At 38.2% G+C, this 56,225-nt stretch carries 51 protein-coding genes; 26 read left to right on the forward strand and 25 right to left on the reverse strand.

Annotated features, from left to right (window positions below; translation table 11 throughout):
* Positions 1-153 precede the first annotated feature (153 nt).
* The 3 genes from VGE44_RS14065 to VGE44_RS14075 form a co-directional block, all read right to left on the reverse strand.
* The gene (locus VGE44_RS14065) at positions 154-402 is read right to left on the reverse strand and encodes a cytochrome b5 domain-containing protein (protein ID WP_331080200.1); all 249 of its coding nucleotides are present in this window, start codon (positions 400-402) and stop codon (positions 154-156) included.
* A gap of 284 nt (positions 403-686) precedes the next feature.
* The gene (locus VGE44_RS14070; RefSeq protein WP_331080202.1) at positions 687-1,394 is read right to left on the reverse strand and encodes a lycopene cyclase domain-containing protein; all 708 of its coding nucleotides are present in this window, start codon (positions 1,392-1,394) and stop codon (positions 687-689) included.
* Positions 1,395-1,403: 9 nt separating this feature from the next.
* Positions 1,404-1,955: a hypothetical protein gene (locus VGE44_RS14075; RefSeq protein WP_331080204.1), complete on the reverse strand. Its 552-nt coding sequence runs from the start codon at positions 1,953-1,955 to the stop codon at positions 1,404-1,406.
* Positions 1,956-2,090: 135 nt separating this feature from the next.
* On the opposite strand from VGE44_RS14075, the gene VGE44_RS14080 reads away from it, so the two are divergent.
* Complete coding sequence (locus VGE44_RS14080; RefSeq protein ID WP_331080206.1) at positions 2,091-2,618, forward strand: SRPBCC family protein; 528 nt, start codon at positions 2,091-2,093, stop codon at positions 2,616-2,618.
* 731 nt (positions 2,619-3,349) lie between these two features.
* On the opposite strand, the gene murB is transcribed toward VGE44_RS14080, so the two are convergent.
* The 3 genes from murB to lpdA form a co-directional block, all read right to left on the reverse strand.
* Entirely contained in the window at positions 3,350-4,363 is a 1,014-nt protein-coding gene (gene murB / locus VGE44_RS14085) for a UDP-N-acetylmuramate dehydrogenase (RefSeq protein ID WP_331080208.1), read from the reverse strand.
* A 28-nt stretch (positions 4,364-4,391) separates the two neighbouring features.
* Positions 4,392-4,835: a sterol desaturase family protein gene (locus tag VGE44_RS14090; protein WP_331080211.1), complete on the reverse strand. Its 444-nt coding sequence runs from the start codon at positions 4,833-4,835 to the stop codon at positions 4,392-4,394.
* Between the two features lie 166 nt (positions 4,836-5,001).
* A complete protein-coding gene (lpdA, locus tag VGE44_RS14095) occupies positions 5,002-6,405 on the reverse strand; it encodes a dihydrolipoyl dehydrogenase (protein WP_331080214.1) in 1,404 nt (467 codons plus the stop codon).
* A gap of 313 nt (positions 6,406-6,718) precedes the next feature.
* Between lpdA and VGE44_RS14100 the strand changes: the two genes are divergently transcribed.
* Together VGE44_RS14100 and VGE44_RS14105 are read left to right on the forward strand one after the other, a co-directional pair.
* Positions 6,719-8,380 (forward strand): M1 family metallopeptidase, encoded by a 1,662-nt coding sequence (locus VGE44_RS14100; RefSeq protein ID WP_331080216.1) that lies wholly within the window; start codon positions 6,719-6,721, stop codon positions 8,378-8,380.
* Between the two features lie 518 nt (positions 8,381-8,898).
* Positions 8,899-9,639: a head GIN domain-containing protein gene (locus VGE44_RS14105; protein ID WP_331080218.1), complete on the forward strand. Its 741-nt coding sequence runs from the start codon at positions 8,899-8,901 to the stop codon at positions 9,637-9,639.
* A 112-nt stretch (positions 9,640-9,751) separates the two neighbouring features.
* Here VGE44_RS14105 and odhB read toward each other — a convergent pair whose 3' ends face one another.
* The 3 genes from odhB to VGE44_RS14120 all read right to left on the reverse strand — a co-directional run bounded on the left by odhB (position 9,752) and on the right by VGE44_RS14120 (position 15,513).
* On the reverse strand, positions 9,752-10,981 hold the full coding sequence (gene odhB / locus VGE44_RS14110; RefSeq protein WP_331080220.1) for a 2-oxoglutarate dehydrogenase complex dihydrolipoyllysine-residue succinyltransferase: 1,230 nt from the start codon (positions 10,979-10,981) through the stop codon (positions 9,752-9,754).
* 20 nt (positions 10,982-11,001) lie between these two features.
* Positions 11,002-13,797, reverse strand: a complete 2,796-nt coding sequence (locus VGE44_RS14115) for a 2-oxoglutarate dehydrogenase E1 component (RefSeq protein ID WP_331080222.1) — start codon at positions 13,795-13,797, stop codon at positions 11,002-11,004.
* 282 nt (positions 13,798-14,079) lie between these two features.
* Positions 14,080-15,513, reverse strand: coding sequence for a DASH family cryptochrome (locus VGE44_RS14120; RefSeq protein ID WP_331080224.1), 1,434 nt, complete (start codon positions 15,511-15,513; stop codon positions 14,080-14,082).
* A 132-nt stretch (positions 15,514-15,645) separates the two neighbouring features.
* On the opposite strand from VGE44_RS14120, the gene VGE44_RS14125 reads away from it, so the two are divergent.
* Complete coding sequence (locus VGE44_RS14125) at positions 15,646-15,837, forward strand: hypothetical protein (protein ID WP_331080226.1); 192 nt, start codon at positions 15,646-15,648, stop codon at positions 15,835-15,837.
* Positions 15,806-16,234, forward strand: a complete 429-nt coding sequence (locus tag VGE44_RS14130; protein ID WP_331080228.1) for a CBS domain-containing protein — start codon at positions 15,806-15,808, stop codon at positions 16,232-16,234. The genes VGE44_RS14125 and VGE44_RS14130 overlap by 32 nt, the downstream gene beginning before the upstream one ends.
* A gap of 474 nt (positions 16,235-16,708) precedes the next feature.
* On the opposite strand, the gene VGE44_RS14135 is transcribed toward VGE44_RS14130, so the two are convergent.
* The 12 genes from VGE44_RS14135 to VGE44_RS14190 form a co-directional block, all read right to left on the reverse strand.
* A complete protein-coding gene (locus tag VGE44_RS14135) occupies positions 16,709-17,020 on the reverse strand; it encodes a (2Fe-2S) ferredoxin domain-containing protein (protein ID WP_331080230.1) in 312 nt (103 codons plus the stop codon).
* 58 nt (positions 17,021-17,078) lie between these two features.
* Entirely contained in the window at positions 17,079-17,951 is an 873-nt protein-coding gene (locus VGE44_RS14140; protein WP_331080232.1) for an FKBP-type peptidyl-prolyl cis-trans isomerase, read from the reverse strand.
* Between the two features lie 9 nt (positions 17,952-17,960).
* Positions 17,961-18,434: an FKBP-type peptidyl-prolyl cis-trans isomerase gene (locus tag VGE44_RS14145; protein ID WP_331080234.1), complete on the reverse strand. Its 474-nt coding sequence runs from the start codon at positions 18,432-18,434 to the stop codon at positions 17,961-17,963.
* Between the two features lie 122 nt (positions 18,435-18,556).
* Entirely contained in the window at positions 18,557-19,867 is a 1,311-nt protein-coding gene (locus VGE44_RS14150) for an AarF/ABC1/UbiB kinase family protein (RefSeq protein WP_331080236.1), read from the reverse strand.
* A 34-nt stretch (positions 19,868-19,901) separates the two neighbouring features.
* Positions 19,902-20,555 (reverse strand): TetR family transcriptional regulator C-terminal domain-containing protein, encoded by a 654-nt coding sequence (locus VGE44_RS14155; protein WP_331080238.1) that lies wholly within the window; start codon positions 20,553-20,555, stop codon positions 19,902-19,904.
* Positions 20,556-20,585: 30 nt separating this feature from the next.
* Positions 20,586-20,774, reverse strand: a complete 189-nt coding sequence (locus VGE44_RS14160) for a hypothetical protein (RefSeq protein ID WP_331080240.1) — start codon at positions 20,772-20,774, stop codon at positions 20,586-20,588.
* A 219-nt stretch (positions 20,775-20,993) separates the two neighbouring features.
* The gene (locus VGE44_RS14165; protein ID WP_331080242.1) at positions 20,994-22,784 is read right to left on the reverse strand and encodes an acyl-CoA dehydrogenase family protein; all 1,791 of its coding nucleotides are present in this window, start codon (positions 22,782-22,784) and stop codon (positions 20,994-20,996) included.
* 105 nt (positions 22,785-22,889) lie between these two features.
* The gene (locus tag VGE44_RS14170) at positions 22,890-23,249 is read right to left on the reverse strand and encodes a four helix bundle protein (RefSeq protein WP_331080244.1); all 360 of its coding nucleotides are present in this window, start codon (positions 23,247-23,249) and stop codon (positions 22,890-22,892) included.
* Positions 23,250-23,416: 167 nt separating this feature from the next.
* A complete protein-coding gene (locus tag VGE44_RS14175; RefSeq protein WP_331080246.1) occupies positions 23,417-24,595 on the reverse strand; it encodes an acetyl-CoA C-acyltransferase in 1,179 nt (392 codons plus the stop codon).
* A 63-nt stretch (positions 24,596-24,658) separates the two neighbouring features.
* Complete coding sequence (locus VGE44_RS14180) at positions 24,659-25,027, reverse strand: four helix bundle protein (protein ID WP_331080248.1); 369 nt, start codon at positions 25,025-25,027, stop codon at positions 24,659-24,661.
* Positions 25,028-25,080: 53 nt separating this feature from the next.
* Complete coding sequence (locus VGE44_RS14185) at positions 25,081-27,486, reverse strand: 3-hydroxyacyl-CoA dehydrogenase/enoyl-CoA hydratase family protein (RefSeq protein WP_331080250.1); 2,406 nt, start codon at positions 27,484-27,486, stop codon at positions 25,081-25,083.
* A gap of 171 nt (positions 27,487-27,657) precedes the next feature.
* Positions 27,658-28,122 carry a MarR family winged helix-turn-helix transcriptional regulator gene (locus tag VGE44_RS14190; RefSeq protein WP_331080252.1) on the reverse strand — a complete coding sequence of 155 codons (465 nt, stop codon included), beginning with the start codon at positions 28,120-28,122 and terminating at the stop codon, positions 27,658-27,660.
* A 125-nt stretch (positions 28,123-28,247) separates the two neighbouring features.
* Here VGE44_RS14190 and VGE44_RS14195 point away from each other — a divergent pair, with 125 nt between their 5' ends.
* Positions 28,248-28,649 (forward strand): hypothetical protein, encoded by a 402-nt coding sequence (locus tag VGE44_RS14195; protein WP_331080254.1) that lies wholly within the window; start codon positions 28,248-28,250, stop codon positions 28,647-28,649.
* Positions 28,650-28,666: 17 nt separating this feature from the next.
* Entirely contained in the window at positions 28,667-29,182 is a 516-nt protein-coding gene (locus VGE44_RS14200) for a hypothetical protein (protein ID WP_331080256.1), read from the forward strand.
* Positions 29,183-29,326: 144 nt separating this feature from the next.
* On the opposite strand, the gene ggt is transcribed toward VGE44_RS14200, so the two are convergent.
* Both ggt and VGE44_RS14210 read right to left on the reverse strand, forming a co-directional pair.
* Entirely contained in the window at positions 29,327-31,036 is a 1,710-nt protein-coding gene (ggt, locus tag VGE44_RS14205; protein ID WP_331080258.1) for a gamma-glutamyltransferase, read from the reverse strand.
* Positions 31,029-32,795, reverse strand: coding sequence for a long-chain fatty acid--CoA ligase (locus tag VGE44_RS14210; protein WP_331080260.1), 1,767 nt, complete (start codon positions 32,793-32,795; stop codon positions 31,029-31,031). The genes ggt and VGE44_RS14210 overlap by 8 nt, the downstream gene beginning before the upstream one ends.
* Positions 32,796-33,087: 292 nt before the next feature.
* On the opposite strand from VGE44_RS14210, the gene VGE44_RS14215 reads away from it, so the two are divergent.
* Positions 33,088-33,561: a hypothetical protein gene (locus tag VGE44_RS14215; protein WP_331080262.1), complete on the forward strand. Its 474-nt coding sequence runs from the start codon at positions 33,088-33,090 to the stop codon at positions 33,559-33,561.
* A 117-nt stretch (positions 33,562-33,678) separates the two neighbouring features.
* On the opposite strand, the gene VGE44_RS14220 is transcribed toward VGE44_RS14215, so the two are convergent.
* On the reverse strand, positions 33,679-35,451 hold the full coding sequence (locus VGE44_RS14220) for a M61 family metallopeptidase (protein ID WP_331080264.1): 1,773 nt from the start codon (positions 35,449-35,451) through the stop codon (positions 33,679-33,681).
* 176 nt (positions 35,452-35,627) lie between these two features.
* Between VGE44_RS14220 and VGE44_RS14225 the strand changes: the two genes are divergently transcribed.
* From VGE44_RS14225 to VGE44_RS14250, 6 genes are all read left to right on the forward strand, one after another.
* Positions 35,628-36,095 carry a MarR family winged helix-turn-helix transcriptional regulator gene (locus tag VGE44_RS14225; RefSeq protein WP_331080266.1) on the forward strand — a complete coding sequence of 156 codons (468 nt, stop codon included), beginning with the start codon at positions 35,628-35,630 and terminating at the stop codon, positions 36,093-36,095.
* A gap of 97 nt (positions 36,096-36,192) precedes the next feature.
* Positions 36,193-37,263: an efflux RND transporter periplasmic adaptor subunit gene (locus VGE44_RS14230; RefSeq protein WP_331080268.1), complete on the forward strand. Its 1,071-nt coding sequence runs from the start codon at positions 36,193-36,195 to the stop codon at positions 37,261-37,263.
* A 50-nt stretch (positions 37,264-37,313) separates the two neighbouring features.
* Entirely contained in the window at positions 37,314-40,421 is a 3,108-nt protein-coding gene (locus VGE44_RS14235; RefSeq protein WP_331080270.1) for an efflux RND transporter permease subunit, read from the forward strand.
* Between the two features lie 56 nt (positions 40,422-40,477).
* Positions 40,478-41,800, forward strand: coding sequence for a TolC family protein (locus VGE44_RS14240; RefSeq protein WP_331080272.1), 1,323 nt, complete (start codon positions 40,478-40,480; stop codon positions 41,798-41,800).
* A 57-nt stretch (positions 41,801-41,857) separates the two neighbouring features.
* Positions 41,858-42,250, forward strand: a complete 393-nt coding sequence (locus tag VGE44_RS14245) for a response regulator (protein ID WP_331080274.1) — start codon at positions 41,858-41,860, stop codon at positions 42,248-42,250.
* 2 nt (positions 42,251-42,252) lie between these two features.
* On the forward strand, positions 42,253-43,101 hold the full coding sequence (locus tag VGE44_RS14250; RefSeq protein WP_331080277.1) for an N-acetylglucosamine kinase: 849 nt from the start codon (positions 42,253-42,255) through the stop codon (positions 43,099-43,101).
* A gap of 40 nt (positions 43,102-43,141) precedes the next feature.
* On the opposite strand, the gene VGE44_RS14255 is transcribed toward VGE44_RS14250, so the two are convergent.
* Positions 43,142-43,432: a hypothetical protein gene (locus VGE44_RS14255; protein WP_331080280.1), complete on the reverse strand. Its 291-nt coding sequence runs from the start codon at positions 43,430-43,432 to the stop codon at positions 43,142-43,144.
* A gap of 328 nt (positions 43,433-43,760) precedes the next feature.
* On the opposite strand from VGE44_RS14255, the gene VGE44_RS14260 reads away from it, so the two are divergent.
* The 12 genes from VGE44_RS14260 to VGE44_RS14315 form a co-directional block, all read left to right on the forward strand.
* Positions 43,761-44,342 carry a TlpA disulfide reductase family protein gene (locus VGE44_RS14260; protein WP_331080281.1) on the forward strand — a complete coding sequence of 194 codons (582 nt, stop codon included), beginning with the start codon at positions 43,761-43,763 and terminating at the stop codon, positions 44,340-44,342.
* Between the two features lie 76 nt (positions 44,343-44,418).
* Positions 44,419-44,883: a rhodanese-like domain-containing protein gene (locus VGE44_RS14265; RefSeq protein WP_331080283.1), complete on the forward strand. Its 465-nt coding sequence runs from the start codon at positions 44,419-44,421 to the stop codon at positions 44,881-44,883.
* A 441-nt stretch (positions 44,884-45,324) separates the two neighbouring features.
* Complete coding sequence (locus VGE44_RS14270; RefSeq protein ID WP_331080285.1) at positions 45,325-45,711, forward strand: response regulator; 387 nt, start codon at positions 45,325-45,327, stop codon at positions 45,709-45,711.
* A complete protein-coding gene (locus VGE44_RS14275; protein WP_331080287.1) occupies positions 45,695-46,804 on the forward strand; it encodes a sugar transferase in 1,110 nt (369 codons plus the stop codon). The genes VGE44_RS14270 and VGE44_RS14275 overlap by 17 nt, the downstream gene beginning before the upstream one ends.
* A gap of 3 nt (positions 46,805-46,807) precedes the next feature.
* Positions 46,808-47,485: a TolC family protein gene (locus VGE44_RS14280; protein WP_331080289.1), complete on the forward strand. Its 678-nt coding sequence runs from the start codon at positions 46,808-46,810 to the stop codon at positions 47,483-47,485.
* Positions 47,486-47,491: 6 nt separating this feature from the next.
* Positions 47,492-49,693 (forward strand): Wzz/FepE/Etk N-terminal domain-containing protein, encoded by a 2,202-nt coding sequence (locus VGE44_RS14285; protein ID WP_331080291.1) that lies wholly within the window; start codon positions 47,492-47,494, stop codon positions 49,691-49,693.
* Positions 49,694-49,695: 2 nt separating this feature from the next.
* Positions 49,696-50,880, forward strand: coding sequence for a glycosyltransferase (locus VGE44_RS14290; protein WP_331080293.1), 1,185 nt, complete (start codon positions 49,696-49,698; stop codon positions 50,878-50,880).
* Positions 50,881-51,042: 162 nt separating this feature from the next.
* The gene (locus VGE44_RS14295) at positions 51,043-52,497 is read left to right on the forward strand and encodes an O-antigen ligase family protein (RefSeq protein WP_331080295.1); all 1,455 of its coding nucleotides are present in this window, start codon (positions 51,043-51,045) and stop codon (positions 52,495-52,497) included.
* A gap of 110 nt (positions 52,498-52,607) precedes the next feature.
* Positions 52,608-53,300: a class I SAM-dependent methyltransferase gene (locus VGE44_RS14300; protein WP_331080298.1), complete on the forward strand. Its 693-nt coding sequence runs from the start codon at positions 52,608-52,610 to the stop codon at positions 53,298-53,300.
* 120 nt (positions 53,301-53,420) lie between these two features.
* The gene (locus tag VGE44_RS14305) at positions 53,421-54,035 is read left to right on the forward strand and encodes an acyltransferase (protein WP_331080300.1); all 615 of its coding nucleotides are present in this window, start codon (positions 53,421-53,423) and stop codon (positions 54,033-54,035) included.
* 303 nt (positions 54,036-54,338) lie between these two features.
* Positions 54,339-55,265, forward strand: coding sequence for a glycosyltransferase (locus tag VGE44_RS14310; protein ID WP_331080302.1), 927 nt, complete (start codon positions 54,339-54,341; stop codon positions 55,263-55,265).
* A gap of 68 nt (positions 55,266-55,333) precedes the next feature.
* On the forward strand, positions 55,334-56,225 hold an 892-nt coding region (locus tag VGE44_RS14315), incomplete at its 3' end, for a glycosyltransferase family 8 protein (protein ID WP_331080304.1).

Genomic DNA, 56,225 nt, shown 5'->3' on the forward strand with positions numbered 1-56,225 from the left:
CAATGACACTACTCTTGTCATTGCGAGGAGGCACGACGAAGCAATCTTATGACGATTATCACTATTGTAAGGGGATTGCCGCGCTGCACCTGCCTACGGCAGGCAGGCTCGCAATGACATTACGATTTCGGGTCAATTGTCAACTGTCAACTATCAACTGTCAATTGTCACCAACCTCCCCACAACCTCAAACTTCGCAAACACCTGATCGCTATGGGGTGCATCCTTTAGTTCGTCTGTCAAATCCTGCCCGGCCCAGTGCTCATAGTGCTTCCCGTTTTTCCATAGCCGGCTTTCGGTAACATCATAAATTATGCCTTTGAATGCGACCCAGATCTGTGGTTTATCCTGCCCATTTCTCAGGGCGAGATAGGACTTACTATATTCTGGAAGCTTATTCATGAATCACTAATATCCGATTAAAATAAAATTTACCAATTATTATACTTCTTTCACTGACTTTAAACCTCCAGTATTTTTACCTATACTGACAGGATCGTTCATATGCTTTGGCCTAAGTACAAAATCTCCGTTAACGTTTTTTTCCGCCTCAGCTGGTGCGGTAGGCACAGACCAAGCCAATGCATTAACTTTAATAGCATCAGGTGCAGCGGCGGCATTTTGTTTCTTTTCTGCTGCAGGAAAAGAAAAGAGAAAAATTATTAGTTAAGAATAAGATCATTATTTCAATTTTTTCTGGACGCAGCTGATTCAAATACTGCCTTTGCCCGTTTACGGAAATACTCAAAGAACATGACATTCAGCAATAGCATCGCCATCGAATAAAAATGATCCTCAAATGGGATGGTTCCGACTCTGAATGCCATATTCTCTTCATTATTATAAAGGACTACCGGAATTGAAGTCAGCAATCCATTAACAATATAAAATGGGATCAGGGAAACCAGATAGGCGAGATAGAACCTGCTTAAAAACTTCAATTTGAAGACAAACTGGGCTAGCAGCAAAATCACCAGCAGCAGGCCAAAGGTAATCAGCGAATAAACCTTATCGTAATACAGCAGCAATAAAACGGCACATAAAAGGATCAGTGCATAGGTGATATAAACAGAAACAGATGCTAACAGATCCCCCTTTATATAATAATTAAGGCATTCATAGATAAAAATACAGGCAAAGGGAACAGTCACAAAAAAGAGGACTTCCTCTAAGGGTAAATTCAGAAAATAAATGCCTATGATGTAATCAGGATTGAAAGACCATACCCCGTAAATGGTAAAGAGATAATCCCAAAACAGAAAAAGCAAACCGCTGATAAAAAGCCCGGGGAAGATATTTTTCCAGCTTTGATAAAATCTGACCCGCTTATCAAATGAAAGAATGACAGGAAATAATACAGTCAGAAAATTGATCAGCAGATAGGTATTCTCCATATTCAAATATCAGATATACTTTTTGAATACGGGCAGTTCTTCTTTCAGGCATCTGTCAGATTCGATCATAAATGCGGCTATATTCCTGATCAGGGGAGCATCAGCAAGTCCGAACTTCTTGTTTTTGAATTGCCTGACAATCGCTTTGCGGTCCTCATCAAGATCCTTACTGAAACCCAAAAAGGAAGGAGTATAATGCTGTATAGTGAATCGCATAAAGCGGATCTCCAGATTATTGGGATCACGTTCTACTGCTTTCCTCATCGTCTTTTGTGAAAGGGATACATATTTGATCTTATTGTAAGGATTCCAGCTATGCTTTGCTTTCAAAGCTTCCAGTGTACCGATATAGGCAACAATGAGCGGACTTTGGTTGCTCTCAGACTTAAGCGTAAGATAGAGTGAGTCAGTTACAGCTGAACTTTCAATTGCCCGGTGAACCGCTACCTTGATATTTCTGATTTCATCCAGCCCGATAGATTCTGCGTACGAATGGACTGATAAGAATATAAATATGAGTACTAAGAACCTGAATTTCATCTGCTGTAATATCGTTTTCAAAATTAAGAAAAATCATCCCGGATGAGCCATAATTCTGTTTAAGCTAAGACCACATCCTGTTAAGCGAAAAAAAAGAGAAAAAATATTAGAATAAGTCCAAAATTCTTTAACTTAATATTACCTAACGTATTAATTATGAAAGCATTGCGAATTATTGGAATTATTGTGATTGTATTGGCTGCCATTTATTTTATTGGTGGACGTTTGCTGCCAAAATCATATTCTTTCCAGAGATCAATTTTAATCAAGGCAGCAGACAGTGTAGTCTACATGAATGTTGCAGATATGAACAATTTCCATAAATGGAATCCCTGGCTTAAAATGGAACCTACTGCAAAGATAAAAATTAGTGGTACCAGTGCAGAGCCGGGTAATATATGGGAATGGGAAGGTGAAGAACTTGGATCAGGAAGTATGGAATTGGTTAAAGTAAATCCCTACACTTCGCTGGATTATGAGCTTAAATTTCGTCAACCCCATGAAAATTCGGCCACTTCTAATTTTAGCTTTGAAAAGACCTCGGATGGAATAAAGGTTACCTGGTCATTAAGTGGTGAGTCGAAAACTTTACCCGACCGCTGGATGGGTTTAGGTATGGACATGATGATGGATAAGCCATTTACCAGCGGACTGGAGTCTTTGAAGGAGCTTTCTGAACAATAAAGTGCTGGGTTGATAGGGAGTTTACGGTAAAAGGGGTTTGGTTCGTGACAATGGAGGGAGGTTCCTGCCTGCGGTGGTTCTAAATGCCTGGGTTTGTTGCCGGAGATCCTGGCAAAGCGAATTACAAAGTTGTTTGGGTTTGCGGAAATTCAAGTCTAATTGCATACAACAAATTGGATTGGGGAGGTTCCCACTTTCGTGGGATCCGATTTTATCGGATGACAAGGGTTGTTTAGGTTAGGGAGATCCCAGCTTTCGCTGATCCGACTTTGTAAGAGGCGATACGGGTAGTTCAGACCTGAACTAATGGGACTTTATAACATGTTGCAGGAGGTTCCCACTTTCGTGGGAATGACAACGGTTTTTTAGGATTAGGGAGATTCCAGCCTTCGCTGGAATCGAAGTGCTAAACCCTATGCTAAATGATGTTTCGTTTTAATTATTATATTCAATATTTATTTCAGGGGTTGCAATGGAATAGTTCTTTATTATACGATTGACCTGGGCCGATTCCAGCGAAGGCTGGAATCTCCCGATCACTCCCACCCGATTTGTCTTCCGATAATTATCGGAACCAGCGAAAGCTGGAACCTCCCAATAATAACAACCCTTTTTCAAGCGATCAAATCGGTCCGAGCAGAGCTGGATCCTCCCGATCTCTAAATAATGGAATTACACCTTTTGACTGAAGCCAGATTGACTTTTCCCGAATAAGAATTAGCTTTTTAACCTCAAATAATATTAACCTCGCGCTCAAGATGAATACCAAATTTGGCATGAACGCTTTCAATAATTGATTCTGAAAATTGATAGATCTCCTTACCGCTCGCATTGCCATGGTTTACCAGTACCAGGGCCTGATTCTTCCATGTTCCGGTATTGCCAGCAATTTTGCCTTTCCATCCGCAATGCTCAATCAGCCATCCTGCCGAGATCTTAATAAATCCCTCTTGTGCGGGGAAATGGACCAATTCAGGGAATGCTGCCTTCAACTTAAGGAACTGAGCTTCAGGAATTACCGGATTCTTAAAAAAACTTCCGGCATTACCAATGGTCGCCGGATCAGGTAATTTGCTTACGCGGATATGAGAAACGACAGTAGAAAGATCTTTTATACCGGGATTACTGATTCCCCTTTTCCGGAGTTCATCGCTGATGGCACCATAGGCCAGCTCAGGCTTGAATATTTTTGAAAGTTTAAAGCTTACTTCAGTAATGATGTAAAGTCCCTTCAGGGCCGACTTAAATACGCTGTCGCGATAGCTGAATCCGCAATCCTCCTTATCAAACACCCTGATCCTGCCACTTGCTATCTCAAAGGCCCTGCATGAGTGGAAAATATCCTGAAGTTCAACACCATAAGCTCCGATATTCTGTACCGGAGCCGCACCAACTGAACCGGGGATCAGGCTCAGATTTTCAATGCCGGCGAATCCATTATCCACACAATAATTAACCAGATCATTCCACACAACACCTCCGCCGGCGGTCACAAAAACATCATCCCCTTTTACCTCATAGCGGATGCCCTGAATTTTCATATGAATGATAAGGCCGCTGAAATCGGTGGTAAACAACATATTGCTGCCCCCGCCCAAAACCAAACGCGGACAATCTTTCCAGCGATCCTGTGCAAACAGAGCCTGTAAATCATTTTCATCCCTTATATCAACGTACCAGGCTGCATTGGCTGCAACTCCGAAGGTATTGAGCTTCTTAAGAGGGACGTTTTCGATTACCTGCATCTGCAATTATTTAAAGGGAAAATAGCATTTATTTCTGACTGAAATACTTTTTGGAAGCAAGCAGCAGGCCAAATTCTTCGGAAGGATTCTTTTTTGTCGACTTATGATGGATCTTATGTGCCCTTCTGATTCCTAAAAGATATGGGTTGGTAGATTTAAAACTCTTAAAACGATTGTGTATGAACCAGTCGTGAAAAATAAAATAGATTATTCCATAGACCGAAATCCCAAGCCCTATCCAAAACTTATAACTTAAATCAAGTCTTCCTACCCACATCAGATAAAGCGATATGGCGGCAAAAAGCAGACTAAATACATCATTAAATTCAAACCAGCCATGCCTTTCACTATGATGGCTTTTATGAATAAACCATAAAGGACCGTGAAACAGATACTTATGAATAAACCATGAAAATGCCTCCATAGCTGCAATGGTAAGTAGGATTATTGCAATATGATAGACAATTTGCATTGTTGGTTATCTGTTTTTTGTATTAGTTATCAGTTGTCTGTTATCTGTTGCCAGTAATTTTCTCGCAAAGAATACAATGCTGCTTTCTATTGGGACTTCGGAAATATTTCTCTTGGAACAAATTTCCAAAACTTATAACCTATAACTTAAAACTTATAACTCCAAATTAAATATGAATTGCTCTATTTTCAGTAGCCGCCATACTGGCTTCTTTAAATGCCTCGGTATAAGTTGGGTGTGCATGGGATATTCTTGCAATATCTTCAGCTGATGCCCTGAATTCCATTGCTACGACCGCTTCTGCAATCATGTCAGCGGCTCTTGGTCCGATCATGTGTACACCAAGGATTTCGTCGGTGGATGCATCCGCAAGTACTTTAATAAATCCGTCTGAATCATTACTTGCCCTGGCACGTCCGCTGGCTTTGAATGGAAATGAACCGCTCTTGTATTTAGTACCACTTTCTTTCAATTGCTCTTCAGTATAGCCCACACTAGCCACTTCAGGCCAGGTATAAACTACTCCGGGTATCAGATTATAATTGATATGTGGTTTTTGTCCGGCGATAACTTCAGCCACAAAAGTTCCTTCATCTTCGGCTTTATGAGCCAGCATAGCACCTTTTATCACATCACCTATAGCATAAACTCCGGGAACAGAAGTTTCAAGGTGCTCATTCACAGGGATCTTTTTACCACGCTCATCTAAAGTGATTCCAATATTCTCAAGGCCCAGATTTTCAGTGTATGCGACACGGCCTACTGCAACAAGGCAATAATCACCTTCCAGACTGATTTTTTCGCCTTTCGGACTATCAGCAGTTACAGTTACCTTATTACCTTTTACACTTGCTCCTGTAACTTTATGACTTAACAGGAATTCCATTCCCTGTTTAGCCAGAACTTTCTGAAGTTCTTTACCCAAACTCTTGTCCATTGTGCTGATAATAGAATCCATGAATTCTACTACGGTAACCTTTGATCCCAGACGGGCATAAACAGAGCCCAGCTCAAGTCCGATAACACCGCCACCGATCAGGATTAAATGCTTTGGAATTTCGGTTAAATTCAATGCCTCGGTTGAAGTAATGATTCGTTTACCATCAGTTTTCAGGAAAGGAAGCTGAGTTGGCTTTGAACCAGTTGCGATGATCACATTTTTACCTGTAATAGTTTCAGAGGTTCCGTCGGCCTTGTTAACTTTCACTGTATTTTTATCGACCATAGAGCCCATTCCCTGAAAGGTACTCACCTTGTTTTTCTTTAAAAGGAATGCAATTCCCCCCGTGGTGTGGGCAACAACCTCATCCTTACGCTTCACCATTTGTTTCAGGTCGGGCTTAAGGTCCTTAAGATTGATACCATGTTCTTTGAATGTATGAAGGGCATTATGATAATGTTCTGATGAGTCTAATAAAGCCTTTGATGGAATACATCCTACATTTAGGCAGGTACCACCATATGTACTGTATTTTTCAATTAGTGCTGTTTTTAAGCCCAACTGGGCACAACGAATGGCGGCAACATAACCACCCGGACCACTACCTATAACTATTACGTCGAATTGCATTTTGTATATTTTAAATTTGGATCAAAGTTAACAAATATTAGGATTAATAGGATTAGTAGGATTATAGGATTTTAGGATTTGGAAAGCTGCTATAACGAAAACTATTATGAAGTATGAATCACGCTAATCATAAAATAGGATTGATAGGATGATAGGATTAATAGGATTAGGAACGCTGCTCTTACGAAAACTAACACGAATTATAAATCTAACAACCATTCTAATCCTAAAATCCTATAATCCTATTAATCCTAATTAATTACATTTGATATTCTTTGACCAATTATTACAAGCTATAATCAATACAAACCTCATGTTTAAGATAAAGACTCTGACCCTCCTACTCTTTTCACTGACATTCTTAATCACAAACAGCCAGGGACAAGACAATACCTTTACAAGAGCTGATACACTCAGAGGAAACTTAAGTCCGCTGAGGAGTTCATATGACATCAATTACTATCATCTGGATATCAAACTTGATATCGAAAAAAAGATGATCAGCGGATCAAATCTGTTCAGATTCACCGCGGTTCAGGATCTAAAGCGGCTTCAGTTCGATCTTTTCGAAAATCTGAACATCGAAAAAGTAAGCTACAGGGGGCAGGATATTCCATTTAGCAGAGAATTCAACGCAGTTTTAATTGATTTTCCGGAAAGCATAAAAAAGGGAAGTAAGGAAGAATTCAGAGTGTTTTATAATGGGAATCCAACAATTGCGATAAATCCGCCCTGGGATGGAGGATTTACTTTTTCCAGCGATCAGAACGGCAAGCCATGGGTAAGTGTGTCCTGCCAGGGCTTTGGAGCAAGTTCATGGTGGCCTACCAAAGACCATCAGTCGGATGAGGTTGACAACATGCTCATCAGCATTGCAGTCCCGAAAGGATTAATGAATGTAAGCAATGGCCGGCTGCGTTCTGCTAAAGACCTTGGAGATGGTTATACCCAATTTAACTGGTTTGTTTCTTATCCGATCAACAATTACAATGTCAGTCTCAATGTGGCCGACTATGTCCATTTCAATGATAAATATCCCGGCGAAAACGGGAATTTAACGCTTGATTATTATGTTCTGAGGGAGAATCTTGAGAAAGCAAAAAAGCAATTCGGCGCGAATGTAAAGCCAATGTTTAAAGTCTTTGAAAACTGGTTTGGCCCCTATCCCTTTTACCGCGATGGATATAAACTGATAGAAACCCCCTATTTGGGCATGGAACATCAGAGTGCAATTGCTTATGGCAATAAATATCTCAATGGATACAGAGGCCGGGATCTTTCGGGTACCGGACTTGGCTTAAAATGGGATTATATCATCATCCATGAGACCGGACATGAATGGTTCGGAAATAATATTACGGCGAAGGATATTGCCGACATGTGGATACATGAGGCCTTTACGATGTATTCGGAAGCCCTGTTTGTTGAAAGCAGAGACGGAAAAGCTGCCGGTTCGAAGTACATTGCCGGTATCAGGTCGAATATCATGAATAACAAACCTATCATTGGCACCTACAATGTCAATCAGGAAGGATCAGGAGATATGTATTATAAAGGGGCTAACCTGATTCATATGACCCGCATATTGCTGGATGATGATAAAAAATGGCGTGAATTATTGAGGGGAATAAATAAGGAATTCGGCCTTAAAACAACCACTACAGAGGAAATTGTGAATTATATAAACAAGCTCACGGGAAAGGATCTGACTAAAATCTATGATCAGTATCTGCGTTATGCCCGGATTCCAGTCCTGGAGTACAAACAGGCAGGAAATCAGGTTTCATATCGCTGGCAGGCAGATGTAGCTAATTTTGACATGCCGATAAGGATAAAACGGGGTAATAAAATGGAATGGATCAAACCCGAAACTGAATGGAAAAAGATAAAAATGAACGCTGCCTTTAGTCCGGACACCCTGAACTTCTACATCCGGCTTAAGCAGATTGAATCTGGAATCAATAGTGTCCAGTGAAAATAAATTTTCAGATAAAATAGCCATTTATATCCTATTTAGCATGTTTTTAAGTGTTGGATAAAAAGCAAGCTCCCTCAAGGAAGGTATCAGTTTTTATACTTCTTTCACTGACTTGAAACCTGCAATATTTTAACCTATACTGACAGGACTGTTCATAAGCTTTGGCCTAAGCACAAAATCTCCGTTACCGTTTTTTTCCGCCTCAGCTGGTGCGGTAGGCACAGACCAAGCCAAAGCATTAACTTGAATAGCATCAGGTGCAGCGGCGGCATTTTGTTTCTTTTCTGCTGCAGGAAAAGAAAAAAGAAAAATTATGAGATAAGAATTAAGATCATTATTCCTATAATTTCAATTTTTTCCAGACAGTATTGAAACAGAAATCAGCCAATCGGAATAAAATCCGAAAATAAATTTATACCCATGCAACTTTATTCCTAAACCCGCGTCTCATCTTAATAAACAGAAAAACTAAAGCTCGGAACACCGTTCGGGCAAAACCATAAAAAATAATTAAGATGAAACACCTCAGAAAATTTATTACACTGGCATTATTCATTGTTGCCGGATCAGAACTCACAGTAGCGAATACAAAAGGCACTGTTACAGACAGTAAAATAATCAATACAGACGATGAACGTCAGGTGTCGGGATTCTCCGGAATTACTATTTCGGGAAGACACAATGTTTACATCACTATGGGTAATACCGAAAGTTTACGTTTAGAGGGCGATGCCACTGCGATTAATGAAATTGAAACCAAGGTAGAGGATGGAGTTTTAAAGATTCGCAACAAAAAACAAATGAACACCCGCAGCTGGAATAATACCGGCAAGGTTAATATCTATATTCAGGCTAAAAACCTCAACAACCTTGTGCTAAGCGGTTCAGGAAATGTAGAGGTGAATGGTAAAGTAAAATCAGCTAATCTCAGCAATACCATCAGCGGTTCAGGAAGTATAGAAGTCTCTATGGAGGTTGAAAATTACAGTGCAGTAATCAGTGGTTCAGGCGAAATCAGTGCAAAGGGATATGCAAAAAATGCGAAGATCACCATTGCCGGATCAGGCGACTTCGAAGGCAACAATTTAAAAACCTCCAATGCCAATGCAAAAGTAAGCGGTTCAGGCGATATTTCAATTATTGCTGATAAACAACTGGATGCAGTGGTGAGTGGCTCGGGAGATATCAGATACGGTGGTAACGCTGCGGTGAAAAGTACCAAAAGCGGTTCGGGCAACATTTCAAAAAGCTTGTAAATACAGTCGTCAACACGATATTTTCAATATTAAAAAGGGTACTACATTTTACATGAAGTACCCTTTTTACTTATAACTTACAACTTATAACTTACAACTTATAACCTATAACTTAAACTCCCAGTAACAACCTTGCCGGATCCTCCAGCAATTGCTTAACCCTTACCAGAAATCCAACTGACTCGCGTCCGTCAATAATCCGATGATCGTAGGATAAAGCAACGTACATAATCGGTCTGATCACTACCTGACCATTCAGGGCCACCGGTCTTTCAACAATATTGTGCATACCCAGAATTGCAGATTGAGGTGCATTTATGATCGGAGTTGACATCATTGAGCCAAATACACCACCATTGGTGATAGTAAATGTTCCACCGGTCATCTCTTCAATAGTTAATTTACTGTCACGGGCCTTAACAGCTAATTCCACTACTGTTGCTTCAATCTCGGCAAGAGACTTCGACTCGGCATTCCGGATTACCGGAACTACCAATCCTTTTGGTGCAGAAACAGCTATAGAGATATCTGCAAAATCATTGAATACAATTTCTTCTCCTTCAATGCGGGCATTAACAGATGGGAAATCTTTCAATGCTTCACAAACAGCCTTGGTAAAGAAAGACATGAACCCTAAACCAACGCCATGCTTCTCTTTAAATTTATCTTTGTATTTGGCACGCAATTCCATGATTGGCTGCATATCTACTTCATTAAAAGTAGTCAGCATTGCTGTTTCATTCTTAACCGTTACCAATCTCTTAGCAACTGTCTTGCGCAGTGAAGACATTTTTTCACGTCTTTCGTTTCTTGAACCTGCGGCGGCCTTTGCTGCAGGAGCGGCTGCAGCAGGTTTTGCAGGAGCACTTTCAGCTTTAGCAGATGCTGAAGCATTCAGAGCATCTTCTTTAGTTAATCTTCCTCCAACTCCACTTCCACTCACATTAGCAGGGTCAATTCCCTTTTCAGCTAAAATCTTAGCAGCAGATGGTGATGGAGCTCCTGAAGCGTAAGTACTTGCTTTGGCATCTTCAACCTTCATTGCCGGACTTTGAGCCTCGGCTTTAGGTGCTGCTTCTGCAGCAGGTTTACCTGCTGCCGGACTTCCACCTTCTTCAATACTGCATACAGGTGCTCCAATCTCAAGAGTATCGCCCTCTTTTGCAATGGTTTTTAAAGTTCCGGCCTTTTCTGCTGTAAGTTCAAATGTTGCTTTATCAGATTCCAACTCCGCAATGATTTCGTCCATTTCAACATAATCACCGTCTTTTTTGATCCACTGGGACAATGTAACTTCGGAAATAGATTCGCCTACTGGCGGAACTTTGATCACTAAACTCATAATGGTTTTTCTTAATACTATTAGTCAATATCAATAACTTTCTTTGCTGTTTTTTCTACCCGTTTTTTTACCTCAGAACCTGCTGCTTTCGCTTCAAATGCTTTGGCAATAATAAATAACTGTTGAGCAACATGCTGCTTCGCATAACCTGTTGCGGTACTACTGCTTTCGTTACGTGACACTAAGTCAAAATTAATTGATGACTTACGGAATTTTCTCGAAATATATGGCCATGGCCCCATATTCTCAGGTTCTTCCTGTACCCAAACATGCTCATCCGCATTCTTATATTTACTTCTGACAGCTTCAATCTGATCATAAGGTAAAGGATACAATTGCTCCAAACGAACAATCGCAGTATCTTTAATTTTATCAGTCTGCTGCTTCTCAAGAAGATCGTAATAAATCTTTCCGCTACAGAACAATACCCGTTTTACATCAGCAGCCTTTACATAAGTGTCATCAATCAGCTCACGGAAGCCTCCGTCAGTAAATTCTTCAAGCTTACTTACACATTGTGCACTTCTCAGCAGACTCTTCGGCGTAAATACGACCAGGGGTTTACGGAAATCACGCTTTAATTGCCTGCGCAAAACATGGAAGAAGTTCGCAGGTGTTGTACAATTGGCAACCTGTATATTCTCGTCGGCACATGCTTCCAGGAATCGCTCGATTCTTCCCGAAGAATGCTCAGGTCCTTGTCCCTCAAATCCGTGCGGAAGAAGCATGACCAGACCATTTGAGCGCTGCCATTTTGTTTCGGCACTGGTTATAAATTGATCGATTACGATCTGTGCCCCGTTCACAAAATCACCAAACTGTGCTTCCCATATTGTCAGCGCCATAGGGTTTGCCAGTGCATAACCATATTCAAAACCCAAAACTCCATACTCAGATAAGTGTGAATTATAAATCTCGAATTTGGCAGCACCATTATCGAGCATCGCTAAGGGAACATATTCTTCTGTTGAATCTTCAAGAGTGATGACAGCATGTCTGTGGGAGAAAGTACCGCGCTCTACATCCTGTCCGCTCACACGTACCCTGAAACCCTCCTGAAGCAATGTTCCATAGGCGATCAATTCACCCATAGCCCAATCGAACACTTTGGTTTCCGACATCTTTTTCCGCTCTTCGAAAAGCTTTTCAATTTTCTTGAAAAACTTCTTATCTCCGGGCAAAGTGCTTATTTCTTTTGCGATGGAAAGAATATTCTTCGCAGGAACTTTTGTGTTTACCGGCTCGGCCAAGGCGCCCGGTTTTGCCAGACGAAGCCCAGTCCATGATCCGCCAAATATCTGGTGTACAGCCGAATAGCTTTGATCTTCTTTCGCTTCATTTAATCTGTCCTGTAGTAAAGCACGGAAGCTTTTTTCCATTTCCTTGGCCAGGTTAGCATCTACAGTACCCTGATCCAATAATTTTTGATTGTAGATCTCCCTTGGGTTAGGATGCTTTTCAATCGCTTTATATAAAAGCGGCTGAGTGAATTTAGGTTCGTCAGCCTCGTTATGACCGTATCGGCGATAACATAAAATATCTATAAATACATCATTATGGTATTTCTGGCGGTATTCTACTGCCATGTTGATTGCATAAACAATGGCTTCCACATCGTCCCCATTCACGTGAAATACAGGAGATAGTGTAACCTTTGCCAGATCAGTACAATATGTTGAAGATCGTGCATCTTTGAAATTAGTTGTAAAACCTACCTGGTTATTAATAACGAGGTGAATACTTCCACCTGTTTTATAACCATCCAGTTTTGCCATTTGAAGAACTTCATAAGTTATTCCTTGTCCGGCAAGTGATGCATCACCATGGATCAGAATTGGGGCAATACGTTTATAGTCACCACCATATTTAAAATCAATCTTTGAACGAACCATTCCCTGCACAACTGAATCCACAGTTTCGAGGTGTGATGGATTAGGACATAGGCTTAAATGGACTTTTTTACCGGAACCTGTTTGAACATCAGTTGAATAACCCAGGTGATACTTTACATCACCTCCATAGGGTGTGTTGGCATCAAAACCCTTACCTTCAAATTCAGAAAATATATCCTTATAAGTTTTCTGCATGATATTGGCAAGAACGTTCAAACGACCACGGTGAGCCATCCCTATCACGAACTCATCTATGCCTAAATCAGCGCCTTTACCAATAACAAAATCCAAAGCCGGAATTACTGTTTCTGCCCCTTCAAGTGAAAATCGTTTCTGACCTAAGAATTTGGTGCCGAGAAAATTCTCAAAAACGACAGCTTCATTCAGCTTTTTGAGAATTCCTTTCTTGGTTTCAATACTGAAATTTGGCGTATTACGCTCAGATTCCATTCTATGCTCAAACCATTTAAGTTTTTCGGGATTTCTGACATACTTATATTCAACCCCTATTGATTGACAATAGGTTTGCTCAACAAGGGCCAGAATATCCTTTAATTTAGCAGGACCGATACCTACTTCAACGCCTGCATTAAATACTGTTTCAAGATCCCCATTATCTAAACCAAAGGTCGAAAGTTCTTTACCTGGAAAATAAGACCTGCGCTCCTGAACTGGATTGGTTTTAGTAAACAAATGTCCGCGCTGTCTGTAGCCGTTTATGAGATTTAATACTTTTATCTCCTTTAAGAAATGATCAGGAGTTTCAGCACTAACTACCCCTGCTTCGGAACCGCGACCAAAATCGAATCCTTCAAAGAATTTCTGCCAGCCAAACTCAACCGAAGCCGGGTCTTCTTTGTATAACTGATAGAGAGAATCGATGTAAGCAGAATTCGCGTTGTTGAGGTATGATAAATTTTTCATTAGTATATTATAGTTTTTCAAGTCACGCATGTGCGGGATTGCATGAGCTAAAGTTCATTTTATTAGGTGAGGGTTAAGCTTATGCAGGTTTCATTTAAAAACAAAGTGTTTGCGACACAAAAATAAGATTTTAAGCATGGAATCGTGTAAAAGTGTACGCTAATTTGAAATTAAGGGCACACAGGGAATCACATAATTTCCACGCCGGAAAATTAAGAAAAAAAAGTTCATGAATACTGCTTAAATATGCTTTAAAAGCCATTAATTAACATTTCTGTTGAATTACTTTTTTACAAAGACTAATTCAGGTGTATAGGGAGGGGCTGTCAGATAGTTTACCAATTGATATTCAGACTGTTCGGCTTGCGAGAGGTTCCAGGGCTGATGAACCCCGGCCCCGGGCACCTTTGAAAGTTCAGGGATCCATAACCTTACATATTCGCCCTGAGGATCGTACTCAATTGCCTGTTTTAACACATTGAAATAACGATATTCCCTGGGATCATTTCCCACGCCGGCAACATATGCCCAATTCCCCCAATTATTTGCCGGACAATAATCAATCAGTTTTTCTTCAAAATAAGAAGCTCCCCACATCCAGTTAACCTTCAGATCCTTTACCAAAAAGCTGGCTACATTCTGCCGGCCTCTGTTACTCATAAAGCCTGTTGCATTCAATTCCTTCATATTGGCGTCAATAAAAGGAATGCCTGTTTCAGCATTTTTCCAGAGTTCGAAAAGTTCCTGCTGGTTTTCGCTTTCTTCGGGTGCAATACCCTTGAAGCCTATTTTCTGAAAAAATTTATTTCCGTATTTCTTAAACATAAAGCGGAAATAATCCCTCCATAATAACTCCAGAAAAAGGCTATAGGTTGAATCCACGGAACCATGGGCCTGATCATATTTTTTAATCTCCCAGTAAACTTCTCTTGGTGAAAGGCATCCCAATGCAATCCAGGCAGAAAACTTGGATGAATAATCAGAACCTAAGAGGCCATTACGTGTTTGCTTATAATTCTGAACAGCGTTAGTGTCCCAGAAATAATCCTGCATACGCTTCAAAGCCTCTGTCTCTCCACCATAAAATTTCATCACAGATCGTGGGTCTTCGGGTTCAAATTCATCAAATCCAAAATCACAGAGATCAGGTATTTTGCTGCTTTCCAGATTCTCTGGAAAATTCATAATGCCCGGAGTTTCGTGACAAGGCCTTACTGAGCCGTCGCGTTCAACTTTCTTACGAAAACTGGTAAAGACATCAGGAATACTATTGATCGGAAAGGGAAGGTCTTCCTTGTGATACAGTGTATGACCGATGAAATGCTTCAGATTAATTTTAAGCTTCCACAGTGCATTTTCAACGTCTGCTGAAACCCGGGTCTCTTCAGACGCTACTTCACGGTGATGATACACTTCATTGACCTGGTATTTTGCAACAAGTTCAGGAAGAATAATTTCAGGTTTACCAAACTTAATGATCAGATCACCTCCCGCCCTTTTAAAAGAGTCGCGTAAGTCAGCTACACTTTCCAGTAAAAAACGGGTGCGTATCAGACCTGTTTTCCTGGTCTGGAATGAGGTCATTTCAAATTGACGGGGATCAAAACAATATACAGGAATAATTCTGTCACCTTTTCGAACCGCCTCAGCTAAAATCTCGTTATCGTGAATCCGTAAATCTTTTCTAAACCAAACTAAAATGGTTTTACCGCTCATATTTATTTAAGGCTCCCCCCGAATACCTTCACGCATTAATATTAATGAAAATTTGAATGTTGTGGCAAATTACGGTCATAAGATTGACTTTCTTAATCATTTTCATGTAAGATTTTAAATAGGTGCAGAATTTTGGCAGAAAAAGAAGGATTTAGCAAATCGGTATATAAAATTCAGGCAATCAATTTATCCTGGATTAAAAAAATCAGGCTTAAGCCAGATTCAATTATTGAAATTTCTAAATCTTATCCATTTAATATTTTATTATATTTAATAGCTAAACCATCTGATTATGAAAACAGTAAGGAATATTCTACAGTATAAATCCCAGTCAATTTACTCTGTTGACCCGGATACTTCCGTTTTGGATGCTCTTAAAATTATGATGGATAAGAATATCAGTGCCTTACTGGTGATGGAAGGCCCTGAACTGAAAGGAATTTTTACAGAACGGGATTATGCCCGGAAGATCATTCTGCAGGGGAAATCTTCAAAAGAAACTAAAATTAAAGAGGTAATGACTGCAAGTCTGGAAGTTATCAACCTGAACTCAAGTATCGATCATTGTATGCAGATAATGACGGATAAACACATTCGCCATTTACCAATAGTCGATAACGGAAAGGTTTCAGGAATGATTTCTATCGGGGATCTGGTGAAATTTGTCATCAATGACCAGAAACAAACGATTGAGCAATTGCAGAATTATATAAGTAGTTAGGTGCGGGTCAAGCCCGCACTGACAGGGGTCAAGCAAGGTGTCATTAAGTATAGAGTCGGGAGGTTCCAGCTTTCGCTGGAATGACAAAATTTTTTGGTTAATAAGGAGATTCCAGCCTTCGCTGGAATCGCATGAAGGAACCGTATTATAAATGATGTTTGCTTTAACTCATTTTTTGTCTTTATATATCTTGGGAATGAGGAGTGATCTGAACCGATTCCAGCGAAGGCTGGAATCTCCTCACTCCCAAACAACCCTTGTCATCCGATAGCTATCGGATCCCACGAAAGTGGGAACCTCCGGCAATACATTTTAGGTTGAATCAGCGACGGCTAGAATCTCCACAGTTCCCCCTATAGGGCTTGTCATTCCCGCGAAAGCGGGAACCACCCAACATATGGACGCCTGCTTATTCGATATAAATTTATAGGTAAACTATAGGATTGACAAGCGAAGGGAATGATGGAAGAGGTATTACTTTTCGGTGATCAGCAACCTGCTGACGATTCTGTCATTTTCCAGGTGTTCGAAAACGATTTCTTCAACATCGCTTAGCTGTACTTTACCGTAGAACACTCCCTCAGGATAAATTGCAACGGTTGGTCCTTGTTCACAAATATCAAAACAGCCTGTCCGCTGAGCTCTCATCTCAACATCAAGTCCTTTGTTCTTTATCAATTTTTTAAATTCTGCGACAAGCGCTGAACCATGCTCTTCTCCGCAACAAACCCTTGCGCCGGCTGGACGCTGATTTGTGCAAATGAAAATATGCTTCTTATAAATCATCTTAAAAGAAAGATTGATTATTGAATAAAACCAGCTTCTACTTTATAAGCCAGGAACATTACTTGACATCAGTAACATTAACCTCAAAATCCAGGCAAGAGAAAGGCGGAATTGAAGGGGAACTTCCCTCCATACCATAAGCCAGTGCTGAAGGAATTAGCATACGAATACTACCACCCTGATTAATGAGAGGAATTGCCTGTTGCCATCCTTTAATCACCGAAGTGAGCGCAAAGGTTGCCTCGCTTCCGGCTACTGCACGATCGAATATTGTACCATTCAGTAATTTGCCTGTATAGTTTGCAACCACTGTTGAATCAACGCTTATTGGACTTCCTGTACCTGGCTGACCTATTTTATAATATATTCCAGTGTTAGTCTTGCTAAAGCCGGTCATGGCATTCTTTTCCATGTACTTGATTATTGTATAATCATCATACTGCGGAATTTTCTCCTTCTCCATTACCTTAACAACAATATCAAGTGAGGAATTGCCAGGTATTTGTGTTGTACCATTCCTGCCAAATGCCAAACGAGAAGGAACAATAATTCTGATTGTTCCATTTGATTTTTTTAGCACCTCTTTGATTCCAACGCGAACGGCTTCAGGATTGAAATATCCAAGGTAATTGTAATATCGGTTACCATTACTGAAAGTATCAACGGCAACATATTTACCATCCAATGAGCGTATTGTGACTAATGCAGGAGTAAGGTCTGAATATTGCACTTCAGCTCCAAGTCCCGGACTAACAACCTGATAATAAATACCAGTACCATTATACTCCTGAACAGATAAACTATTTTTCTGTATGTATTCCTTAACAGTACGGTCATCAATTACTTCGATTGACTCATATTCCTTAACACAGGAAACAAGGATGCCCGACAAAAAAATAACTGCAAAGGCGTATTTAAAATATTGTTTCATTTTGTGCTTTTAATTTTGAACATCCACTAATTCGATATCAAAATCGAGTACCGAATTTGCGGGAATCGGGCCTGAACCCTGAGGTCCATATCCATAACCAGAAGGAATGAACAATCTGATCTTGCCTCCTTTTTGGATCAGAGGAACACCGATTTGCCAGCCTACAATAACCTGCCCCAGCTTGAAAGCAAGTGGTTGTGTGGTTGATTTATCAAAAACCTGTCCCGACAATAATCTGCCGGTATAATTAGAGGTGACGGTTGTATTAGCTGTATAAGTGATATTACCAGCACCTGATTGAATAATTTGATAATACAAACCACTGGAGTGCTTTATCGCAGATATATTATTATCAGTCAGGAATTTAACAATTGTTGCATCGTCCTTTTGAGCCTGAACAGTTGGGTCAACATAATCATCTTTAAGACATGAGCTTAATCCAAGCATCATGACAATAGAGAACAGTAATAGGTGAATTTTCATATTGCAGCAAATTTATCCTTTTAAACGTTAAAAAGTAAGGATTAACATTTTTTAACAAAATATTTTAATTTATCACGCCCTTAACGAAATCCCCGAAGATCCAAAGCTTTGATTATTCCAATTTAAACAGCGACCTCCAAATGCGGATACCATGTATCTGTTCTTACAGTTGCACCCAGATCATGAAGCATATTATATAAACCAAAGTTTGTCCGGTTAACATAAATAAAATGCTTTACACCCCGGGCCTGTTTGAACTCAGGCATTCGGGAAATCTTCTCTCCATAGGAATAAAGCTTATCAAAGAATTCGGACTTGCTAAAATCAAAGGTATCCGACATGTATGGCTGAGCAAACAATTCGATCATTTCCTTATAAATCCTGTAGTAAAATTCGATTTGCGCCGCATCATCGTTTTCCCGGATCATCTCTAACTGCCGAAATGCTTTAATTGTCCTGGCCTTATCTTTCAGCATATCTGTAGAGGTAAGCGAAAAGAAAGGATAGTAGAAGTCATCCGGCATTTCTTTAATACATCCAAAATCGATAATCCCCAGTTTTCCTTCTGATGTGATCAGGAAATTCCCTGGATGAGGATCAGCATGTACCGCTCTTAACTCATGCTGCTGAAAATTATAAAAATCCCACAAAGCCTGACCAATCTTATCTCTGAGTTCCTGTGAAGGATTCGTCTTCATAAATTCTTTCATGTGCTGTCCTTCAAGCCAATCCATAGTGATAATCCGTTTTGAAGAAAGATCAGGATAATAGGCAGGGAAAACCACATTAGGTATGTTTTTACAAGCTTCAGAAAACTCTATGGATCTTGTTATTTCGAGGTCGTAATCAGTTTCTTCGAGCAGCCGTTCTTCTACTTCAGTCATGTAAACTTCCAGCTCCTTCTGACTCATTCCTAATAAGCGGAATGCAAATGGCTTTACCATTTTAAGATCCGAAGATATACTGTCGCCAACTCCCGGATATTGAATTTTAACTGCTAACTTTTTACCATTTAAGCTCGCCTGATGCACCTGTCCGATAGAAGCCGCATTGGCCGATCTGATGTTAAATTCATCATAGATCTCTGAGGGTGTTTTACCAAAATATTTACTAAAAGTCCTGACTATCAGTGGACCTGATAAGGGGGGAGCATTGTATTGAGAGAGCGAAAACTGATCGACGTATGCTTTAGGTAATATATTTTTATCCATGCTAAGCATCTGGGCTACCTTGAGGGCACTTCCCTTCAACTCACTTAAGGATGCATAGATATCTGTTGCATTATCAAGATTTAACTCATCTTTATTGAGAGAGGGATTAAATAACTTTTTAGAGTAATGCTTAATGTAATTTCCGCCAACCTTGAGACCAGTTTTTACAAATTTAGCTGAACGTTCTGTTTTTGATGTTGGAATACTGTCCTGTTCTTTCATTTAGCAATTGAAGTTCTAATTGTCATTATGGCTATTAAAACTTAACATTTGGTTTCATGCCGCCATTATTCATCATGAACTTCCCATAATCGAACAGACTATCTAATGGTGATTTACCAAAAAGATCGAAAGTGACATTAATTCCCTTTTCAATGGCTTCATCAGTTTTTTCAAAGCCAGGGCTGTTATCCTTAGCCCAGAAATTCAAAATGACACCAAACTGAATCCAGAGAGCGTCTTTATATTTCGATGTCAGGAAACGTCGGTTTGCCAATTCTCCCGACTCTACGCCCTGATCCACCAGACCGGATGCAAATCCTTCAAAAAGCTTTTTAACTCCTTTTAAAATTGCCGGTGTACCAATACTTTGCCCTGAATGCTTCAAACTATACAATACAAAGCTTCTTTTACTCTTCAGCAACTCAATAAAGGCATAAAAAAATGCAAGCGTCTTCTCACGTGAAGAGTATTGCTCCCATATTTCCTGATTTTGTACTTCAGTCAATGTTTTATCACAAAGCTCAGTCCAGATCGATTCTTCAATCCCTTCAAAGGAAGCATATAAATTATAGAACTCCTCTTCCGTCAGATTATTTTCTTTTGCAAATACATAAACCGAGGCTGGTTTGATGCCTTTTGTCAAAACATAATCTATATAAGCATTTTGAATTTCTTCTGCAGTATTCATAGCATTATTCATATTGGAATATAATTGTCTTTAAGACTTTTTCCTGGTCTTGTCCTGATCAGAAACACGCAGCGGTATATAAATCAACTGCTTTTTATTTGATTCCTGAGGATTAAGATCAGGAAGAAAATCCTGAAGTTTCTCTTTCAGGGCCTTTAATTTGTCAATCAGTCCGGACATTTCAAGAATTGCTATGGTGATTAAATTAACTAATTTCATAAACTATTAATATTAATTGCCTGATTCAGCTTTAAGATATACGTTATTTATAGTCAAAGAGTTTGCCAGAAATCTTCCAAATAGTTTACATTTTGTCATATTTTGTAATATTCAGGATGCATTGCAAAAATAGCTCAGAGGATAGCTACTCAGATTATTAAAAGGGCATCAGACCGGCAAGAACCAATCTGATGCCTTAATTCTAAATTAGAATATTACTTAATAACAATATTTATTCGCCTCGATCAATTGTTTTGCGACACGTTGTCTTGTTTCCTTGATATTAAAAGGCTCTGATTTTGTAAAACGTCTCAATCCCACCAGCATCATTCTTAGTTCATCACCTTCAGCGAATGAATAAAGGGCTTCCTTACCAGCTACAGAAACCTTATCAACAGTTTGATAAAGATAGATTCGCATCATATCCAGTTGTCCGGCACATGCTTCTTCTCCTCTTAATTTCACCAGTTTTTCTACCCTTAACATGGTTGATTCGGCAACATATATGTATCCAATAATGTCAGCAATATTCATCAGGATCTCCTGCTCTTTTGACAGGGTCATCATCAATTTCTGAACTGCGGCACCGGCAATCATCAATCCTGCCTTTTTCAGGTTCACCAATTGACGCTTCTCTGCAGCAAATAATGAATTATCTTCTTCTCCAAAATCAGGAATTGACATTAATTCGGCAGCAACAGCCTGGGCAGGAGTCATCAGATCCAGCTCACCTTTCATTGCACGTTTCAAAAGCATATCCAGAATAAGCATCCTGTTAATCTCATTGGTACCCTCAAATATTCTGTTGATGCGGCTATCGCGATAAGCACGTTCCATAGGTGCCTCAGCAGAATAACCCATCCCGCCATAAACCTGCAGACCCTCATCAACGATATAATCCAATACTTCAGACCCCCACACCTTAATAATTGCACATTCCACAGCGAATTGCTCGGTAGATTTCAATTTAGCCTGTGAAGGTTCCATTCCTTCTGCTACCAAAGCATCATATGCATCATCAATATTCTGTCCGGCACGGTAAGATGCGCTTTCAAGAGCAAAATTCCTGGTAGCCATTTCTGCAAGTTTATAGCGAATGGCCCCGAACTTGGATATTGGCAAACCGAACTGAATACGTTCATTCGAATAATTTATCGCCTGATTCAAAACCTTACGGGAAGAGCCGATAGCTGCAACACCAAGTTTTATCCGGCCGATATTCAGAATATTAACAGCTATTTTAAAGCCATTCTCACGTTCTGAAAGCAGATTAGCTACTGGAACAGGACAATCGTTAAAAAATACCTGTCTTGTTGATGATCCTTTAATACCCAGTTTATGTTCCTCAGGGTTCATCGTAATTCCACCAAAATCCTTTTCTACAATAAATGCAGACAGGTTTTTATCCTCTCCAATCTTTGCAAAAACAATAAATATATCCGCAAAACCACCATTGGTTATCCACATTTTCTGACCGGTAATCAGGTAGTGAGTACCTTCTGCATTCAATACAGCCTTTGTCCTCCCTGAATTAGCATCTGAACCTGAATTTGGCTCAGTGAGGCAATATGAAGCTTTCCATTCGCCTGCTGCAAGTTTTGGGATATATTTATCCTTCTGCTCTTTAGTGCCATAATAGAGAATAGGTAATGTACCGATTCCTGTATGTGCAGAAAGTGCTACCGCAAAGGAGCATCCGGCCCCAACTGAATCGGCTACCAGCATAGAAGTATTGAAATTCTTGCCAAAGCCACCATATTCCTCAGGAATCGAAACAGCTAATAAACCCAGCTCTCCAGCCTTATCCATCAGGCTCACCATTAAGCCTTCTTCCTGATTATCGATTCTGTCGAGATTAGGAAATACCTCTGCTTCCAAAAAATCCTCACAGGTTTTTTTGATCATCAACTGCTCTTCGTCAAATTCTTCAGGGATAAAAATATCCTCACATGCGGTTTCGCGAATAATAAATTCTCCGCCTTTTATTGATTTGGTTTTTGCTGCGCTCATAATATTAATTGATTAAGGAATAAGGAGCAAAGAATAAGGACAGATCAGAGTTAATTGTACTATTATTTTGTCTATGCACGTTTAGCCTTATTCTTTGTTAGTAATTCATTTCTGTTCAAGACTTGTTAAAAACTTAGTTAACATCTTTTGAAGTTTTATTATTTTATCTATTAAGTTGTCTAAATCCTGAGAGTCAAGAATTCCAAACTCATTGGATAATATTAGCTGTGTTTCTAATTCGAACAAGGAACCTAAAGCAACCTTAATGAAGTAAGAAAACTCCTTATTTGATGACCTTGAAGATCCCTCTGCAATATTTGATGCCACCGAAACACTGCATCTATTTATTTGGGAAACCAATCCAAATTTTTCTTCTTTAGGATAATTTGAAGTCACCTTGTAAACTTCTTTCGCAAGCACGATAGCATCCAACCAGATATTAAGTTTCCTGAAATTGTGCATCATATAGATTTATATCAATGAAATACTTATTCTATCTGTTAAGATATTTTTATCCTTGCCCTTATTCTATTTATTAATCCTCTAAATAATACGGCTCTAATCTTCAACTACCGCCCATTGTCAATAGAACCTAATTTGTCCTTATTCTTTGTTCTTTGCTCCTTATTCAATTACATCAGCTCAAATATCCCCGCTGCTCCCTGCCCCGTCCCAACACACATGGTAACCATTCCAAATTTCTTTTCTCTTCGTTTCAATTCATTAAAAAGCTGAACTGACAGTTTTGAGCCTGTACAACCCAGAGGATGACCAAGGGCTATGGCACCTCCGTTAACATTTATTTTGTCCTGATCTAAGTCCAGAGTTCTTATTACAGCAAGAGATTGAGATGCAAACGCTTCGTTCAGCTCAATGAGATCCAGATCCTGCTGCTTCATCCCTGCTTTTTTCAAGGCAAGTGGAATAGCCTCTATCGGACCGATACCCATAATTCTTGGCGGCACACCTGCGACACCATAACTTACCAGACGGGCAATTGGCTGTACATTTAATTTCTTCAACATTTTTTCTGAAACCACCAATACAAAGGCTGCCCCATCAGATGTTTGGGATGAATTACCTGCAGTAACTGAACCTCCGGCAGCAAATACCGGTTTGAGGTTAGCGAGCTTATCGATCGCAGTATCAGCCCGCGGACCTTCATCCGTATCAACAATAAATTCCCTTGTTTTCTGCTTTAAATTTTCGTCCAGATAGGTTTCCTTCACCGTAATAGGTATCAGTCCGTCTTTAAGATGACCATTCTTTATTGCTGCAATGGCTTTTTGATGAGACTTAAATGAAAATTCATCCTGATCTTCACGGCTAACCTTGTATTCTTTCGCTACGGCCTCGGCTGTAAGACCCATACCCCAATACCAGTCAGGATTATTCTTAGCGACATCTGCATTCGGAACCAGTTTCCAGCCTCCGAAGGGCATACCCGACATCACCTCGACCCCACCGGCAACAATACAATCGGCCATCCCCGACCTTATTTTTGCAGTTGCAATGGCTATAGTCTCCAATCCGGATGCGCAGTAACGGTTAACCGTAACCCCCGGAACTTTATCCGTATCCAGCCCCATCAGAGAGATCATACGTGCAATATTAAGACCCTGCTCTGCCTCAGGAGTTGCATTTCCGACGATCACATCATCGATCTGATCCTTATCCAGATCAGGTACCGAGGCCACCAGATGTCTGACCACTTCTGCCGCCAGATCATCAGCCCGTGTAAAACGAAATACACCGCGGGGTGCTTTTCCAACTGCGGTTCTGTACGCTGCTATGATATATGCTTCTTCCATTGCATTAGATTTGAGATATGAGATATGAGATATGAGAATATCCTGCCTCTCACATATACATTTTTAATTGGTTGAGGATTTCTTAATTAACATGTTTTGAAATCCATAATTCATTTTTTGTAACTCATCAATTAGTAAAAGCAACTTTTCTAAATCATCAGTATTTATAAGCCCTAGTTTATTAGAAATAAATAATTGAGTTTGAAGCTCAAAAGATGATCCGTTTGCAATTCCTAAAAAATAATTAAACTCTTTTGCAGTGTTCCTGCCTGCACCTTCAGCAATATTTGATGATATTGAAACTGCTGCCCGTCTTGACTGTGAAGTTAATCCGAACTTTTCTTCATTAGGAAATGAGCCAGTGATCCTATAAACTTCAACTGCCAAATCAATAGCCTTATTCCAGATCTTAAGCTCTTTAAGGTTATGCATTTCTATCAGATTTAGTTTCTCATATCTCTTGTCTCATATCTCACATCTAAATACTAATTCCTCAACGGCTTGCCCTTAGTCAGAATGCTCTGTATTCTTTCGAGTGTTTTTTTCTCTCCGCAAAGTGAAAGGAAAACTTCCCTTTCCAGATCAAGTAAATATTGCTCCGAAACCAAGCTTGGCTGTGAGAGATTTCCTCCGCATAAAACATAGCCCAGTTTTTCAGATATCTTCTTATCATGCTCTGATATAAAATTACCGGAGAACATGGAATTTGCCCCTACATAAACAATACCCATCCCCTGTTTGCCCAATACCCTGATATCCTTGCGCTGAACCGGTTTGGTATAGCCTGCATCTGCAAGTTCGATTGCTTTCTCTTTAGCGTCAACGATCAATCGGTTACGATTCATGCTTATGCCGAACTTCTCCTTCTGGATATAACCAAGTTCTACCGCTTCAACTGCCGAGGTGGAAACTTTAGCCTGCCCAATGGTTAAAAAGCGCTCTCTTAGTGCTGCCTGTTCTATCTGACCTTCTTTAAAATCATCTGACAAACGAAGAGCAAACTCTTTTGAACCTCCTCCTCCCGGAATTAATCCTACCCCAAATTCAACTAATCCCATATAGGTTTCGGCATTAGCCTGAACAAAATCTGCATGCAGACATAACTCACAACCACCTCCCAAAGTAAGATTATGCGGTGCTGCCACAACCGGAATACTTGAATAGCGCATCCGCATCATTGTATTCTGGAACATCTTAATGGCAATATTGATCTCATCCCAATCCTGTTCAACGGCAGCCATAAATATCATTCCGATATTAGCACCTGCCGAAAAGTTGGCACCATCATTCCCAACAACCAGGCCTCTGTAATCTTTTTCAGCCAGGTCAATTGCTTTATTTAATCCCTGAATGACTTCACCCCCAATCGTGTTCATTTTGGTGTGGAATTCAACATTCAGTATGCCATCTCCCAGATCGGTGATTGTAGTTCCTGAATTTTTCCAGATTGTATTTGTTTGACGAATATTATCGAGAATGATAAAAGAATCAGTCCCCGGAATGGGTTTATATGATTTTGACGGAATATCATAATACTTCTTAACACCATTTTCCACCTTATAGAACGACTCATTCCCGGACTGAAGCATCTCATGAACCCATGCTGCTGCTTCATTACCATATTTCTTCATTCCTTCAAGGGCCTTTTTCGGCCCGATGGCATCCCAAACCTCAAATGGTCCGAGTTCCCAGCCAAAACCGGCTCTCATCGCATCATCAATGCGGTATAATTCATCAGAAATTTCAGGAATGCGGTCTGAAACGTATTCAAACAGTCCGAAAAAAGAATGGCGGAAAAAATCGCCTGCCTTATCTGTACCGTTTGCGAAAACTTTCATCCGCTCAGGCAAATTTTCAATCAGCTTTGTAGCCTCAAGTGTTGAAGATTTTATTTTTTGCTGAGGTTTATATTCTAATGTTTTAAGATCAAGAGCCAGAATTTCAGATTTTCCGTCAGCGCCTTTTACTTTTTTATAAAAACCCTGTTTTGTTTTATCTCCAAGCCACTTATTCTCCTGCATTTTCTTAACATAACCAGGCAGTTCAAACAGATCATGCGCTTTATCTTCAGGAAGATTGTTAAATAATCCACCGGCTACATTGATCATCGTGTCCAGTCCGACAACATCTGTGGTTCGAAAAGTCGCCGATTTTGGCCTGCCCAATGCAGGACCGGTATATTTATCAACCTCCTCAACCGAAAGATCCATTTTCTCAACCAGATGCAGGAGCGCCATAATGGAATAAACTCCAACCCGGTTTGCGATAAAGGCGGGAGTATCCTTACATAAAACTGTAGTTTTCCCAAGAAATTTATCACCATAATGCATCAGGAAATCAATAATCTCAGGTTTTGTCTCAGCGGTTGGGATGATTTCCAGCAAACGCAGATAGCGTGGTGGATTAAAGAAGTGAGTCCCGCAGAAATTCGAGCGAAAATCTTCTGAACGTCCTTCAGCCATCAAATGAATCGGAATTCCCGAAGTATTAGAACTTATCAGGGTTCCTGGAGCTCGGAATTTTTCTACCTGATCATAAATCAGCTTTTTTATATCAAGCCTCTCGACAACAACCTCTATCACCCAATCGCAGGATGCAATATCTTTCATATTGTCTTCAAAATTGCCTGTAGAAATATTGACAGCAACTTTTTTGGAGAAAACAGCAGATGGGTTGGCCTTCAAAGTACTTTCAAGTGCTGAATTAACAATTCTATTTCTGACTGATTTAGAATTAAGATCAGCACCTTTTGCCTGCTCTTCAGCTGTCAGCTCTTTTGGAACCATGTCAAGCAGTAAAACTTCAACTCCAATATTGGCAAAGTGGCATGCAATACGGGATCCCATAATACCAGAACCCAATACCGCTACTTTTCTGATGACTCGTTTCATCTGTTTATTTTTATTGTTTGTTAATCCCGCAGCTACGGGATGGAACCTCTGATGATTAAATCTCTAAGGACTCATGACCTCAAAAACAAAAACTAAAACCCTGGGATAAACAAAATTTGTCCTGTGGTTTTAATATTTACTTTAATCCTGTCGGATTCATAATTATCTTTTTCAGGTTTTACTACCCGGAATTTCCGGGTAGCAAAACTGAGGTTTATAATCAGTGGTTAGTTGATTTATCTTGTTTAATGTATTAATGAGCTTAAGCCTTTCCTTATCGGAAATATGCGCATTGAGATACTCATTAAATTTTCTTACGACATCTTTGGCAATCTGCCGCTTTTCAATACCGAATGGTGTTAAAAATATCTTAACAGAACGCTTATCATTTGAATCTGTCTCCCTGTAAATCAAACCAAGCTCTTCCATATTCTTAAGCATTCTCGACAGACTTGTAGATTTCACACCTGATAAGGCCGCAATTTGCGAGACTGCAGTTCCCTCTTCATGTATATTAATCAGCATATAACCCAGAGCCTGCGTTATTCCATAATCTGCAGCAATTTGATTGTATTTGTTAGCAACTGTTTGCCAAACAATTTTCAAAAAATAATCTACAGTTTCTTCAGGCCTCATTCAAATATACTATGCAAGCATAGCAAATGTATAAAATAGATAAATATAAAACAAGAGCAATTATGCTTTTATTTTGGGCGGGCAGAACCAATGAATTATATATTTAAGCTTAGCTTTGGGAATAAATGAAGAAATATAAAGTCTACATCCTTGCTGTATCTGTATTAATAATTATTACAATAATTTGGAACACCCTTACTGAACCCGGAATAAAAGACCTTAAAAGCGATTTTAAAGAAGTAGCATTTATTCGGAATGAACAGAACACAGGGCCTGTAATCAGAATCTATGCGGTGAGTCTTACAACTGAAAACTGGGAGGAGATGGAGCAGTATGGTAATTATATGCCTCATACAAAATACGGCACTACGAGAATTTACTTTTTTTTAAGTAACGGCGAGATTCCTGAAGAATTGAATTTCGGAGAAGTTAATATCCCGGAACGATATAAGAAGAATTGTATAGCAATTTATGAAAAAGACGGGATGAGCCAGATTTCAATCCGTAAGTATCCTTTTAATAATTGATTAAAAAATAATACTTTATGAAAAACAAGGGCCTCAGATTCACCTTACTTTTGATAGTCACTTTAGGATGGATCATCCTGATGCGGACTATGACAGTCCCTCTTAACCAGGGCAGTATTCTCACATTTGAATTTATTGGAACAGCTGCAAATGCAGAACTGTTTCTTAACAAGCTGAAAGATTTAGGCCATACAGAATTGATGACGCTCAGCATTTATCTTGACTTCATCTTCCCGCTTCTATATGGTGCTACGTTCTTTTATGGCAGTGCATGGGCTTGTGGAAGGCTGGTCAAAAATCATCCCTTAAACAAATTCAGAATTCTGAGCAATATGGTCGTGACTGCAGTTGCCTGTGATTTTCTGGAGAACCTTTCACTGTTACAACTTATCAATTCCGGCCCTGATGACTTATATGCAGGTGCAGCTTTTATCTTTGCAGGAATTAAATTTTCACTATTGGCATTGGTATTACTCCACTTTCTGATCACAGTTCTTATTTCAGCAAAAAGGAAGCAAAATAGCAAAGTCTGAGATTTAATCTCTAATGCAACCTATGGTCGGTAAAAATACCGACCATATAATGTGCGAGTGATTATGGTACGTTGAGAACACCGACCAGAAGGAAACAAAATAGCGAAGCCTAAGCAATAATTCAGGATTTTCGAAATTAGTATATCACCAGCCCATCTTGGTGTCATCGCCCCGGGGATCAGCACCACCCTCATAATAACCCCATTGAGTTTTAAGGATTGCGTCAACACGGCCAATAGCTCTTCTATCTTTAAAGGTATAGCCCTTTTTCTCCAACTTTTGCCTGACCAGGGTATCCAATCCACCCTTTTCAAAAGTAACCACATCCGGATACCATTGATGATGGAACTTCTTCGCATTTACCGCTGCCTGCATATCCATATCAAACTCAAGCACATTTAAAATGGTTTGAAAAACAGAAGTAATAATAGTAGAACCACCGGGGGTACCCACAACCATAAACAGTTCGCCTCCCTTTTCAAGAATAGTTGGGGTCATTGAACTAAGCATTCGTTTTCCGGGAACTATAGCGTTAGCTTCTCCTCCAAGCAGTCCGTACATATTGGGGGAGCCTGGTTTTACTGAAAAATCATCCATTTCATTATTCAAAAGGAATCCTGCTCCCTTCACAAATACCATTGAGCCATAACCACCATTCAGCGTTGTAGTGAGTGATACTGCATTTCCCTCCCTGTCAACAATAGAGAAATGGGTAGTTTCTTCACTTTCTTTTGGCACTTCCCCAGCCTTAATATCAGAGCTAAGTGTTGCTTTATCCCAGTTAAAATTTTGCATCCGGTACTTTGAATAGATTGGATTTACCAGATATTTTTGGGGTACCTTATAAAAATCAGGGTCGCCCAGATGGCTTGCCCTGTCGGCATAAACTCTACGTTCAGCCTCAACCATAACCTGAACGGTCGAGTCAGAGTTATGCCCCCATCTCCTGAGTGGATATTCTTCAACAGAATTCAAAAGTTGCAGCAAAGCTATTCCACCGCTAGATGTTGGTGGCATAGTGATTACCTTATAATCTTTGTAGTTTCCAACCAATGGTTCGCGCCATTGAGACTGATAATTCTTTAAATCCTCTTTGCTGATCAAACCACCGCCACTTTTCATTTCAGCTTCTATTTGATCTGCAACTATACCTGCATAGAATCCCTCGCGACCCTTATCCCGGATCAGTTCCAGAGTTTTAGCAAGATCCTCCTGAACCCATAGATCACCCTTTTCCCATTTTTCCTTAATAAAGTATGATTTACCCGGATTGTACTTTTTAATTTCTTCCTGTAATTCTGTAAACTCTTCTACCTGACTATCTGTAATAGGGAATCCCTTTCTGGCAAGATCCAATGCAGGCTGTACAACTTCTGCCCAGCTTAATTTACCGAACTTTTCATGAGCCTTAACCATACCATCAACACTTCCGGGTACACCTGCAGCAAGATGACCATATAAACTCTTATCAGTAATAGCATTCCCGGCAGAGTCGAGGTACATATCACGGCTTGCCATTCCCGGGGCTTTTTCACGAAAATCGAGCGTTGCCAGTTCTCCGCTTGCCGAGCGGTAAACCATAAATCCTCCCCCACCTAAATTCCCGGCACCCGGATAAACCACCGCCAGAGCAAATTGGACTGCAACCGCGGCATCAACCGCATTTCCACCCTTTTTGAGAATATCCAAACCTACTTTCGACGAAGATGGATGGGCGGAAACAACCAGGCCGTTTTTATACTCACCGGAATTATTTTTAGAGAGACTTCCGCCAAGACATCCTGAAAGCAGAATACCAAAAGCAAGTAACAAACCTGTTCCCTTCTTAAATCTCATTGCTTTGTTTCTATGCATTTCTATATATTTTTTCTACCTCATTTTTGTACTTGTGTAAAATTACTTTTCTTTTCAGACTAAGTTTTGGAGTAAGTTCTCCTCCGTCGATACTCCAGTCTTGTGTGAGCATCTCAAACTTTTTAACCTGTTCCCAATGCCCGAATTCTTTATTGAAATGATCAATAATTGACTGGATTTTATCGATTATCCTTTGATCTTTAACCATATCAACATTATTGGTGTATGGAATTCCTGATCGGGCACACCATGCAGCCAGTGCCGGAAAATTAGGCAGGATTAAAGCTGCCGGAAAGCGCTCATTTTCACCAATTACTATCACTTGCTCGATATAAGGTGATTCCTTGAATTTATTTTCAAGTATTTGTGGTGCGATATATTTTCCACCTGCAGTTTTAAATATTTCTTTTTTGCGATCAGTTATTCTGAGGTATTGGCCATCCACCAATTCCCCGATATCTCCGGTATGGAAAAATCCATCCTTATCAATTACTTCATCACTTAGATCAGGCCGGTTATAATAACCCTTCATTACATTAGGGCCTTTACACAATATTTCACCATCTTCTGCAATTTTAATCTCAACATCTTTTATGGCTTTTCCGACAGTTGTAAATTTTGCAGCACCTTTATCTAGTCCGTTAACCGCAATTACGGGCGAAGTTTCAGTTAACCCGTAACCCTCAAGTACCGGCATTCCTGCCGCCCAGAAAACCCGTGCCAAACGCGGCTGCAGGGCGGCTCCTCCAGAAACTACAGCCAGGATATTGCCACCAAGTGCATCACGCCATTTATTGAAAATCAGCTTATTAGCTAACTTTAACTGAAATTCATACCAGAGTCCGTTGGCTCCATTCATTTCATACCTGAGTCCGAGGTTTAAGGCCCAGAAGAATAATTGCTTTTTTATTCCGGTTAACTCAGAGCCTTTGGCTACTATTCTGTCGTATACTTTTTCGAGAAGGCGGGGAACTGTTGTAAATCCATGCGGTTTAACCTCAACAAGATCTGCAGCTATGGTTTCCATACTCTGGGCATAATATACCGATACCCCTAAGTAGAAATACATGTAAAGCACCATCCGCTCAAAAACATGCGAGAGTGGCAGGAAACTAAGGGCTCTTTTGAAATCTTTGGGGTACAACACAGAGGAAGAAATAACATTGCTAACCAGATTATTATGAGTCAGCATTACGCCTTTTGGAGTCCCGGTAGTCCCGGAGGTATAAATCAAGGTTAGCAAATCTTCTGGGAGAATACGATCACGATAAACCTGAAGATTGACAGGTTCTGCCCGCTCGCCAATTTCTATCAATTCCTGCCAGTGTGGTACCCCTTCAATGCTATCAAAGCTAAAGATCTTAAAATCAATACTCTCTGTTTTTCTGACATTGTTCAGTTTTTCATACAACGCAAGTTCAGAAACAAATACGATTTTAACATCCGCATCCCTAAGTATAAACTTAATATCACTTTCGGCTAATGTTGGATACATTGGCACTTGAGTAGCGCCAATCTGCATGATTCCGAAATCACAAATGTTCCATTCAGGACGGTTAGCCGACATAATTGCAACCTTATTATCCTTTTTAATCCCCGAAGCAATTAATCCCCGGCTTACTGAATTTACCTGCGCAACAAATTTCTCTGTAGAATATTTATTCCAAATACCATTCTGTTTTGCTACCACCATATCATCTTTTTGGTACTTTTCAAGCGAATGCTCTAAAAGATCAAAAACACGTGTAATCTCTGCCATAACTTCTATCCTTTTAAACGTAAAATAGTTAAAATTAAATAAGGTGCAAAATGATTAAACTCACATCTCAGTAAAAAATGTCAGCTACCTATGAATATTCTCTGGAAAGATACAATAAGCTGACAGTTTTAATTTTTTGTCAGTTGAAACCTACTATGGCACTGTATTTGAAAAGCTCAATTCATAAAATTTATGAATATAAAACTATCATAATTTTGTTAACACCTGCTGGGGCTGGGGGTTAATTATTAAATTATGATTGTTTCACCACTGAAAAACAAAAAATAAAAAGATGAAAAAGCTATTACTATTATGTTTAACTGCAGGATTTATTTTTCTTGCCAATTCCAACTCACAGGCACAGACTTATGAGAACGCCATTGGAGTAAGATTGGGATCTTACAATGGCTTAAACTACAAAACATTTTTAAACTCAAACAAGGCACTTGATCTTAATTTGTCTTTCAGAAACAATGATGATCTCCAAAGATTTCTGTTAACCGGACTTTATGAAGTTCATAATCCAATTGAGGGAGCCCCGGGCTTGCTATGGTACTATGGAGGCGGTGGTAGTATCGGTTCATATAAAAGACGGAATTTTGACGGTGACCTTTGGCTAAGTGCTGACGGTGTGCTGGGTCTGGATTATAAAATCGAAGGAGCTCCACTAAACCTTGCAATTGATTGGAGACCGCGTTTTGAATTAACTCCAAATACAAATTTTCGTACAGGAGATGTTGGTCTTGCGATTAGATTAACCTTCTAATTATAAAGGGGCTGCTTCAGATGAAGCAGCCCCTTTATTGTTATCTGTTATCTGTTATCTGTTATCAGGAGAAACCATTAGACAGGAGGGGCCGCGTTGCCCATTCTCAATTCTCAATTATAAAAGTTTCAACCACCTCTTCCTTACAGCAATCTGCGCTGCAGTTGGATTAGGTAAAGAAGCAATTCTAAATCTATGATTCGGATTTCTGACCAGCGTAACGTCAGTCTGTCTTATCAATCCGTCACGATTTAAGGATATCAATATTTTTTCACCGGGTCTTTTGGTGGATATGAATTTCTCAACTTCTGATAATCTGGGATCCGAAACATTATTTATACGATTTCCATCTATGGAAAGTATCTCGTCATTTACATTCAAACCGGCAATCCATGCCGGGCTCTGGCGACTTACATTCGTCACGATGATTTTACCATCTTTTAGTGCTGTTACCGCTCCCAAATATGCGTCATTACCTTTAGCCGCATCATCAATCAATGCAAATCCGGCATAGGCAAAATATTTGTTGTAATCTATGGTCTTAACACCATTAACATAATCTTTATAAACATCGTCAAATGACTTCCCCGATACCTTTTCAAGCATTGCTTTAAACTCGGCATCTGTATATCCCCGGTCTTTCTTTGTATAATATTCATCGTACATCGCCTTCATCACTTCATCCAGACCAGCTTTTGCCCGAGTAGAATGAATGATTTCAAGGTCCATGATCAAAGCGATCAGGGCTCCCTTACTATAATAAGAAATAGTGGAATTAGCAGAATTTTCATTTGGCCGATATTGCTTGATCCAGGCATCAAAACTAGCATCGCTTACTGTCTCTATCCGATTCCCGGGCTGATTTTCAACCGAGCTAATCGAAGCGGCTAAATTCATCAGGTAACGATCAGGGCTTTGTAAACCCGCCCTTTTGGTATAGATATCCTGATAATAAGCAGTAAAACCTTCAGCGATCCAGAGATTTCTGGTGTAATTCTCCTGTTCATAATTAAATGGGCCCAATGCTATCGGACGCAAACGCTTTACATTCCAAATATGAAAATACTCATGAGAAACAAGTCCCAGGAATCTCAAAAGGCCTGCCTCTGTATTGTATGAATTGCGGCTAGCCCCCAAAACAGTTGAATTCAGGTGCTCAAGTCCGCCACCTCCTGAATTAAAATTATGAACAATAAACACATAACGTTTGTTCGGATTAATATCAAAAGTCCTGGTTTGTTCTGTAACTATCTTTGCCATATCCCGCTTGAGGATCTCTTTGTCATAGTTTCCCCCTCCGTACATTGCAACTTCATGGCGAACTCCCTCGGCAACAAATTCAAAAATATCCTGATTTCCAACTTCGAAGGGCGAATCAAAAAGCACATCAAAATCCTGGGCATAATAGGTATTTGGCTTTGATATCACTTTTTCAAGACCGGTAGATATTTTAGACCAGGATTTATGAGGATTGATTGTGATCTCAGATGCTGTATTCAGCTGACCATCCGGATACATAAAAACTCCTGCCGGAGATAAAAAAGCATGCGATTCATCCACAAAGCTTGTCCTTACTGATATTTCGAATGAATATACCCTGTAACTCACTTTTATCGTCCCCGAGTTTGCTGTACTGATCCTCCAGGTATTTTTGTTAATTTTTTCAAATGGTAGTTCTTTACCGCCTGAACCAAATGCCTTAAAACCCTCCACATTTTTTGAAAATTCCCTGATCAAATAGGACCCTGGAGTCCAAACAGGCATTTTCAGATCAATCTTTGCAGTTTTAACTCCTGAAATATTCATTAGTACCTCTGCATAATGAGCCTGAGGTTCTGTAAAGGAAACCTCATAAGCAATTTTATTTTGGGCAAGAATTGAACTGGACATAAAAGCAATAAAAATTAAAGAGACAAAACATTTCATTTTTCTATAAATAATTGTTCAATCGCAAAAGTAAGTTTTCAGTTCAATTTAAACCGGCCTGGCTGTTAATGTTCAGTAAAATAGTTGCTACATCCAACTAATTTCAAAGTATAAAAATAGATTTGTGTTATTAATATAATATGCTTGAACCATTAGCTAATCCCTTTATTGCTGTCTCTAAAAAATATCTGAGTGCCCTTTCAAAAATGGTTGCCCAGTTATCTATAGACAGGTATCATTATGTACTCATCTTAATAGATTCACATGATGAAAATCTAACCCAAAAAGCACTAGCCGAAATTTTACATATCGACAAATCCTATATGGTCACTATTTTGGATTACCTTGAAGAAAAGGGCTATGTGAAGCGGGAAAAGAACCCTCAAGACCGCAGGGAACAACTGATCAGATTAACCCCAAAAGCACAAAGCTGTATTCCAGTTATACGAAAGGCAATAAAAGAGCTTAATGAAATGGCATTTCATAATATCTGTGAATCTAACAAGCAGATATTTAATGAAGTATTAACAACTATTCAGTTTAATTTAATTGACATCACACCAGATTTAGAGGAAAAAACACATTCAATATTAAAAAACTATAATTAATTACATGAAACCATCATGATTTTGCTTAAACCTTTCATGGATATAATTATCCAATCATGATAACTTCGTCACCATTAAAAAATCAAAAAAGAAACAGATGAAAACTAAATATATCGTTTACACAATTCTTGTAATCCTGCTGGCTGTATTCGTAGCTTACCGAATTAATAAGAATAAAGCTCAAAAAGCAGGTGCAGGTGCAGGTCGTGGAACTGGAGGACCAGCCTCTGTGCTAACCGTAAACGGTATCGTTACTAAAGCAGAGAGTTTTTCAAACTCTCTAGCCATCGCAGGTACAATAGAGGCGAACGAACAGGTTGATATCCGAAGCGAGGTATCAGGCCTTGTAACCGAGATCCTTTTCAACGAAGGTAGTACCGTCTCCAAAGGAAAGGTATTATTAAAGATCAATGATCTTGAGCTGCAAGCTCAGCTTTCTCAGGCTTTAACCAAACAAAAATTAGCTCAGGAAACAGAATATCGTGCAGGTAAGCTGCTTGAAAAAGAAGCAATCAGTAAAGAGGAATACGATGTTGCTCTCTCAGAGTTAAGATCATTGCAATCACAAACACAACTTATCCGTGCTCAACTGGCTAAAACTCTGATCCGCGCACCATTCAGCGGTAAAATCGGATTAAGAACAATATCTGCAGGAGAATATATTACCCCCTCAAGCAATATTGCAAGATTGGTCAGTACTAACCCTGTTAAGATTTTATTTTCTATTCCTGAAAAATATGCAGGAACAATTAAAATAAATACACAAATATCATTTACAGTTGCTGGCTCAAATAACAAATATACAGGTATAATTTACGCTATTGAACCTGGTATAGATATGTCTACCAGAACATTACAATTAAAAGCAAAGGCATCAAATTCAAACGGAGATTTGCTTCCGGGATCTTTCGCTAAGATTGATTTGCCTCTTAGCAATATAAATGACGCTATTTTAATACCAACAGAATCGATTGTGCCTGTTCTTCAAGGCAAAAAAGTATACGTAAGTTCAAAAGGAAAAGCCAAAGAAGTTATGGTTGAGACAGGAACCCGCACTGAAAAATCGGTATTAATCCTTTCGGGATTAAGCATTGGCGATACAGTGCTTACAACAGGTATCATGTCATTGAAAAACGACCTGCCCGTAAAAGTTAAGGTTACAAATTAATTTAAGCTTAGTAGAATATTTTACCCGATAAAAAATAAGAAAATAGTCCTATGAGTTTATCAACCACCAGTATAAAAAGACCAGTGCTCGCAATCGTAATGAATCTGCTTTTGGTTCTTTTCGGTGTCATTGGCTTCAATTTTTTAGGGGTGAGGGAATTCCCTTCCATCGACCCGCCAATTGTTTCGGTACGAACCAGCTATCCGGGTGCAAACTCAGATATCATTGAATCTCAGATCACTGAGCCTCTTGAAAAAGCGATAAACAGTATTGAAGGGATTAAAAATATGTCCTCCTCGAGTAATCAGGGTACCAGCAATATTAATATTGAATTCAATCTCGACAAAGAGCTTGAAGAAGCTGCCAACGATGTCAGGGATAAGGTTTCGCAAGCCGTAAGATCTTTACCAAAAGATATCGATGGTCTTCCTGTCGTATCAAAGGCAGATGCAAATTCGGAAGCTATCTTATCAATGACTATCCAGAGTGATCGCAGAAACCAACTTGAACTTAGCGATTATGCAGAAAACGTAATTTCACAACGACTTCAAACCATTCCAGGAGTTAGTGGTATACAGATCTGGGGACAGAAACGCTTTGCTATGCGCATCTGGATTGATCCCGCAAAACTTGCAGCTTACAGACTAACAGCGCTGGATGTGAAAAGTGCACTAGACAGAGAGAACGTTGAACTTCCTTCAGGAAAAATTACAGGAAACTCAACGGAATTGTCGGTTAAGACTCTTGGTAATCTTTCAAATGAAGAGCAATTTAATAATCTGATCATACAAAGTTCGGGTGATAATATTGTTCGTTTGAGAGACATTGGCACCGCGGTTCTTGGGCCTGAAAATGAAGAAACAATGCTTCGCTCATCAGGAACTCCGATGATTGGAATGGGCTTAATCCCACAACCCGGAGCCAATTATCTTGAAATATCAAATGAGTTCTATAAACGCTATGAACAATTAAAGAAGGAACTCCCGGAGGACTTAAAACTTGATATTGCACTAGACACAACAGTATTCATTCAACGATCTGTAACAGAAGTTGCTGAAACAATTTTAATCTCCCTGATCCTGGTAATTCTGATTATATTTCTTTTCTTCCGGGACTGGAGTATTGCTTTCAGGCCATTAATTGATATACCTGTTTCGCTGATATCCACCTTCTTTATAATGTACCTTTTTGGATTTTCCATAAATGTACTTACCCTTCTTGCAGTTGTACTCGCTACCGGTTTGGTTGTAGATGATGGAATTGTAGTTACAGAAAATATTTTCAAGAAGCTGGAAGAGGGATATAGTCCTATTGAAGCCGCCATAAAAGGCTCGAATGAGATATTTTTTGCAGTAATTTCAATTTCCGTAACCCTCGCAGCAGTATTCCTACCGGTAATTTTTCTGGAAGGATTTGTTGGGCGTCTATTCCGGGAATTCGGGGTAGTCATCGGTGCGGCAGTATTGATATCGGCATTTGTATCACTATCCCTAACCCCGATGCTGAATGCCTACATGATGAAGGCAAATAAAAAGAAAACCAAATTCTATAATTGGTCTGAACCTTATTTTGAGAAAATGACCTCCGGTTACTCAGAATCTCTGACCAGATTTATGAAGACACGATGGATTGCATTTCCAATCATTATTGTTTGTATCGGCCTCATCGGACTCTTTTGGACTGTTCTTCAAAAAGAGACTGCACCATATGATGACCGAGCCGCGGTAAGTATGCAGGTAACAGCTCCTGAGGGATCATCTTACGATTATACAGATAACTTTATTCTTGAGCTTTCCAAACTGGTAGAGGATTCTATCCCCGAAAAAGAATTTCTATTAACTGTTACCTCTCCGGGTTTCAGTGGTTCAGGAGCAGCAAATACCGGTTTTCTAAGATTACGATTAAGTGATCCTGCGAAACGTGAAATTTCTCAGGCACAGGTTGCTGAAAAGTTGACCAGAATTACCAAACCCTATACAGAAGGCAGAGTATTTGTTATTCAGCAGCCAACAATTTCGGTTACACGACGCGGTGGTTTACCAGTAAGTTATATCATTCAGGCTCCCAATTTTGAAAAGCTTCGTGAAAAACTTCCCTTGTTCATCGAAGAAATCAGTCAGGATCCAACATTTACAGCCATTGATGCAAACCTGAAATTCAATAAGCCTGAAATAAATGTAACTATTGACCGGGAAAAATCAAGAAATCTGGGCGTTTCGGTATTGGATGTGGCTCAAACTCTGCAATTTGCACTTAGCGGACAACGATTTGCTTATTTCCAGATGAACGGCAGACAATATCAGGTTATCGGCCAATATGACCGACCTGACCGCAATGATCCACTGGATTTAACCTCAATTTTTGTACGAAATAACAAAGGAGAGCTCATTCAACTCGATAATCTGGTTTCTGTACGGGAAACCAGTACTCCTCCTCAATTGTATCATAACAACCGATTCATGTCAGCAACTGTGTCTGCAGGTCTGGCACCCGGTAAAAGTATTGGTGATGGAATTGATGTAATGGACAAGGCGGCGGCAAAAATACTGGACGATACTTTTTCTACAGATCTTGGGGGAGAATCGCGTGACTACCGTGAAAGTTCTTCGAACACCCTTTTTGCATTTGCACTAGCCTTATTATTAGTCTATCTGATTCTGGCAGCCCAATTCGAAAGCTTCATCGATCCTTTCATTATTATTCTGACGGTACCAATGGCTGTGGCAGGTGCCTTCCTTTCACTCTGGTTATTCGGACAAACCTGGAATATCTTTAGCCAAATCGGAACGATCATGCTCATTGGGCTCGTTACCAAGAATGGCATTTTGATTGTGGAGTTTGCAAACCAATTGAAAGAACAGGGAATGCCTTTAGGTGAAGCGATTATCGAAGCATCGGTAGCACGGTTAAGGCCAATCCTGATGACAAGTCTGGCAATTGCCTTAGGTGCATTACCAATAGCCATGGCTTTGGGTGCAGCTGCAAAAAGCAGGATGAGTATGGGTATTGTAATTATAGGTGGTACACTTTTCTCTTTGATCTTAACACTATATGTAATCCCTGCAGTTTATTCAATGTGGTCGAAAAAACATAAACCGCTTCCGGAGATAACAGAAAAACCAGAACCAGTTCTTGAAGCAGAATTGATTAATACTTAATAAATACACTAGGATCAGGCTTATTACGAGGCTTTATCATTAGGATATTAATATATATGAACAGAAAAAAAATCAAATTCAGTATTCTATTAATTTTTGGATGCCTATTGCAGATTTCAAGCATCCATGCACAGGAACAACTTAGCCTGGAGCAGGCGGTGCAAACCGCATTGGAAAACAACTATGATATCAAGTTGAATAAGAATGAGGTTGAGCAGGCTAAAAATAATGTGAACAGGGCTAATGCGGGTATGCTTCCTGTAATAACAGGGAATTTAAGTACAAACAATACCGTTTCAAATACGAAACAAACGCTTTCCAGCGGGGTCTCACAGGAAAGAAACGGCGCCAAAAACACTAATCTGGTTTATGGACCGGTTCTTAACTGGCAGGTATTTGACGGTTTTCAAATGTTCGCCAGATATGACAGACTTAAAGAGCTTGAAAATCTTGGTGAAGCAAACTTCAAACTTGCAGTTCAGACAACACTTGCTGATGTTATCAATAACTACTACGACTTGGTACAACAACAGCAACAAATCGAAGCCCTCCGTGGTGCGCTTGAGATCTCAAGGATCAGACTTCGTAATTCTGAAAGCAGGTATACTATTGGAAAAGCCGCAAAACTCGAGGTACTTGCTGCTTCCGTAGACCTTAATACCGATACCACTAACCTTTTGAGGCAAATTGACCAGTTCCGTAATACAAAAATCAAACTCAATGAACTTATGGCAAGAGATATTAATACTGATTTCTCAGTGTCAGACACCATCATTATTGGCAGTAGCCTCCTGCTTCCAGAATTGCAAAATTCTGCAGCTCAGTTAAATCCGTCACTGCAATCAGCATTGATTAATAAACGAATTTCAGAAATCAACCTGAGAGAAGTTAAAGCAAACCGATATCCGGGAATAAATCTGAATACAGGTTATAACTTTAACCGATCAACTTCTGAACTTGGTTTTGCCAGAAGCTCGGTAGGCAGGGGTCTTAATTATGGTCTCACTGCTTCAATTAATATTTTTAATGGCCATTTGCAAAAAAGAGCCGAAAAAAATGCCTCTCTTCAAATAGAGAATAATCAGTTGCAATACGAAAAGCTGAATCAGTCTATCACTTCGCAATTAAGCTCTTTATTTCAAACCTACCAGACTAACCTGCAACTGGTTAAACTCGAGCGCCAGAACCTGGAGGTAGCAAGGCAAAACATGGATATCACTCTCGAAAAATTCAGACTTGGAAGTGTTGCACCACTGGAATTCAGAGAAGCCCAACGAAACTATATTGATGCAAATGCTCGTTATACCAATGCACAATTCGAAGCTAAACTGGCAGAGGTAGCATTAATGCAGCTCTCAGGAAGACTTAATCTTCAGTAATAGACCTATAATTCTAATTCTCTTGCTTAAGTGTAAAGAATTAGTAATTTTGATTTGATGAATATCTTCAAATACAAAAGTGTATTATTGGTAGATGACAGCTACATAGACAATCTGATTAATCGAAAGATTTTGGATAATGGCAATTTTGCAGAGTCTATTACCGTAATCGAATCACCAAAAGAAGCCTATAAATACATACGGGATTTATATCTTGAAGGTAAAGAACTTCCCGAGGTCATTTTTTTAGATCTTAGAATGCCCATAATGAACGGATTTGAATTTCTTAAGGCATTAACTGAGTTTCCTGATCTGGGGCCCGATAAAATTAAAATTTATGTCCTCACCTCATCTCTCGATCCAAAAGACATCAGAAGAGTGAAAGAAAATCACCTCGTATCCAGGTTTATTGGCAAACCACTTACAAGTCAAATTCTTCAGGAAATTTAAATATGTTATTAGTTGCAGACAGCGGCTCAAGCAAAGCCGACTGGATATTAACGCTTTCAGATACTGAAACTATACCTTTCAGAACAAGTGGCATCAATCCATTCTTCCTGTCTGAGAAAGATATTATCAAAATATTCCAGAATACTCCTGAAATACAGCCCTATACAGATCAGGTAAAAGAAATATACTTTTTCGGAGCAGGATGTTCAAGCCCTGACCGACGGGAACATATTTCCAATGCCCTATCTAAAATATTTAAAAATGCATTTGTAAGTGTTGATATAGATATCATTGCATCCATTTATGCCACTGCAGGTAATTCAAAAGGAATCTGTTGTATAATCGGTACAGGGTCTAACATTACCTATTTCGACGGATCAAAAATCCATGAAAGTAAGCATGGTCTGGGGTATATTCTTGGGGATGAAGGCTCTGGAACCTGGCTTGGAAAGCAATTAATTACAAGTTTCTTATATGGAAAGATGCCCGCTGACCTATCAGACAGCTTTTATAAAAACTACAAAATCGATAAAGAGGCTGTCATAAAACATGTTTATCAGCAACCCGCACCCAATTTCTATCTGGCCTCTTTCGCACCCTTTCTAAGTGAACATATTGGCCACCCCTTTATCGTTGATATTTTAAAAAAGGGCTTCAGTGAGTTTATAGAAACAAATATCAAATCTTATCCAGATTACAGAGATCAAACCTGCCACTTTGTAGGCTCAATTGCATATCATTTCTCTGACATCCTGAAAGAGCTCTGTACTGCAAACGAAATTAAAGTAGGGAAAATCCTGAAACATCCTATCGAAGAACTATCCAGTTTTATTTTAAAAAATGGAATCTAGATTCTTCAATATTCAGATGGTTCACCCTATAATTAAGTCACTAAGGCATCTCAGGACTTAGGGATTTTGAATCCTGGTAAGCGTCTACCAAATCTTTAAGGGAACTAACCTCAAAATCAATTCCCCATGGGTTCCATGAAATAAATCGCATTTTTGGTCCCTTGGACCGGTCAGCCATTTTCTTATTCGATATTTCCTCATAAATACCAAAATTACCCAAACTGTAGTAGTTAATTTTAACTTCTTTGCCACTCAAATCATGTGATTTTATCAATTCAAATCCCATTGCTTTGATCCAGTTTTTTATCGCGGCTATTTTACTTTTTACCATACCGATATAATTTTTACAGATTAATTAATTATACTCGAAAATCAGACCAAATGTTTTTCTTTTTATCAAATTATGGTCAGATTATTAAGCATAATTGCTAAAAGCGCTTTACGAAAGTTATTTGAGCACTAATCCTGTAAATTATTGCATATTAATGACTTAGCTAAGCAGATATTTACACAAAAAGTTAGAAAAGTGTAGAAAATAATGGACATACTTCTGTACTTTATTACTTAAAATCCCCTTACACTTAGAAAGCTTTGTGACTAATGTTACAATATGAATTAGCGAAACATGCTAACTTGCAGAGATCTAAAGAAGAAAAATAATGGGATTATTAAGAGTCATCAAATCAAATATCGGTAATATTCTGTTTGTGTTTTTTGCAGGTATTATGTTCTTTAGTGCTGATGCGAGGACACTCCTGATCAAAGGGCTTATGAGTACCGGACTTTACAATGCTGATGCTCCCTCTAAAGATCTTAAAATAAGCAATTCCGTTCCTTCTGATCTGGCTTTCAGATCAGAAGATGGAGAGCTCCTTAAACTGGGCGAAAATAAAGGTGAAGTTTACTTTATAAATTTTTGGGCAACCTGGTGCCCTCCATGTCGTGCCGAAATGCCTTCAATAAATTCATTGTCTTCAAAGATTAAGAACAAGGATAAAGTCAATTTTATAATGGTAGACGTTGACAATAAAATTGCATCATCTGTTAAGTTTATGAAAAAACACTCATACCAGCTAAAAGTCTATTCGAGTGAGTCGGCAATCCCCGAACATATTTTTAGTGGCACTCTCCCTACAACAGTGATTATAGGACCTAAAGGAGATATCGTTTTTCAGCATAGTGGGATGGCAGATTATGATAATGCAGAAATGCTGAACTTCTTAAATGCCCTGAGTAGATAAAACAACAAATTAGTAAGTATTTTGACATCCCCTATTAAGAAATGCTTAATTTTGTAATTAATAACCAATGAACAGCATGAAAATCCTTTTTTACACCATATTATTTTTCATATCAGCAACAAGCTACAGCCTGGCTCAAACTACTATCAGTGCCAATCAGGCATTAGACAAAAAAGACAATTGGACTCAAAAAGACCTTATTGAACCCTCTGCTTTGGCAGCAATTATTGCTAATCCCAAGGCTAATCAACCTAAAATATTCAACATTGGAGTAGTTGATAATATCAAAGGGGCTGTAAACATAGGCGGAGTAAGCGAAAATGAGAATCTCCAGAAGTTAAATAAAGCTCTGTCAAAATTGCCAAAAAATACTTTTTTAGTCGTGTACTGTGGTTGCTGTCCGTTTGAAAGATGTCCAAATATTCGCCCTGCGGTAAACATGCTAAAAACCATGGGATTCACAAATGGTAAACTGCTTAACCTGCCTACAAATTTGAAACAAAACTGGATTGAGAAAGGCTACCCAATAGCTGCAAAATAACTGGTAGACGTTGTCTGTTAGCTGTTTCTATAGAAGTAAATCTTGTATTTACATTAATTATAGTGAAACGGATTCCTCACTGTCAACTCCCACTCTCAACCCGATAGTTATCGGGTTTCAATTACCCTTCAAATCTTCACATATGTGCGAACCCGGGAATTTAGGTTAAATTTTTGCCGTAATCGTGGAATTTTTTCTACACTATTTCGGGAATAATTTCCACACTTATCTCCTCTATATGTTCGTAGCAAGTTTATTTGATTTGGCACTTTCATTGTACAGTTTGTTTAATATTTATTTAACTAATTTTTATTCCATAAGGTTAATATATTTTCAATAATTAAGTACTTTTAGTATCTGTATTCTTTATTTGAATTGCCTGGTAGATAAGTGGTTATTGAAATATATTTCTTTCAATGAGAAGGCAGGGCTATTTAAATTATGAAAAAACAAATTCTGGTTGTAGATGATGAACTGAGCATCTTAAAACTGCTCAATTTCATACTGTCAAAAGACTATGATCTTGTGATTAAACAAAATGGCGCAGATGCTATAAGCTGGCTTGAAGATGGTAATGATCCGGCACTGATCATTTCTGATCTGGAAATGCCATATATTGATGGTGGTTCATTTATAAGAAACCTGAAGATTAGCGGATTTTACAGAGATACCCCTGTAATTCTTCTTTCAGGGGCAGATAATCTTGATAAGATTGTTGAGCAAATGCCATTCCGGGCAGATTGTTATTTTAAAAAGCCCTTCAATCCTACTGAATTAAAGTCATCAATAACGGAAATACTTCAAAAGCATAATGTCGCAAATAATTAAGCAAGGAGGGAATACCAATACCGTGCACCATTTAAGCATTGCTTATATGGGCACAGGTTCTACATCCTTGCTAATTAAGGAATTACCATCCGAGTTTTTCATAAATAAACATCATACCTTGGAAGATCTTCAGGATTATCTGGATAATCAGTCCATTTTAACTTTACCTGATGTAATACTGATTGAAACCGATTCAGAGGGGAAGTGCTTCAACTTTATTAAAAAAATTAAAAAAAATCCGCTATATCGTGAGTTGATCATTGTTCTGATTGCACCTGAAAGGGATAAAGCATGGAAAGCAAGTGCTTTAAAATTAAAAGTACATGACTTTTATGTCATGCCCTTTCCTGTTGAACATTTGATAGAAAGGCTACATTTTTTAGTTAAATTCAAACTGATCAGACCACAACTTTCTGTCCTGGAAAACTCTGATGTTATCTACAAATTACCACAGATGAAGCGCATTTTTGATGTAGTAATCTCAGCAATATGCATCATTGTTTTAGCACCTGTTCTAATTTTAACTGCAATATTAATTCGTTTGGACTCAAAAGGGCCGATTATTTATAAAAGCAAAAGGGTTGGTACCGGATACAATATATTTGATTTCTACAAATTCAGGTCTATGCGGGTGGGAGCAGATAGCCAGTTAGAAGATTTATCAGATCTAAATCGATATAAGAATGATGAATATCCGGAAGAAGAAGCTGATGACCAGAAAAAACGAACCACGTTTGTAAAATTAATTGACGATCCAAGAATAACCAGATTTGGATCCTTTATCAGAAGGACCAGTATCGATGAATTACCCCAGCTTTTCAATGTTTTAAAAGGAGACATGTCTTTGGTTGGCAACAGACCATTACCGCTTTATGAAGCTGAAATGCTGACATCAAATGACTGGTCACAGCGTTTTATGGGGCCGGCAGGTGTTACAGGTTTGTGGCAAATAAAAAGTAGAGGAAAAAGAGATATTTCCGAGCGGGAACGGAAAAAATTCGATAACTTTTACGCGTCAAAATATTCATTCTGGTTCGATTTTGAAATATTGATTAAAACACTGCCGGTAATATTGCATAAGGAAAAATTTTAATATATGTTCAGGAAATACTTTTTTTTAGCAACGTTTTCTATACTTCTTTTAAGTAATTCTGCAAAGTCGCAGGAAACGATGATGACAGACATTTCATATGTTTTTCTTGAAAAACTGATTGCTACTGCCAAGGAAAACTACCCCCGGATGAATACATTCAAAAGCCGGGCTGCTATTGCCAAGAACAATGTCACAATGCAACAGAGTAATTGGCTCGATGGTCTATCTTTTTCATATATCTATCAACCTAATAACACTTTGAATATTGTAAATCCAACTTTTTTTAATGGCTATCAGGTTGCAGTTCAGTTCAGCGTTACATCACTTTTTCAGAAGGGAGGCGCAGTCAAACAGGCTAAGGAGGCACTTAAACTTGTAAGTTTAGATGAAGATGAATACAATTTAAATATTGAAACTCAGGTAAAAACCAGGTACTTTACATATGTACAGCACTTAACTGCTTTGAAATTGCAATCAAAAATATTCTCGGATATGCAGAGTCTAAACAAGGATATACAAAACAAATACTCAAAAGGAGAAGTTTCACTCTCAGAATATCTCCAGTCACAAATAGCACTTAACAATGCAATGCAGGGGAAAGTATCTGCAGAATCTACCTTTTTGACGGCAAAAGCATCATTAGAAGAATTGCTAACAAAAAAGATCGAAGAGGTAAACTAAACAGGAATGGAAGAGTTAAAAAAATTCATTCAACTACTTTGGCGTAATCGCATAATCATAATAGCAATACCTCTTATTACTGTTATGATCACCTTTTACATTGTCAGAAATTTACCAGACACATACAGTGCTCCTACACAAATTGCCACAGGAATTGTTGATGAAACACAACAAATGGCCTTTTCTGATGCTAGTTTACTTCAGGAATCAAGGGTTAACCAAAAATTCGTTAACCTAATTGAAACTATGCGATCTAAAAGTCTAATTGATCAGGTGTCTTATCAATTAATTCTTCATGATTTAACTTCAGATAAACCTTTCAAAGATAAAACTATCTTATATACTAATGGGCTCAATGAAGATGCTATAGCACATGCTATAGAAGTTTACACTGAGAAATACAAAAATAGGGAAGCCTTGAATTTAAGAGATCCTGATCAGGCTGGATTAGCAGTTGTTATGGGTTGGATGGGTTATGACAGCGGGACAATACTGGATGGCCTTAGTACCTATCGCCTTGGAGCAAGCGATTTTATTCACCTGGATTTTGAATCACAAAATGCAGAGTTATCTGCATTTGTTGTCAATGCAATTGCTAGAGAGTTCATAAAGGATTATACAGGCCTTGTTAAAGAAAACCAAAAAGCCTCGGTCGATTTTCTTCGGAATTTAATGAAAATAAAATCCGACACTTTAGAAATGAGAATTTCGCAATTAGCCGAATACAAAATAGAAAACAGGATTCTGGATTTATCAAGTCAATCTTTGCAGGTATTGAACGAAATTTCAACATACAAAAATCAACAGCAGGAAACTGAAAAAACAATGGCGTCATTGAGTGGTGCAATTGAAAACATTGATAAAAAATTTAATCCCCAGGATAGGAAATATGCTGAATCAGTTTTAGTCGGTGCAAATCAAGATGTTTTAGCCACAAGGCAAGAAATGCAAAACTTAGTTGATAAATATATCAACAATGATTTTGATGAAAAGTATAAAAAATCTATCGACTCTCTTCAGCAGATAATGACGTCAAAAATTAGTAACGTCAATGATAAATACATCATAAATCCTTTAAACACTAAACAAAATCTGATTCAACAAAAATTAGATCTGCAGCTTCAATACGATTTGGCCTCCTTTAGCCTAAATTCAATAAAAAAACATCTCCAAGAAATAAGTGGAAAATTCAATGAATTGGTACCTCATGAAGCCATGATTACATCTATGGAAAGGGACATTGATGTTGTTACCAAAGAATATCAGGAACTTTTAGCTCAGTACAATCAAATCAGCATGGAATCTGCATTCCCTGTTAAACTCCGGCAGGTACAAATCGCTATGCCTGGAGCACCTAATCCTTCGAAAAAAATGCTTTTGGTGATACTGAGTGGTATAGTAAGCGGGGCATTTTGTATTATGATATTCTTTGCTATCTTCTTTTTCGATAATAGGATTCAGGATCCCTACGCTTTGGCACTTTCAACCAAATCTCCTGTACTTGGCTATCTAAATCTGGTAGGGCGTTCGACCATGGATCTCAAGGGTATCTGGAATAATATCCATGGAACTTCCGAAATAAAAGAATTTAAAAAGCAATTAAGGTCAACTAGGTTTGAAGTCAATAAAGAACTTGCCCCAACTTCCGGGAAAGGTCAAATTCTAGGTATTACAAGTATAAATGAAGGGGAAGGGAAAACTCTTATTTCAGCCTGTATTGCTTACACGTATGTAATGGTTAATAAAAAAGTATTGTTAATTGATGGAAATTTTGATACTCCTTCAATAACCAAAAACTCTAAAACTAAAATTTTCTTTGAGGATTTTTTGAGCACGGGAGCTTTGGATAGTTTAAAATTCAATTCAGGTATTATGGTAATGGGTAATCGAGGAGGAGATAAATCATTACTAGAGATGGCTAATGAGGAAACGATACTTGAAAGACTAGACCAATTGAGATCATGTTTTGATATTATCCTTATTGAGTCTCCATCTTTAAGCTCATTAAACAAGGCAAAAGAATGGATTTTATTCACAGATAAGACTCTTGGAGTTTTCGAAGCAAATCAAACACTTGATTTAGCAAAAAAACAACATATTGATTACTTAGCGAGTCTGAATGGTCATTTCATTGGTTGGATTTTGAATAAAGTGACCACCAAGGGCAAAGCAACTACAAATGTTGAAACGGCCAATGTAATTGAATAATAATGATTAACCTGACACTTCTGTATTTATGGAATATGGTCCAGGTTTATTTGTTATTTAACCTGTTACTTCCTCTATTACTTTTCCTTTTAAAAAGACCTTTAAAGCTTATCTCAGATAAAGTTGCATATAGCCACAATGAACCTGATTATGCAATAATAATTACTGCGTTTGAACAAACAAGCCATATAAATGATGTAGTCGATTCAGCACTCAAACTTTACTATTCAAACTATGTAATTTACGTTGTTGCAGATAATTGTGATATATCGAATCTAAATTTCAAAAATAAAAATGTTATTCTACTCAAACCTGAAAATGTATTAGCAAGTAATACAGATTCACATTTTTATGCAATTAACAGGTTTATTAGGGATCACGATAGGATAACGATAATTGACAGTGACAATCTGCTTCATCCCGAATATCTAAATGAATTAAACAAGTATTTCAATAAGGGATTTGAGGCGGTTCAGGGCACCAGGAAGGCAAAAAATCTGAATACAACATATGCTTGTTTGGATGCTGCAAGAGATATTTATTATCAGTACTTCGATGGAAAAATACTATTCAATACCGGTTCATCGGCAACTCTGGCCGGATCAGGAATGGCTTTCACAACAAACTTATATAGACAATGTCTCGAAAACCGTAAAATAAAAGGTGCTGGATTTGACAAAGTTCTACAATATGAAATAATAAAAAGAAATATAAGAATTGCATATGCAGAAAATGCCATCGTTTATGATGAAAAAACTTCCAATACAGACCAACTAGTTAACCAGCGCAGTCGTTGGATAAACTCTTGGTTTAGATATTTTCATTATGGCTTCGATTTGATATTTAGAGGCATTAGGGACTTGAATAGGAACCAGCTATTATTTGGTTTCGTTTTAATACGACCACCATTATTTATACTGTTGATTTTATCCACCTTAAATATGATGATTAACTTATGGTTTTATCCTGTACTAGGATTGTTAACTTTTCTTGCTTTAAGTGGGTTTGTAACAGGTTTCATTTTAGCAATAAACAGAAAAGATACTGATCAACGAATTTTCCGAGCATTAATCAATATTCCCAAATTTATATTTTTCCAATTTATATCCCTTCTAAAAGTAGTAAATGCAAATAAGAGGTCTGTATCAACAACTCATAATTATAAATCAAACATCCCTAAATCTTAATCAAAAAAAAATGCGATACAACTACCCCAAAAACAGACTGAGTAAGGAAGAGCTAAGAAATATAATTATTAAAAAAATAGCAGTAATTGTGGCATTCATTAGTGTTTTTTTCTTCTTTTTTAAGATCGTGTTGTTTTAGACTGTATATTATTCAAATCAATAATGAATACAATTAAGAACCGATTCTTTTCAGATATTGCCAGATTTAAAAATCCAGCGGGTTTAATTGTTTTGTTCCTGGCATCAATAGGTATTGCATTTACTATAAAAACGCTGGGAATTGTTGGCGGAGCCCTAATTATTATGGCTTTGATAGGTCCTCCTTTAGTTTTTGCTGTAATTGCCTATCCTAAATTTGGAATTATTACAATCTTAATTGCAGCGTACTTTATTCTTTGGGTAATCAGGCTCGGGCTTATTGCATTTCCTTTAGGTACTTTAATGGATGGTCTATTAGCACTGCTGATATTAGGTCTAATTATCAAACAAAAATATGAGCCAGACTGGACCTTTCTAAAGAACCCCATAAGCATTGTTATTATCATATGGATTGGGTACAATTTCATTCAGGTAATCAATCCCTCTGCAGAATCAAAATTAGCCTGGCTATATACGATCAGAACTGTTGCATTAGTCATGTTAAATTATTTTATTTTCAGCTATCACATTCGAAGCAAAAAGTTCATACGGCTGATAATTAAAATATGGTTAGGTTTAAGCATAATTGGTGCATTGTATGCCTTTAAACAGCAATACATAGGTTTTTTTGGCTTTGAAGAAGCATACCTGTACTCTGATCCGTCAATTGCTGGCTTACTTTTCATTGGAGGCCAATGGAGGAAATTCTCAATATTTTCTGACCCTGTTGCATTCTCGTATACAATGGTAGTAAGTAGCTTGTTATGTGTCGGTCTAATGTTTGGTCCCTTTTCAAGAGTGAAAAAATGGATATTGGGATTTCTTATTTTATTATTCCTTTCAAGTATGTTATACTCAGGTACAAGAGGCGCATATGTCTTGTTTCCAGCTGCAATGCTCTTTCTGACAATTTTGATTTTTAACAGAAAAATATTGATTATGACCGCTGCTGGAGGGATACTGCTTACAGCCCTAATTTTTATTCCAACTGGCAATCTGACACTTTTCCGATTTCAATCGGCATTCAGACCCTCCGAAGATGCGTCTTTCAACGTCAGAGCCACAAATCAAAAAATGATTCAGCCATATATTCAATCACATCCAATTGGAGGAGGATTAGGTGCTACAGGGGTATGGGGAGCAAAATTTTCACCTGGATCATTTTTAGCAAGTTTTCCCCCAGACAGTGGATATGTTCGTGTTGCAGTAGAGCTTGGATGGATTGGGCTTTTAATCTTTTGTACTTTAATGTTTATAATTCTCAAGATTGGTATTGAGAATTACTACAATATCAGAGATCCTGAACTTAAAAGCTATTGTCTGGCGATGGTACTAATTACTTTTGCATTTAATATTGGAAACTATCCACAGGAGGCATTAGTACAATACCCATCTAATGTATATTTTTACCTGGTAGCCGCTTTGATTAATATTACTTATAAACTAGATAAAGAGACCTTAAATGCACAGATGCAGTAACTTACTAATTATTATACATTAAAAACATCTTAAACAATCCATATATAATTTCGAATAGATTCATGGTGGTCAAGAAAGCAAAATACATCCACGAGGAAACTGTGCATAATTTGGCAGCACCTGAAGCAATTGTAAAAGAACTAATTAGATTATTGGATCCTCAAAGTGTAATAGATATAGGTTGTGGTATAGGCACTTTTTTGTATTGTTTCAAAAAAAATGGGGTGGAGAAGGTTCTAGGAATTGACGGGGATTGGGTTAACCGGGATCTGCTTTACAAGCACATACTTCCAAACGAATTTCTGGTTCAGGATCTGGAAAAACCATTGCAACTTGAAGAAAAATTTGATTTGGTTATTTGTATCGAAGTTGCCGAACATCTGTCAGAAAAAGCCTCTGATATATTAATCAAAACTCTAACCAATGCTGGGAAAGTTGTAGTATTCTCGGCCGCCATCCCATTTCAGGGTGGACAAAATCATATTAACGAGCAATGGCTTGATTATTGGATTAAGAAATTTTCAGATCATGAATATATTTTACATGATGTATTAAAACCTCTATTTTGGAATAATTCAGATATATTTTTCTGGTATAAACAAAACATGGTAATTTTTACCCCTAAGGGGTATAAATTTAAGTTAGATGTAGAACTAGAGTACAATAAATTAAAAAATGTTATACATCAGGATTTATTTCTCAATAAAGTTCATGAAATAAATACCATAAGAAATGGCAGTGCTGACAAGTTATTTTACATTAAGTTGTTATTAAAATCTATTTTCGGTTATAAAAATTCTTAAAGATTCGAGTATTTAAACCAAAGATTTTTAAATATTCAAGAATTGAAACCAGCATCCAAATTGTACGAGAATAAAACTGGATAATTAAAAAATAGAGTTTCAGATTTAAGTTAAAATCCAATGAGTTTAATATCCAAGCTAAAATCCAATGCCTTATTAAAAAGACTGGCATTATGGTCGATCATTCCAGCTAATGAATACCGGCCACGACTTTGGGTGAAGATTTTTCTCAATCCCTTTAATCATACAAGAGGAAGATATTCAATTATTAGACGCAGAACTAAATTGGATGTGTTTCCTTTCAGAAGATTTGATCTTGGAGATTATTCTACAATCGAGGACTTTTCAACGATCAACAATGGTGTTGGAGATGTAATTATTGGGAAGAAATCACTTATCGGTGCAGGAAATGTAATAATTGGTCCGGTTCAAATTGGCAATAATGTTATACTAGCTCAAAATGTTGTCATTTCGGGTCTAAACCACAATTATGAAAATATTTCGATCCCTCCTGTCAAACAAGGTATCACTACTAATCAAATAATTATTTCTGACAATGTATGGATAGGCGCAAACTCTGTCATAACTGCTGGAATAACTATTGGAAAACACTCAGTTATTGGCGCAGGAAGTATTGTCACCAAAGACATTCCAGCCTTTACTGTAGCTGTTGGCAATCCAGCTAACATCATAAAAATTTATAATAAAGAAACTAACAATTGGGAGAAAGTATAAAAAATGGGCAAAAAAAAGCACATATTTATTCTGGGAGCAACCAGATTTGATAGCCACGAGCGTTCAACAACATTTACACTTTCGAAACTACTTGCTAAAAACAACTTTGTCTATTATATTGACTATCCAATTACCTGGAAAGATTATATAAAATATAAAAACACTGACCTGATTAATAACCGAAAGGCATACTTTTCAAACAATTCTGATGGGATTAAAGAAACAGATTTAATTAATTTCAAGCTGATAATCATCCCTCCATTATTATCTATCAATTTTCTTCCTGAAGGTAAATTATATAGAATGCTCTTAAAGTTAAATGAGAAAAGGATCGTTAATCGTATCATTCAAGTGATAAAAAAATTTAATATTAAAGATTATGTCTATATAAACTCTTTCAATTTCCATTATCCGGGAATTGCTGATTCTTTAAACCCGGCACTAACAGTGTATCATTGTGTAGATCCAATGATCATGCCCTATGATATGAAGCATGGTATAATTTCAGAGAATAGCTTAGTTAAAAACAGTGATATCGTAATTTGTACCAGCAAACAACTCCAAACTGAAAAAAAATCTATTAACCCAAATACTTTTTTTGTGCCAAATGCTGCAGATATCAACCATAGTAGCAAAGCTCTGGATGATACCATAATACTTAACAAACGGATTTCTTTACTTAAAAATCCGGTAATAGGCTACATCGGAACCATTGAAAGAAGAATAGATTTTAAACTTTTAAACGATGTAATAGCCAAAAATCAAGACAAAGAATTTGTATTTGTGGGGCCAGTAGCTCAAGAATACATGCCTGAATGGTTCACAAAATGCAGAAATGTTCACCTGATAGGGCGGGTTCCGTACGAAGATTTACCATCTATTTTAAAAGGATTTAATATTGCAATAATCCCATTTAAAAATGATGATGTCAGTAGCACAATATTCCCACTTAAACTGTTTGAATACCTAGGTGCCGGCAAACCTGTTGTTTCAACAAACTTTAATCCTGACCTCAAAGAGTTCACCTTGGATACTGTTTCTTTTTGTGATAATGCCTCAAGCTTTTCAGAAGCTTTAAACAAAATATTAAAAAGCGATAATAAAATTAATATTCAGCGTAGATTAACTGTTGCACGTGAAAACACCTGGGAAAAAAGAGCCGACCAGTTTGAATCAATCTTAGATTCGAACATATTAAATAAGCAAAATATCTTAGCACTAAATCGTTAATAGCAATTATTGATCAATTATTCCTTATTATTGATATTTAATTTTCATTATCCTCACCATAATTATTTATGAGTGTAATTGACAGAATTACTGTTGTAGTTGTAAGTGATAACCACTATATGGTTATGCTGGCGGCTTTAATAAAATCTATTGAATTAACTCACAAGAAGAATATACCAATTGATTTTTATATTGTTTCTGACCGAATTAATAATAAAAATAAGCAGCGACTATATAAATCAATTGACCCAAAAATCACGAGCCTATATTGGATTAATATGTCTGAAGTACTTTCTTTATCAGACGCTCCCCCATTAGACCATTCTTCTTTTCCTTTGAATATTTATGCTCGCTTATTTATACCTCATTTTATTCCTCCCCATATTAAAAATGTATTATACATCGATGTAGACATGATTTTCCAAAATGATATTTCATCGCTGTGGGAAACAGACCTTCAGGATAAAATTATTGCTGCTGTTATCGATAAATCTGAGATAATTGGCAATGACTGGGCTGGGATATCAAATTATAAGGAATTAGGATTATCTCCAAAATCAAAATATTTTAATAGTGGTCTACTATTAATTGACGCTATTAAATGGAGGAATGCTGAAATTACAAATGAAATAATACATTGCATTAAGAAAAACATCCAATATGTCGACTTTCCAGACCAATATGGTTTAAATGTTATTTTTGCAAATAAGTGGTTTGAGCTTGACCCTCTATGGAATGTACAATCAGTTATTGAAAAGAAGAATCCATATATCATCCACTTTACCGGTACCAAACCGATTTATAATTCTTACAATAATAATATAGAATATAAAGAACTCTTTTACAGCTACCTTAGACTTACAGAATGGAAAAACTTTACACCAATTAGTGAATATATGAGGTTCATAAAGAGACTTTATAACAAATTTGACAAGCAGGTTTGGTTCTTAAAGAGGAAAT

This window comes from Daejeonella sp., from assembly GCF_036405355.1.
Taxonomy (GTDB): domain Bacteria; phylum Bacteroidota; class Bacteroidia; order Sphingobacteriales; family Sphingobacteriaceae; genus Daejeonella.

What these genes read in the sequence shown, in the direction of transcription:
- VGE44_RS14065 (WP_331080200.1), bottom strand. Translation starts at nt 402, where the DNA reads ATGAATAAGCTTCCAGAATATAGTAAGTCCTATCTCGCCCTGAGAAAT.
- VGE44_RS14070 (WP_331080202.1), bottom strand. Translation starts at nt 1,394, where the DNA reads ATGGAGAATACCTATCTGCTGATCAATTTTCTGACTGTATTATTTCCT.
- VGE44_RS14080 (WP_331080206.1), top strand. Translation starts at nt 2,091, where the DNA reads ATGAAAGCATTGCGAATTATTGGAATTATTGTGATTGTATTGGCTGCC.
- murB (WP_331080208.1), bottom strand. Translation starts at nt 4,363, where the DNA reads ATGCAGGTAATCGAAAACGTCCCTCTTAAGAAGCTCAATACCTTCGGA.
- VGE44_RS14090 (WP_331080211.1), bottom strand. Translation starts at nt 4,835, where the DNA reads ATGCAAATTGTCTATCATATTGCAATAATCCTACTTACCATTGCAGCT.
- lpdA (WP_331080214.1), bottom strand. Translation starts at nt 6,405, where the DNA reads ATGCAATTCGACGTAATAGTTATAGGTAGTGGTCCGGGTGGTTATGTT.
- VGE44_RS14100 (WP_331080216.1), top strand. Translation starts at nt 6,719, where the DNA reads ATGTTTAAGATAAAGACTCTGACCCTCCTACTCTTTTCACTGACATTC.
- VGE44_RS14105 (WP_331080218.1), top strand. Translation starts at nt 8,899, where the DNA reads ATGAAACACCTCAGAAAATTTATTACACTGGCATTATTCATTGTTGCC.
- odhB (WP_331080220.1), bottom strand. Translation starts at nt 10,981, where the DNA reads ATGAGTTTAGTGATCAAAGTTCCGCCAGTAGGCGAATCTATTTCCGAA.
- VGE44_RS14115 (WP_331080222.1), bottom strand. Translation starts at nt 13,797, where the DNA reads ATGAAAAATTTATCATACCTCAACAACGCGAATTCTGCTTACATCGAT.
- VGE44_RS14120 (WP_331080224.1), bottom strand. Translation starts at nt 15,513, where the DNA reads ATGAGCGGTAAAACCATTTTAGTTTGGTTTAGAAAAGATTTACGGATT.
- VGE44_RS14130 (WP_331080228.1), top strand. Translation starts at nt 15,806, where the DNA reads ATGAAAACAGTAAGGAATATTCTACAGTATAAATCCCAGTCAATTTAC.
- VGE44_RS14135 (WP_331080230.1), bottom strand. Translation starts at nt 17,020, where the DNA reads ATGATTTATAAGAAGCATATTTTCATTTGCACAAATCAGCGTCCAGCC.
- VGE44_RS14140 (WP_331080232.1), bottom strand. Translation starts at nt 17,951, where the DNA reads ATGAAACAATATTTTAAATACGCCTTTGCAGTTATTTTTTTGTCGGGC.
- VGE44_RS14145 (WP_331080234.1), bottom strand. Translation starts at nt 18,434, where the DNA reads ATGAAAATTCACCTATTACTGTTCTCTATTGTCATGATGCTTGGATTA.
- VGE44_RS14150 (WP_331080236.1), bottom strand. Translation starts at nt 19,867, where the DNA reads ATGAAAGAACAGGACAGTATTCCAACATCAAAAACAGAACGTTCAGCT.
- VGE44_RS14155 (WP_331080238.1), bottom strand. Translation starts at nt 20,555, where the DNA reads ATGAATACTGCAGAAGAAATTCAAAATGCTTATATAGATTATGTTTTG.
- VGE44_RS14160 (WP_331080240.1), bottom strand. Translation starts at nt 20,774, where the DNA reads ATGAAATTAGTTAATTTAATCACCATAGCAATTCTTGAAATGTCCGGA.
- VGE44_RS14165 (WP_331080242.1), bottom strand. Translation starts at nt 22,784, where the DNA reads ATGAGCGCAGCAAAAACCAAATCAATAAAAGGCGGAGAATTTATTATT.
- VGE44_RS14170 (WP_331080244.1), bottom strand. Translation starts at nt 23,249, where the DNA reads ATGATGCACAATTTCAGGAAACTTAATATCTGGTTGGATGCTATCGTG.
- VGE44_RS14175 (WP_331080246.1), bottom strand. Translation starts at nt 24,595, where the DNA reads ATGGAAGAAGCATATATCATAGCAGCGTACAGAACCGCAGTTGGAAAA.
- VGE44_RS14180 (WP_331080248.1), bottom strand. Translation starts at nt 25,027, where the DNA reads ATGCATAACCTTAAAGAGCTTAAGATCTGGAATAAGGCTATTGATTTG.
- VGE44_RS14185 (WP_331080250.1), bottom strand. Translation starts at nt 27,486, where the DNA reads ATGAAACGAGTCATCAGAAAAGTAGCGGTATTGGGTTCTGGTATTATG.
- VGE44_RS14190 (WP_331080252.1), bottom strand. Translation starts at nt 28,122, where the DNA reads ATGAGGCCTGAAGAAACTGTAGATTATTTTTTGAAAATTGTTTGGCAA.
- VGE44_RS14195 (WP_331080254.1), top strand. Translation starts at nt 28,248, where the DNA reads ATGAAGAAATATAAAGTCTACATCCTTGCTGTATCTGTATTAATAATT.
- VGE44_RS14200 (WP_331080256.1), top strand. Translation starts at nt 28,667, where the DNA reads ATGAAAAACAAGGGCCTCAGATTCACCTTACTTTTGATAGTCACTTTA.
- ggt (WP_331080258.1), bottom strand. Translation starts at nt 31,036, where the DNA reads ATGCATAGAAACAAAGCAATGAGATTTAAGAAGGGAACAGGTTTGTTA.
- VGE44_RS14210 (WP_331080260.1), bottom strand. Translation starts at nt 32,795, where the DNA reads ATGGCAGAGATTACACGTGTTTTTGATCTTTTAGAGCATTCGCTTGAA.
- VGE44_RS14215 (WP_331080262.1), top strand. Translation starts at nt 33,088, where the DNA reads ATGAAAAAGCTATTACTATTATGTTTAACTGCAGGATTTATTTTTCTT.
- VGE44_RS14220 (WP_331080264.1), bottom strand. Translation starts at nt 35,451, where the DNA reads ATGTCCAGTTCAATTCTTGCCCAAAATAAAATTGCTTATGAGGTTTCC.
- VGE44_RS14225 (WP_331080266.1), top strand. Translation starts at nt 35,628, where the DNA reads ATGCTTGAACCATTAGCTAATCCCTTTATTGCTGTCTCTAAAAAATAT.
- VGE44_RS14230 (WP_331080268.1), top strand. Translation starts at nt 36,193, where the DNA reads ATGAAAACTAAATATATCGTTTACACAATTCTTGTAATCCTGCTGGCT.
- VGE44_RS14235 (WP_331080270.1), top strand. Translation starts at nt 37,314, where the DNA reads ATGAGTTTATCAACCACCAGTATAAAAAGACCAGTGCTCGCAATCGTA.
- VGE44_RS14240 (WP_331080272.1), top strand. Translation starts at nt 40,478, where the DNA reads ATGAACAGAAAAAAAATCAAATTCAGTATTCTATTAATTTTTGGATGC.
- VGE44_RS14245 (WP_331080274.1), top strand. Translation starts at nt 41,858, where the DNA reads ATGAATATCTTCAAATACAAAAGTGTATTATTGGTAGATGACAGCTAC.
- VGE44_RS14250 (WP_331080277.1), top strand. Translation starts at nt 42,253, where the DNA reads ATGTTATTAGTTGCAGACAGCGGCTCAAGCAAAGCCGACTGGATATTA.
- VGE44_RS14255 (WP_331080280.1), bottom strand. Translation starts at nt 43,432, where the DNA reads ATGGTAAAAAGTAAAATAGCCGCGATAAAAAACTGGATCAAAGCAATG.
- VGE44_RS14260 (WP_331080281.1), top strand. Translation starts at nt 43,761, where the DNA reads ATGGGATTATTAAGAGTCATCAAATCAAATATCGGTAATATTCTGTTT.
- VGE44_RS14265 (WP_331080283.1), top strand. Translation starts at nt 44,419, where the DNA reads ATGAAAATCCTTTTTTACACCATATTATTTTTCATATCAGCAACAAGC.
- VGE44_RS14270 (WP_331080285.1), top strand. Translation starts at nt 45,325, where the DNA reads ATGAAAAAACAAATTCTGGTTGTAGATGATGAACTGAGCATCTTAAAA.
- VGE44_RS14275 (WP_331080287.1), top strand. Translation starts at nt 45,695, where the DNA reads ATGTCGCAAATAATTAAGCAAGGAGGGAATACCAATACCGTGCACCAT.
- VGE44_RS14280 (WP_331080289.1), top strand. Translation starts at nt 46,808, where the DNA reads ATGTTCAGGAAATACTTTTTTTTAGCAACGTTTTCTATACTTCTTTTA.
- VGE44_RS14285 (WP_331080291.1), top strand. Translation starts at nt 47,492, where the DNA reads ATGGAAGAGTTAAAAAAATTCATTCAACTACTTTGGCGTAATCGCATA.
- VGE44_RS14290 (WP_331080293.1), top strand. Translation starts at nt 49,696, where the DNA reads ATGATTAACCTGACACTTCTGTATTTATGGAATATGGTCCAGGTTTAT.
- VGE44_RS14295 (WP_331080295.1), top strand. Translation starts at nt 51,043, where the DNA reads ATGAATACAATTAAGAACCGATTCTTTTCAGATATTGCCAGATTTAAA.
- VGE44_RS14305 (WP_331080300.1), top strand. Translation starts at nt 53,421, where the DNA reads ATGAGTTTAATATCCAAGCTAAAATCCAATGCCTTATTAAAAAGACTG.
- VGE44_RS14310 (WP_331080302.1), top strand. Translation starts at nt 54,339, where the DNA reads ATGCTCTTAAAGTTAAATGAGAAAAGGATCGTTAATCGTATCATTCAA.